The sequence below is a fragment of the Caulobacter sp. UNC358MFTsu5.1 genome (genome assembly GCF_000712075.1).
Classification (GTDB): domain Bacteria; phylum Pseudomonadota; class Alphaproteobacteria; order Caulobacterales; family Caulobacteraceae; genus Caulobacter.
In genome coordinates this window covers 107092-159657 of record NZ_JONW01000002.1, presented here as the reverse complement: position 1 = coordinate 159657, position 52566 = coordinate 107092, and the positions used below count along the sequence as shown (strand labels likewise).

47 protein-coding genes and 1 tRNA gene (1 of these 48 only partly in view) are annotated in these 52566 nt (G+C 69.1%); 11 read left to right on the top strand and 37 right to left on the bottom strand.

Annotated elements, in window-relative coordinates:
• The 4 genes from BR39_RS25985 to rpsL form a co-directional block, all read right to left on the bottom strand.
• Positions 1 to 95, bottom strand: a 95-nt coding sequence (locus tag BR39_RS25985) for a GTP-binding protein (protein WP_132095103.1), incomplete at its 3' end; no start/stop codon positions are given.
• Between the two features lie 118 nt (positions 96 to 213).
• Positions 214 to 2292 carry an elongation factor G gene (fusA, locus tag BR39_RS0101595; protein ID WP_029907281.1) on the bottom strand — a complete coding sequence of 693 codons (2079 nt, stop codon included), beginning with the start codon at positions 2290 to 2292 and terminating at the stop codon, positions 214 to 216.
• Positions 2293 to 2406: 114 nt separating this feature from the next.
• Positions 2407 to 2880 carry a 30S ribosomal protein S7 gene (gene rpsG / locus BR39_RS0101590; RefSeq protein ID WP_029907280.1) on the bottom strand — a complete coding sequence of 158 codons (474 nt, stop codon included), beginning with the start codon at positions 2878 to 2880 and terminating at the stop codon, positions 2407 to 2409.
• Between the two features lie 12 nt (positions 2881 to 2892).
• A complete protein-coding gene (gene rpsL / locus BR39_RS0101585) occupies positions 2893 to 3264 on the bottom strand; it encodes a 30S ribosomal protein S12 (protein ID WP_007661566.1) in 372 nt (123 codons plus the stop codon).
• A gap of 479 nt (positions 3265 to 3743) precedes the next feature.
• Here rpsL and BR39_RS0101580 point away from each other — a divergent pair, with 479 nt between their 5' ends.
• Positions 3744 to 4526, top strand: coding sequence for a hypothetical protein (locus BR39_RS0101580; RefSeq protein WP_029907279.1), 783 nt, complete (start codon positions 3744 to 3746; stop codon positions 4524 to 4526).
• Here the strand turns inward: BR39_RS0101580 and BR39_RS0101575 are convergent.
• The 3 genes from BR39_RS0101575 to BR39_RS0101565 form a co-directional block, all read right to left on the bottom strand.
• Positions 4453 to 6294, bottom strand: a complete 1842-nt coding sequence (locus BR39_RS0101575) for a methyl-accepting chemotaxis protein (RefSeq protein WP_029907278.1) — start codon at positions 6292 to 6294, stop codon at positions 4453 to 4455. The two genes, BR39_RS0101580 and BR39_RS0101575, sit on opposite strands and share 74 nt — an antisense overlap.
• 140 nt (positions 6295 to 6434) lie before the next feature.
• Positions 6435 to 7361: a pyridoxamine 5'-phosphate oxidase family protein gene (locus tag BR39_RS0101570; RefSeq protein WP_029907277.1), complete on the bottom strand. Its 927-nt coding sequence runs from the start codon at positions 7359 to 7361 to the stop codon at positions 6435 to 6437.
• Position 7362: 1 nt separating this feature from the next.
• Positions 7363 to 7980 carry a glutathione S-transferase gene (locus BR39_RS0101565; RefSeq protein WP_029907276.1) on the bottom strand — a complete coding sequence of 206 codons (618 nt, stop codon included), beginning with the start codon at positions 7978 to 7980 and terminating at the stop codon, positions 7363 to 7365.
• Between the two features lie 105 nt (positions 7981 to 8085).
• On the opposite strand from BR39_RS0101565, the gene BR39_RS0101560 reads away from it, so the two are divergent.
• Positions 8086 to 8985, top strand: a complete 900-nt coding sequence (locus BR39_RS0101560; protein ID WP_029907275.1) for a LysR family transcriptional regulator — start codon at positions 8086 to 8088, stop codon at positions 8983 to 8985.
• Between the two features lie 12 nt (positions 8986 to 8997).
• Here BR39_RS0101560 and BR39_RS0101555 read toward each other — a convergent pair whose 3' ends face one another.
• The 9 genes from BR39_RS0101555 to rplJ all read right to left on the bottom strand — a co-directional run bounded on the left by BR39_RS0101555 (position 8998) and on the right by rplJ (position 23341).
• On the bottom strand, positions 8998 to 9531 hold the full coding sequence (locus BR39_RS0101555; RefSeq protein ID WP_156035540.1) for a hypothetical protein: 534 nt from the start codon (positions 9529 to 9531) through the stop codon (positions 8998 to 9000).
• A gap of 86 nt (positions 9532 to 9617) precedes the next feature.
• A complete protein-coding gene (locus BR39_RS0101550) occupies positions 9618 to 10157 on the bottom strand; it encodes a hypothetical protein (RefSeq protein ID WP_029907273.1) in 540 nt (179 codons plus the stop codon).
• Between the two features lie 186 nt (positions 10158 to 10343).
• Positions 10344 to 14528, bottom strand: a complete 4185-nt coding sequence (gene rpoC / locus BR39_RS0101545; protein ID WP_029907272.1) for a DNA-directed RNA polymerase subunit beta' — start codon at positions 14526 to 14528, stop codon at positions 10344 to 10346.
• Positions 14529 to 14627: 99 nt separating this feature from the next.
• On the bottom strand, positions 14628 to 18710 hold the full coding sequence (rpoB, locus tag BR39_RS0101540) for a DNA-directed RNA polymerase subunit beta (RefSeq protein WP_029907271.1): 4083 nt from the start codon (positions 18708 to 18710) through the stop codon (positions 14628 to 14630).
• 477 nt (positions 18711 to 19187) lie between these two features.
• Positions 19188 to 21542 carry a glycoside hydrolase family 31 protein gene (locus BR39_RS0101535; RefSeq protein WP_029907270.1) on the bottom strand — a complete coding sequence of 785 codons (2355 nt, stop codon included), beginning with the start codon at positions 21540 to 21542 and terminating at the stop codon, positions 19188 to 19190.
• 89 nt (positions 21543 to 21631) lie between these two features.
• On the bottom strand, positions 21632 to 21790 hold the full coding sequence (locus BR39_RS26665) for a hypothetical protein (RefSeq protein ID WP_197026630.1): 159 nt from the start codon (positions 21788 to 21790) through the stop codon (positions 21632 to 21634).
• 43 nt (positions 21791 to 21833) lie between these two features.
• The gene (locus BR39_RS0101525; protein WP_029907269.1) at positions 21834 to 22214 is read right to left on the bottom strand and encodes a hypothetical protein; all 381 of its coding nucleotides are present in this window, start codon (positions 22212 to 22214) and stop codon (positions 21834 to 21836) included.
• Positions 22215 to 22390: 176 nt separating this feature from the next.
• Positions 22391 to 22777 carry a 50S ribosomal protein L7/L12 gene (gene rplL, locus BR39_RS0101520; protein ID WP_029907268.1) on the bottom strand — a complete coding sequence of 129 codons (387 nt, stop codon included), beginning with the start codon at positions 22775 to 22777 and terminating at the stop codon, positions 22391 to 22393.
• 45 nt (positions 22778 to 22822) lie between these two features.
• A complete protein-coding gene (gene rplJ / locus BR39_RS0101515; protein ID WP_029907267.1) occupies positions 22823 to 23341 on the bottom strand; it encodes a 50S ribosomal protein L10 in 519 nt (172 codons plus the stop codon).
• Positions 23342 to 23897: 556 nt separating this feature from the next.
• Between rplJ and BR39_RS0101510 the strand changes: the two genes are divergently transcribed.
• Positions 23898 to 25256, top strand: a complete 1359-nt coding sequence (locus BR39_RS0101510; protein ID WP_029907266.1) for an alpha/beta fold hydrolase — start codon at positions 23898 to 23900, stop codon at positions 25254 to 25256.
• Positions 25257 to 25312: 56 nt separating this feature from the next.
• Here BR39_RS0101510 and BR39_RS0101505 read toward each other — a convergent pair whose 3' ends face one another.
• The 5 genes from BR39_RS0101505 to BR39_RS25135 all read right to left on the bottom strand — a co-directional run bounded on the left by BR39_RS0101505 (position 25313) and on the right by BR39_RS25135 (position 29808).
• A complete protein-coding gene (locus BR39_RS0101505) occupies positions 25313 to 26134 on the bottom strand; it encodes a hypothetical protein (protein ID WP_029907265.1) in 822 nt (273 codons plus the stop codon).
• Positions 26135 to 26243: 109 nt separating this feature from the next.
• Positions 26244 to 27464 carry a TIGR03862 family flavoprotein gene (locus BR39_RS0101500; RefSeq protein WP_029907264.1) on the bottom strand — a complete coding sequence of 407 codons (1221 nt, stop codon included), beginning with the start codon at positions 27462 to 27464 and terminating at the stop codon, positions 26244 to 26246.
• A gap of 138 nt (positions 27465 to 27602) precedes the next feature.
• The gene (rplA, locus tag BR39_RS0101495; RefSeq protein ID WP_029907263.1) at positions 27603 to 28292 is read right to left on the bottom strand and encodes a 50S ribosomal protein L1; all 690 of its coding nucleotides are present in this window, start codon (positions 28290 to 28292) and stop codon (positions 27603 to 27605) included.
• A 4-nt stretch (positions 28293 to 28296) separates the two neighbouring features.
• Positions 28297 to 28728 (bottom strand): 50S ribosomal protein L11, encoded by a 432-nt coding sequence (rplK, locus tag BR39_RS0101490; RefSeq protein WP_007661528.1) that lies wholly within the window; start codon positions 28726 to 28728, stop codon positions 28297 to 28299.
• Between the two features lie 216 nt (positions 28729 to 28944).
• Positions 28945 to 29808 carry an SDR family oxidoreductase gene (locus BR39_RS25135; protein ID WP_231499375.1) on the bottom strand — a complete coding sequence of 288 codons (864 nt, stop codon included), beginning with the start codon at positions 29806 to 29808 and terminating at the stop codon, positions 28945 to 28947.
• 210 nt (positions 29809 to 30018) lie between these two features.
• Between BR39_RS25135 and BR39_RS0101480 the strand changes: the two genes are divergently transcribed.
• A complete protein-coding gene (locus BR39_RS0101480) occupies positions 30019 to 30597 on the top strand; it encodes a TetR/AcrR family transcriptional regulator (protein ID WP_029907262.1) in 579 nt (192 codons plus the stop codon).
• Between the two features lie 12 nt (positions 30598 to 30609).
• Here the strand turns inward: BR39_RS0101480 and BR39_RS0101475 are convergent, their stop codons facing one another.
• The 3 genes from BR39_RS0101475 to BR39_RS0101465 form a co-directional block, all read right to left on the bottom strand.
• A complete protein-coding gene (locus BR39_RS0101475) occupies positions 30610 to 31071 on the bottom strand; it encodes a GNAT family N-acetyltransferase (protein ID WP_029907261.1) in 462 nt (153 codons plus the stop codon).
• 37 nt (positions 31072 to 31108) lie between these two features.
• A complete protein-coding gene (locus tag BR39_RS0101470) occupies positions 31109 to 31354 on the bottom strand; it encodes a hypothetical protein (RefSeq protein WP_029907260.1) in 246 nt (81 codons plus the stop codon).
• A 95-nt stretch (positions 31355 to 31449) separates the two neighbouring features.
• On the bottom strand, positions 31450 to 32202 hold the full coding sequence (locus BR39_RS0101465; protein ID WP_029907259.1) for a MauE/DoxX family redox-associated membrane protein: 753 nt from the start codon (positions 32200 to 32202) through the stop codon (positions 31450 to 31452).
• Positions 32203 to 32281: 79 nt separating this feature from the next.
• Between BR39_RS0101465 and BR39_RS0101460 the strand changes: the two genes are divergently transcribed.
• Positions 32282 to 32695 (top strand): MerR family DNA-binding protein, encoded by a 414-nt coding sequence (locus tag BR39_RS0101460; RefSeq protein WP_231499374.1) that lies wholly within the window; start codon positions 32282 to 32284, stop codon positions 32693 to 32695.
• A 156-nt stretch (positions 32696 to 32851) separates the two neighbouring features.
• On the opposite strand, the gene BR39_RS0101455 is transcribed toward BR39_RS0101460, so the two are convergent.
• The 5 genes from BR39_RS0101455 to BR39_RS0101435 form a co-directional block, all read right to left on the bottom strand.
• Positions 32852 to 33319 (bottom strand): SRPBCC domain-containing protein, encoded by a 468-nt coding sequence (locus tag BR39_RS0101455; RefSeq protein WP_051695052.1) that lies wholly within the window; start codon positions 33317 to 33319, stop codon positions 32852 to 32854.
• Complete coding sequence (locus BR39_RS0101450; protein WP_029907282.1) at positions 33309 to 33662, bottom strand: helix-turn-helix transcriptional regulator; 354 nt, start codon at positions 33660 to 33662, stop codon at positions 33309 to 33311. The genes BR39_RS0101455 and BR39_RS0101450 overlap by 11 nt, the downstream gene beginning before the upstream one ends.
• A gap of 137 nt (positions 33663 to 33799) precedes the next feature.
• Positions 33800 to 34357 carry a transcription termination/antitermination protein NusG gene (gene nusG / locus BR39_RS0101445; protein ID WP_029907256.1) on the bottom strand — a complete coding sequence of 186 codons (558 nt, stop codon included), beginning with the start codon at positions 34355 to 34357 and terminating at the stop codon, positions 33800 to 33802.
• Between the two features lie 8 nt (positions 34358 to 34365).
• The gene (gene secE / locus BR39_RS0101440) at positions 34366 to 34683 is read right to left on the bottom strand and encodes a preprotein translocase subunit SecE (RefSeq protein WP_029907255.1); all 318 of its coding nucleotides are present in this window, start codon (positions 34681 to 34683) and stop codon (positions 34366 to 34368) included.
• Between the two features lie 64 nt (positions 34684 to 34747).
• Positions 34748 to 34823, bottom strand: a tRNA-Trp gene (locus BR39_RS0101435).
• Between the two features lie 242 nt (positions 34824 to 35065).
• Here BR39_RS0101435 and BR39_RS0101430 point away from each other — a divergent pair.
• On the top strand, positions 35066 to 35254 hold the full coding sequence (locus BR39_RS0101430; protein WP_029907254.1) for a hypothetical protein: 189 nt from the start codon (positions 35066 to 35068) through the stop codon (positions 35252 to 35254).
• Between the two features lie 5 nt (positions 35255 to 35259).
• Here the strand turns inward: BR39_RS0101430 and BR39_RS26880 are convergent, their stop codons facing one another.
• Entirely contained in the window at positions 35260 to 35478 is a 219-nt protein-coding gene (locus BR39_RS26880) for a hypothetical protein (protein ID WP_231499373.1), read from the bottom strand.
• Positions 35479 to 35932: 454 nt separating this feature from the next.
• Between BR39_RS26880 and BR39_RS0101420 the strand changes: the two genes are divergently transcribed.
• Positions 35933 to 36769, top strand: coding sequence for a ferredoxin--NADP reductase (locus BR39_RS0101420; RefSeq protein ID WP_029907252.1), 837 nt, complete (start codon positions 35933 to 35935; stop codon positions 36767 to 36769).
• Here the strand turns inward: BR39_RS0101420 and BR39_RS0101415 are convergent.
• Positions 36719 to 37798, bottom strand: coding sequence for a GlxA family transcriptional regulator (locus tag BR39_RS0101415; protein ID WP_081916459.1), 1080 nt, complete (start codon positions 37796 to 37798; stop codon positions 36719 to 36721). The two genes, BR39_RS0101420 and BR39_RS0101415, sit on opposite strands and share 51 nt — an antisense overlap.
• Before the next feature lie 44 nt (positions 37799 to 37842).
• The gene (locus BR39_RS0101410) at positions 37843 to 38118 is read right to left on the bottom strand and encodes a DUF4242 domain-containing protein (protein WP_029907250.1); all 276 of its coding nucleotides are present in this window, start codon (positions 38116 to 38118) and stop codon (positions 37843 to 37845) included.
• 189 nt (positions 38119 to 38307) lie between these two features.
• Here BR39_RS0101410 and glp point away from each other — a divergent pair, with 189 nt between their 5' ends.
• Positions 38308 to 39546 (top strand): gephyrin-like molybdotransferase Glp, encoded by a 1239-nt coding sequence (glp, locus tag BR39_RS0101405; protein ID WP_035018062.1) that lies wholly within the window; start codon positions 38308 to 38310, stop codon positions 39544 to 39546.
• Here glp and BR39_RS0101400 read toward each other — a convergent pair.
• Positions 39543 to 39896: a hypothetical protein gene (locus BR39_RS0101400; RefSeq protein WP_029907248.1), complete on the bottom strand. Its 354-nt coding sequence runs from the start codon at positions 39894 to 39896 to the stop codon at positions 39543 to 39545. The two genes, glp and BR39_RS0101400, sit on opposite strands and share 4 nt — an antisense overlap.
• A 159-nt stretch (positions 39897 to 40055) precedes the next feature.
• On the opposite strand from BR39_RS0101400, the gene BR39_RS0101395 reads away from it, so the two are divergent.
• Together BR39_RS0101395 and BR39_RS0101390 are read left to right on the top strand one after the other, a co-directional pair.
• Positions 40056 to 41978 (top strand): polysaccharide biosynthesis protein, encoded by a 1923-nt coding sequence (locus BR39_RS0101395; protein WP_029907247.1) that lies wholly within the window; start codon positions 40056 to 40058, stop codon positions 41976 to 41978.
• Between the two features lie 133 nt (positions 41979 to 42111).
• Positions 42112 to 43929, top strand: a complete 1818-nt coding sequence (locus BR39_RS0101390; RefSeq protein ID WP_029907246.1) for a response regulator — start codon at positions 42112 to 42114, stop codon at positions 43927 to 43929.
• On the opposite strand, the gene BR39_RS0101385 is transcribed toward BR39_RS0101390, so the two are convergent.
• The 4 genes from BR39_RS0101385 to BR39_RS0101370 all read right to left on the bottom strand — a co-directional run bounded on the left by BR39_RS0101385 (position 43926) and on the right by BR39_RS0101370 (position 50897).
• Positions 43926 to 44930 carry a sterol desaturase family protein gene (locus BR39_RS0101385; protein ID WP_029907245.1) on the bottom strand — a complete coding sequence of 335 codons (1005 nt, stop codon included), beginning with the start codon at positions 44928 to 44930 and terminating at the stop codon, positions 43926 to 43928. The genes BR39_RS0101390 and BR39_RS0101385 overlap by 4 nt on opposite strands.
• Before the next feature lie 287 nt (positions 44931 to 45217).
• The gene (locus BR39_RS0101380) at positions 45218 to 48466 is read right to left on the bottom strand and encodes an error-prone DNA polymerase (protein ID WP_029907244.1); all 3249 of its coding nucleotides are present in this window, start codon (positions 48464 to 48466) and stop codon (positions 45218 to 45220) included.
• Between the two features lie 129 nt (positions 48467 to 48595).
• Positions 48596 to 50203, bottom strand: coding sequence for a DNA polymerase Y family protein (locus BR39_RS0101375; RefSeq protein ID WP_156035538.1), 1608 nt, complete (start codon positions 50201 to 50203; stop codon positions 48596 to 48598).
• Positions 50088 to 50897 carry an ImuA family protein gene (locus BR39_RS0101370; protein WP_051695050.1) on the bottom strand — a complete coding sequence of 270 codons (810 nt, stop codon included), beginning with the start codon at positions 50895 to 50897 and terminating at the stop codon, positions 50088 to 50090. Before BR39_RS0101370 ends, BR39_RS0101375 begins: the two co-directional genes overlap by 116 nt.
• A 121-nt stretch (positions 50898 to 51018) precedes the next feature.
• Here BR39_RS0101370 and BR39_RS0101365 point away from each other — a divergent pair, with 121 nt between their 5' ends.
• Positions 51019 to 52566: the beginning of a carboxyl transferase domain-containing protein gene (locus BR39_RS0101365; RefSeq protein WP_029907241.1), read on the top strand. It continues 1653 nt past the right edge of the window; only the first 1548 of its 3201 coding nucleotides appear in the window; it begins with the start codon at positions 51019 to 51021; its stop codon lies off the right edge, out of view.

The window sequence follows — 52566 nt, the reverse complement described above, 5'->3', positions numbered from 1 at the left end:
ATCGCCGCCGTCAGCGTCGTCTTGCCGTGGTCAACGTGACCGATCGTGCCGATGTTGCAGTGCGGCTTAGTGCGTTCGAACTTTTCCTTGGCCATCTTCTTAGCTCCAGGACCCCAGAGGGGCCTTCAATGGTTGGACTTCTGGGGTGGTAGGCGGGTGGGTTCGACAGAACCCACCCTATTTCCCGTCGTACGCTTTTTCCGGGGAAAAAGCTTACGCGTACTTCTTGATCACTTCGTCGGCGACGTGTTGCGGCACCGGCTCGTAGTGGTCGTACTGCATGGTGAACTGAGCGCGGCCCTGAGACATGCCGCGCAGGGTGTTCACGTAGCCGAACATGTTGGCCAGCGGCACGAAGGCGTTCACCACCGTGGCGTTGCCGCGCATGTCCTGGCCCTGGATCATGCCACGACGACCGTTCAGGTCGCCGATGACCGAACCCAGGTACTCTTCCGGCGTCACGACCTCGACGGCCATGATCGGCTCGAGCAGCTTGGGGGCGCCCTTTTCACGCAGTTCCTTGAAGGCGGCGCGCGAAGCGATTTCGAAGGCCAGGACCGACGAGTCGACGTCGTGGTACTTGCCGTCGGTCAGGGTCGCCTTGAAGTCGATCAGCGGGAAGCCGGCCAGCAGGCCGTTGTCCTTGACCGATTCCAGGCCCTTTTGGACGCCCGGGATGTATTCCTTCGGCACCGCGCCGCCGACGATCGCGCTTTCGAACACGAAGCCCGAACCCGGCTCGCCCGGCTCGAACGTGATCATGACGCGGGCGAACTGGCCCGTACCGCCGGTCTGCTTCTTGTGGGTGTAGTCGATCTCGGCGCGCTTGCCGAGGGACTCGCGATAGGCCACCTGCGGCGCGCCGATGTTGGCTTCGACCTTGTAGGTCCGCTTCAGGATGTCGATCTTGATGTCCAGGTGCAGTTCACCCATGCCCTTCAGGATCGTCTGGCCGCTTTCGAAGTCGGTCGAGACGGTGAAGGACGGATCTTCAGCAGCCAGCTTGGCCAGGGCGACGCCCAGCTTTTCCTGGTCGGCCTTCGACTTGGGCTCGACGGCGATCTCGATGACCGGGGCCGGGAACTCCATGCGTTCCAGGATGACCGGGGCCTTCAGGGGATCGCACAGGGTGTCGCCGGTGCGGGTTTCCTTCAGGCCGGCCAGGGCGACGATGTCGCCGGCGTAGGCTTCCTTGATGTCTTCGCGGTTGTTCGAGTGCATCAGCAGCATGCGGCCGACGCGCTCGCGCTTGTCGCGCGTCGAGTTCAGCAGGCTCATGCCGGTTTCCAGCTTGCCCGAATAGATGCGGCAGAAGGTCAGCGAACCGACGAAGGGGTCGTCCATGATCTTGAACGCCAGGACCGACAGGGGCTCGTCGTCCGAGGCCTTGCGCTCGACTTCGGCTTCGGTCTTGAAGTCGATGCCCTTGGTCGGCGGGATGTCCACCGGCGAGGGCAGGTAGTCGACGACGGCGTCGAGCAGGGGCTGGACGCCCTTGTTCTTGAAGGCCGAGCCGCAGAGGATCGGGTAGAAGGCGCCGGTCAGCACGGCCTTGCGGATGCACTTCTTGATGGTTTCCTCGGTCGGCTCTTCGCCGCCCAGATAGGCTTCCATCGCGTCGTCATCGAGCTCGACGGCGTTCTCGACCAGGTAGGCGCGCGCGGCGACGGCCTTGTCCATCAGGTCGGCGGGGATTTCTTCGTCGCGATACGAGGCGCCCAGGCCGTCGTTGTCCCAGACCACGGCCTTCATGCGGACCAGGTCGACCAGGCCGCTCAGCGAGGATTCCGAACCGATCGGGAATTGGATCGGAACGGCCTTGGCGCCCAGGCGGTCGCGGATCGACTCGACCGACTTGTCGAAGTCGGCGCCGATCTTGTCCATCTTGTTGACGAACACGATCCGCGGAACCTTGTACTTGTCGGCCTGACGCCAGACGGTCTCGGTCTGCGGCTCGACGCCGGCGTTGCCGTCCAGCACCGTCACGGCGCCGTCGAGGACGCGCAGCGAGCGCTCGACTTCAATCGTGAAGTCGACGTGCCCGGGGGTGTCGATGATGTTGAGGCGCTTGTCTTTCCAGAAAGCGGTCGTCGCGGCCGACGTGATGGTGATGCCGCGCTCTTGTTCCTGGTCCATCCAGTCCATGGTCGCGGCGCCGTCGTGGACTTCGCCGATCTTGTGCGACTTACCCGTGTAATACAGGATCCGCTCGGTCGTCGTCGTCTTACCGGCGTCAATGTGCGCCATGATGCCGAAGTTACGGTAGTCTTCGATTTTATGCTGGCGGGCCATGGATCTAGCTCTGCGTGACAGCCCGGCCCCAAGCTGGGGCAGGGACATTTAAACGTGCGGCGCGGGCGGTTTATCTCAAACCGCCCGCGCCTGAAAGAGTGCTGGTAAGAAAGGTTACCAGCGGTAGTGCGAGAACGCCCGGTTGGCTTCAGCCATCTTGTGCGTGTCTTCGCGCTTCTTCACCGCGGTGCCGCGGTTGTTGGAGGCGTCGAGCAGCTCACCGGCCAGCTTTTCGGTCATGGTGTTCTCGCCGCGCTTGCGGGCGGCGGTCACCAGCCAACGGATGGCGAGGGCGCGGCGACGGTCCGGACGGACTTCCACCGGCACCTGATAGGTGGCGCCGCCGACGCGGCGCGACCGGACTTCGATCGCCGGGGCGACGTTGTCCAGGGCGGTGTGGAAGGTTTCCAGCGGACCTTGGTCCTTGCGCTTGGCTTCCAGGATGTCGAAAGCACCATAGATGATGTTTTCGGCGACGGCTTTTTTGCCCTCGTACATCACGTAGTTCATGAACTTCGTGACGATCAGATCCCCGAACTTGGGATCCGGCAGGACTTGGCGTTTCTCGGCGCGACGGCGGCGGGACATACTTCTTCTTCCTTACTTCGGACGCTTGGCGCCGTAGAGCGAACGACGCTGCTTACGATCCTTGACACCTTGGGTGTCGAGGACGCCGCGCAGGATGTGGTAGCGGACGCCGGGCAAGTCCTTGACGCGGCCGCCGCGGATGAGCACCACCGAGTGCTCCTGCAGGTTGTGGCCTTCGCCCGGGATGTAGCAAACGGCTTCGATGCCGGTGGTCAGACGGACCTTGGCGACCTTACGCAGAGCCGAGTTCGGCTTCTTCGGGGTCGTCGTGTAGACGCGCGTGCAAACGCCGCGGCGTTGGGGGCAGCCCTTCAGGGCGGGCACCTTGTTCCGGACCGGCTTAGGCTGGCGCGGTTTGCGGATGAGCTGGTTGACGGTAGGCATTAAGTCTCTGCTCTGATGGAAGCGTGTGCCTTTCGGCCGAAGCGCTTCAGGGTCCTTGTCGTTTTTATTCCGGCTTTCTCGGCCTCGGATGAGGACCTGATAAACACGAAACTCGCCGGGACGCGGGCAGCGTTCCGGCGGGCTGATCCGTCGGGTAAGGGACGGGCGCTCATCAGGACGGACAGGGTCCGCCTCGAAAAGAGCGCGGAAACTACTCGCGAACGCCCTCCGCGTCAATGCCGAGTCAAATCGCGGGCTTAGGTCGGTTCCGGGGCCTCGAAACGGCTCCGCTCTGGGACGCCCGGCCGGGGTGCGAGGCGAGGCCGGATCCCGTCGCCGCCTGGGTCGCCGCCCCCGCGATCAATCCCCGAAAACCCTAGTGGCGCAAGCGGTCCAGGACCCCATCTTACGTTCAAGGGCCACGGTTTCGCCACTTGCGGTGGCAAGGCTGCCGCCCGTTGTTCCAGTCGAGCTTTCCCTTGTCCCAGGCCACGGCGCGCAGAACCCGGTTGAGAAACGGCGCGGTCTTCTGCGGGTCGCTGCTGCTGCACGTCGCGATCCTGACCGCCCTGGGCTGGCCGGTGATGACGCGATTCCAGGACCGGTCGAACGACGAGAACGCCATCGACGTGACCCTCGAGCGCAGCCTCGTCGAGCGCCGCCCCACGCCGGAGACCGCCGCCAGTCCCGACCGCGCCACGGCGGCCCTGCCCGTACAGCCGAGGACGCCGCGCCTGGCCCCGCCGCCCTCGGTGCGCGCGCTGGGCGTCGCGCCGGTCCCGGGACCGCCCGCGCCGCCCAATCGCGAGACGGGGGCCCATCCCGCGCCGCTGCCCGAAGGGCCTCGCGGCGACCTGCGCACCGCCCTGCGCGGCAGCAGCGCCGGCTGCGCCAACGCCGAGGCCGTGGGCCTCAACCGGCGCGAACAGGAACATTGCGACGAGAAGTTCGGGGCCATGGCCCGCAACGCGCCGGTCTACGACGCGCCGATGGACGGGGCCAAGCGACGGGGCTTCGACGCCCAGGCCATCAGGCAGCAGGCCGACCGCGCCTATCGCGACGCCCCGATGGGCGTCGGCGTGGATCACCGCAATCGCGACGATCCGGGCAAGGGCAAGGACATCCCCTGGGTGCTGGGGGCCGGTCAGGACGGGCTGGGCCGATCGCTCTCGGCCGAACAGCAGGCCCTTAAGCGGCTGAACGACGCCCAGAAGGCTGAAGACCGGCGGAAGAAGGCCGAGCGTCAGAACGACCAGCGCTAGCCGCGCCCACCTTGAAGTGGCTGATCAGGGCGGCCAGGCCCTCCACCTCGCGCACCAGGGTCATGCTGTCGGCGGCCGAGCGGTTGACCATGGCGGCGTTCTTCTGGGTGGCCTGGTCCATGTGGCCGACCGCGGCGTTGACCTCCGACAGGCCCGCGGCCTGCTCGGCGGCCGAGGCGGCGATCTGGCCGATGACACCGTCGATGGCGCCGACCTGGCCGGCGATCTTCTGCAGGGCCTCGCCGGTGCGGCCCACCAGCACGACGCCGGCCTCGACCTGCTTGGCGGAGTCGGCGATGTGGACCTTGATCTCCTTGGCCGCTTCGGCCGAGCGCTGGGCCAGTGCCCGCACTTCCTGCGCCACCACGGCGAAGCCGCGACCGGCGTCGCCCGCGCGAGCCGCTTCCACGCCCGCGTTCAGCGCCAGCAGGTTGGTCTGGAAGGCGATCTCGTCAATGACGCCGATGATCTGGGCCACCTGGTGCGACGAGGCCTCGATGCCGCCGATCGCGTCGATGGTCTCCTGGACGACGGTGCGCGAGCGGCCGGCCTCGGCCTGGGCCTGGCTGACCGCCTCGCGCGCGCCGCGCGCGCCGTCGGCGGCCACGCGGACGGCGCTGGTGATCTCGGTCAGGGCGGCGGCGGCCTCTTCCAGGCTGGCGGCCTGCTGCTCGCTGCGGGCCGACAGGTCGCCGGCCGCGCCGGCGATGCCGTTGGCGCCCGACGTCAGGCCGCCCACGGCGGATATCACCGCGCCCAGGGCGCGCTCCAGCCGCTCGACGGCCTGGTTGAAGTCCGAGCGCAGGCGCTCGTAGTCGGGGGCGAAGGCCTCGGTCAGGCGCACGGTCAGGTCGCCGGCCGACAGCCGGTCCAGGCCGTGGGCCAGGCGCGAGACCACCTGGGCCTGCTGCTCGGCCTGCTGATGGTCGCGGTCGGCCGACAGGCGGCGCTCGGCCTCGGCGGCCTGACGGTGGCCTTCGGCCTGGGCCTCGATGCGGCCCTTCTCGTGGGCCTCGTCGCGGAAGGCGTGGACCGCGTCGGCCATCAGGCCGATGTCGTCGCGACGGCCGGCGAACGGCAGAGCGACGGACAGGTCGCCGCCCATCACCCGCTTCATGGCCTCGCGCAGGTCGCGCAGCGGCGACAGCTGCTTGCGGACCACCGTCACCGAGGCGGCGACGCCCAGGCCGGCCAGGACCACGCCGGCCACGGCCAGCCAGATCAGCTGGCGATAGACGGGCTGGAAGTAGTCGGCCTTGGCCACGCCGACATACAGAATGCCGATCACCTCGCCCGAGGCGTTCTTGATCGGGTCGTAGGCGGCGAAATAGGGCTTGCCCAGCACCTTGGCCTCGCCGCGATAGGACTCGCCCCGGCCCAGCACCGCGTCATAGACCGGGCCCTTGGCCAGCGGCGTGCCGACGCCGCGGCTGCCGTCCGGCTTCTGGACGTTGGTGGCCACGCGGGTGTCGCCCATGAAGATCGTCATGGTGCCGCCGACCAGGTCCTTGACGTGGTCGACGGTGGCGATGTCGCCGTTCAGCGGCTTGCCGTTCACGGTCAGCTTGTCGCCCTCGCGTGCGAAGGCCGCGCCCTGGCCGCCGACGGCGTCCCAGGCCACGCGCATGCTGGCTTCCTGCTGGCTGACCGCCTGGGCCTTGGCGAAGTCCAGCGAGCTCTTGCCGACGATGGCCAGCAGGGCCAGCAACAGGGTCATGAACGCCGCGACGACCGTCAGGCTGACCTTGGTGGAGATGTCGGAACGCATGGGCTCGCCGATTTGATCTGGATCAAATCCTCCCTTGCATCGCAACAACTGAAGCAAGGCTTAACCTTGCAGGTGATTGGTCTGACAAACGAAAATCGCGACGTTGCGTCGCACTATTTACGTCGGGCAAGCGACGGAGATCAGGCGGCCTGGGCGGGCGCGGCGTTCCAGGCGGCCGTGTTCAGCGTCACCGGCGAATAGTCGCCGAAGGTCCAGCGCAGGGGCAGGGCCGCCGGGCGGCGCCAGGCGCGCTCGACCCTGAACCGCCATTGGCGCTGGACGCCCTCGGGCCAGCCTTCGGGCGGCGGCTCCCAGTCGATCTCGGCGCGGCCCTGCAGGTGCAGCAGGTCGCCGGTCTCGAAATCGACGAACAGCAGGGCCGCGCGCTGGTCCAGCACCAGGTTGCCCAGGGTGTTGAAGAACCGGTTGCCCCGGAAGTCCGGAACGATCAGCACGTCGCCGGCCACCTTGACGAAGCCCGGCAGGCCGCCGCGATGCGAGATGTCGACGCCGCCGTTCTCGCCGCCGCTCGTCGTGGCCACGAACATCGTGTCGGCGCGGGCGATCTGGGCCAGGGCCTCGGGCGTCGGGAAGGCGATCGCCTCGGCCGGGGCGGGCGAGGCCGGGGCCGTCCCGACCGCGCGGGTCTGGATGTACTGCGGGCAGTTGCCGAAGCTCTGGAGGACCTGGAGCGTCAGCCCGCCCTCCCCGGCCGCCGTGATCAGGCCGTTGGCGCGGTTGCGGCGACGGGTCGCGAAGTCCAGGCCCAGGGCGCCGAACGGCCGGCCGGCCGCGAACAGCTCGCCGCCCGGCTCGCCCGCGCGGGGCCGGGCCGCCACGGTCAGGGTGACGGGGTCGGGGCTCTGGACGAAGCCCGGCGGGCCCGTCAGCACGGTGGCCACCGGCCAGCCGTCCCTGTCGAGCGTCGCCACGAACAGGTAGGGCAGCAGGGCGAAGAACTCGCGGTGCTGGTCGGGCATGAACGGCCGGATGCCCGTCATGCCCGGCGTGCCCGTCCCCGCCATGGCCTGGGCGATCAGCTCGCCGCGATGGAACGGGCCGTCCATCTCAGGCGGCCTCGGCGAAGTCGGGCATCGGCCGGAACCACGGCTGGGCCTCGACCCGCGCCAGCCAGGCGCGCACGGCGGCATAGGGCCCAAGATCCACGCCGCCGTCCGGAGCGTGGGCGACATAGGAATAGCAGGCCAGGTCGGCGATCGTGACATGGTCGGCGGCCAGGAAGGCGCGGCCGTCCAGATGGCCGTCCATGAAGGTCAGCACGCGGGCGGCGATGCGGGCGGCGCGGGCCGGGTCGTCGGGAAAGTCGAACAGGGCGATCATCCGGGCGATGGCCGGGCCGTGCATCACCTCGCCGGCCGCGATCGACAGCCAGCGCTGCACGCGGGCGGCGGCCACCGGCTCCAGCGGCAGCCAGCCGCTGTCGGGGGCGTAGCGGCGGGCCAGATAGACCAGGATGGCGTTGCTGTCGGCCAGGGTCAGGTCGCCGTCCTGCAGCACCGGGATCTGGCCCAGCGGGTTCAGCGCCAGGAAGGCCGGGCTGACGCGGACCTCCTTGGGGGCGGGCGCGAAGCGATAGGCCAGGCCCAGGGCGTTCAGCAGCAATCCCACCCGATGGGTATGCCCCGACAGAGGCGTGCCGTGCAGGACGATGGCGGTGGCGGACATGGATCTCTCCCCCAAGGTTTCGGGCCAGGTTGCAAGATCATTTTCGCCATTGCGCCGATTGGAATGAATTGAGCAAATCGGCAAGACATAATTGCGGATTTTGGAATGGATCGTCTGGACGAGCTGGCCCTGCTGGTGGCGGTGATCGACGCGGGCGGCCTGGCGGCGGCGGGGCGCAAGCTGCGGCGCTCGCCCGCCGCCATGACCCGGGCCCTGGCGGCCCTGGAAGAGCGGATGGGCGCGCGGCTGATCGAGCGCACCACCCGGCGCCTGGCCCCCACTCAGGCCGGCCGCGACCTGGCGGAGCGGGCCCGCCGCCTGCTGGCCGACTACGAGACCGCCCTCCAGGCCCCGGCGCCCGACGCGGTGCGCGGCACGCTGCGGATCACCGGGCCGACGGTGTTCGGCGGCCGCCACCTGACGCCGGTGGTCGCCGACTTCCTGGCCCAGCATCCCGGCGTCCAGGCCGACCTGACCCTGCACGACCGCAATCTGGACCTGATCGAGGGCGAGCTGCACGTGGCCCTGCGGATCGGGCCGCTGGCCGATTCCAGCCTGATCGTCCGCAAGCTGGGCCAGGTGCGTCGGCTGGTGGCGGCCTCGCCCGACTATCTGGCCCGGCGCGGAACGCCGCTGGAGCCCGCCGACCTGGCCGAGCACGAGACGATCCTGACCACCGTGGTCTCGGCCTCGCCGGAATGGCGGTTCGAGCACCGGGGCAAGGCGCGGGCCGTACGGCTGGAGCCCCGGCTGCGGGTCAACAATGTGGAGGCGGCCCTGGCGGCGATGATCGCCGGGCGCGGCGTGGGTCGCGCCCTCTCCTATCAGGTGGCCGAGGACCTGGCGGCGGGCCGGCTGGTGCGCCTGCTGCCCGACTTCGAGCCCCCGCCCCTGCCGGTGCAACTGGTCACAGTGGGCGGCCGGTTCATGCCGCCGCTGGCGCGGGCGTTCCTGGACTTCGCCGCCCCGAGGCTGGAGCGGCTGGCGGTGCTGCGGGAAGGCTAGGTCGACCGGCGCCTAGGGCGGCGGCGCGGGCGCGGGAGTCCCGCCGGCGACGGTCTGCGTCTTGTAGCAATGGTCCTTGTGCGCCCGCCAGAACTCCACGTCCATGTAGGAGCAGCCGCTCTGGACGATGGCCTGCTGGACCTCGGGCGTGTCGACGCTCTTCTGGCCCATGTGCTTGCGGACCAGCAGCTTGCAGGCCGTGACGGCCCGGGGGCTGATGTTGTCGCGCTGGCGCAGGACGGTGAAGCTCGTCTTGCCGGTTTCCTGGGTGGCTACGAACCCGCGCCACAGCTGGTCCGGCTCGGCCGACTCCCCGCACAGGGTCCGCTCCCCGGCGTCCTCGCTGATGGTCAGGCCCCTGTACTGCACCGTGGCGGGCTCCTTGTAGGTGCCCGCCACCTTGGCCCAGGCGGCCTCGACGAAGGTCCGGTCGGCCGCCTGCAGGAAGCCGTCCGACGGCTTGGGTTCCGGCGGCGGCTCCGGCGCGCAGGCCTGCAGCGCCGCCATCGCCGCGATCGCGGCCGCTCCCGTTACCCGTCCCATCATCGCTTCCCCCCGAACGCGAACATCGCCGTGACTCGCGCGACCGTTTCCTTGACTAGCACGGGCGAGCGACGTGGAAAGCCCGGCCCTCACGACTGGCCCTCCACCGCGGGGAGGGTCTCGGCCCCGGCGCAGTAGCGCACGTAGGCCCACAGATAACGTCCGTCGAGCGCGCAGCCGGCCCGCTGATAGTCCATGCTCGCCTGCAGGCCGTCGGCGCTGGAGGCGGCCCTGACGCCTCGCCGGATGATCGCGCGGCACTGGAAGCGGGACTTCGGCGCCAGGGTGTCGCCGCCCCGATAGATCATGAAGCCGGCCGCGCCGGGGTCGCGGGCGGCGATCATGCCCACCCAGGTCTTGCCCGGCGGAAGGACGTCGACGCACAGCGCCTCGGCGCCGTTGGGCATGCGGCTGACCACGGGGTCCCAGAACTCGACGTCGTCGGGCGTGTCGAACCGCCTGGCGATCCGGCCGGACGCCAGATCGACGAAGGCCTTGTCCTTGGCCGAGGCGAAGTGATCGGACGGCTTGGGTTTGGGCGGCGGGGCCGGCGGCCGGTACAGGATCACCGCCAGACCGGCGGCCGCCAGACCCAGGCCGAGAACCCCGAAGACGATCTTGCGGACCACGTTTCCCCCGAAACACGCGTGGCTTGGCGCCAGCGACAAGCTGGACCGGATTTCCACTTCCTGACTAGCACAACCACAGGCTTTGTCTTCATCCGTTTGGCGACGGCCGCGCCAGGACGGAGGCGCCAAAAACAAAACGGCCCGGGATCGCTCCCGGGCCGTTCCGTTTCAGTCCTCGAAGGAAGCCTAGGCTTCTTCGGCGATGACCGCGGGCAGCGGCTCCATCGCTTCTTCGCGCTGCTGGGCCAGCTGCTCGTCGCGCTTGGCGGCGACGCGCTGCAGGCTGCGCAGATAGGAACCCGTACCGGCGGGGATCAGGCGACCCACGATGACGTTTTCCTTCAGGCCTTCCAGGGTGTCGGTCTTGCCGTGCACCGAGGCTTCGGTCAGGACGCGGGTCGTTTCCTGGAACGACGCGGCCGAGATGAAGCTCTTGGTCTGCAGCGAGGCCTTGGTGATGCCGAGCAGCACCGGCTGGGTGGTCGCCGGACGGCCGCCGCGGGCGATGGCCTTGTCCTGTTCGTGGAAGAACTCCGGCTTGTCCAGATGGTCGCCCTTGATCAGGCCCGTGTCGCCCGGCTCGACGATCTCGACCTTCTGCAGCATCTGACGAACGATCGTCTCGATGTGCTTGTCGTTGATCGGCACGCCTTGCAGTCGGTAGACCTCCTGGATCTCGTCGACCAGGAAGTTGGCCAGGGCCTCGACGCCCAGGATGCGCAGGATGTCGTGCGGATCCGGGTTGCCGTCGATGATGTACTCGCCGCGCGTGATGTAGTCGCCATCATGCACCGCGATGTGCTTGCCCTTCGGGATCAGGAACTCGACCGCTTCGGGCTGGTTGCCGTCGGCGTCGACGTCCGGAGTGATCTTGATCCGGCGCTTGTTCTTGTAATCCTTGCCGAATTCGACACGGCCGTCCATTTCCGCGATGACCGCGCAGTCCTTCGGACGGCGGGCTTCGAAGAGTTCGGCGACGCGCGGCAGACCACCGGTGATGTCCCGGGTCTTGGCGCCTTCGGTCGGGATACGCGCGATGACTTCGCCCGGCTTCACTTCGTCGCCGTCGGCGACGGAGAGAATGGCGCCCACCGACAGGAGGTAGCGAGCCTCGCCGCCGTTGCTCAGGCGCTTGTACGAGCCGTCTTCCGCCAGCACGCCCATGGCCGGACGCAGGTCCGAGGCGCGGGCCGAGGTCCGCCAGTCGGCGATCACGCGCTGCGCGATGCCGGTGGCTTCGTCGGTCTCCTCGCGGACGGAGAAGCCGTCCACCAGGTCTTCCGCACGGATCTTGCCGCCCACTTCCGTGATGATCGGGGTGGTGTAGGGGTCCCAGTCGGCCAGGCGCTGACCGCGCTTGACCTTGTCGCCGTCCTTCACCTTCAGGCGCGCGCCGTACGGCGGCTTGTAGTTCTCGCGTTCCTTGCCGTCGACCAGCACGCTCACCGAGGTGTTGCGGCTCATCACGACCAGGGCGCCGTCCGAAGCGGTCACGGTGGCGCCAGTCACGCGGACCGTACCGTCGTTGCTGCTTTCGAAGAACGACTGCTCGGCCACCTGGGCGGTGCCGCCGATGTGGAAGGTCCGCATCGTCAGCTGGGTGCCGGGCTCGCCGATCGACTGGGCGGCGATGACGCCGACCGCTTCACCGATGTTCACCGGCGTGCCACGGGCCAGGTCGCGGCCGTAGCAGGCGCCGCAGACGCCGATCTTGGCTTCGCAGGTCAGGACCGAGCGGACCTTCACCGACTGGACCACGGCCGCCTCGATGGCGTCGGCCATGTTCTCGTCGATATAGGTGTCGGCCGGCACGACCAGTTCGCCGGTGGCCGGATCCTTGACGTCCTCGGCCGTGAAGCGGCCCAGGACGCGGGCGCCCAGCGAGACCAGCACGTCGCCGCCTTCGACCACGGCCCGCAGGGTGATGCCCTTGGTGGTGCCGCAGTCTTCCTCGACGATGATGCAGTCCTGCGCGACGTCGACCAGACGACGGGTCAGGTAGCCCGAGTTGGCGGTCTTCAGCGCGGTGTCCGCCAGGCCCTTACGGGCGCCGTGGGTCGAGTTGAAGTACTCCTGAACGGTCAGGCCTTCCTTGAAGTTCGAGACGATCGGGGTCTCGATGATCTCGCCGGAGGGCTTGGCCATCAGGCCGCGCATGCCGCCCAGCTGCTTCATCTGGGCTTGCGAACCACGGGCGCCGGAGTGGGCCATCATGTAGATGGCGTTGATTTCCTTCTCGCGGCCGTTCTCGTCCTTATGCTTCATCTGAAGCTCGGCCATCATCTCGTCGGCGACGCGATCGGTGGCCTTGGCCCAGGCATCGACGACCTTGTTGTACTTCTCACCCTTGGTGATCAGGCCGTCGGCGTACTGCTGCTCGTATTCTTCAGCCAGGGTGCGGGTTTCGGCGACGATCGCCTCCTTCCGCTTCGGGATGATGATGTCGTCCTTGCCGAAGGAGATGCCAGCCTTGGCCGCTTCCTTGAAGCCCAGGCCCATGACCTGGTCGGCGAAGATCACCGTCGCCTTCTGACCGCAGTGGCGATAGACCACGTCGATCAGGTTGCCGATTTCCTTCTTCGTCAGGGCCTTCTCGATCAGTCGGTGACCGATCGCCGGGTGACGCGGCAGCAGGGCGGCGATCTTCATGCGGCCCGGGGTGGTGTCGATCACGCGGCGACGCGCCACGCCATCGGCGTCCACTTCCGTGAAGCGCGACTTGATCTTGGCGTGCAGCGACACGACGCCGGCGTCCATGGCGGCTTCGATCTCGCCCAGATCGGCGAAGATCTTGCCTTCACCCGGCTCGCCGTCGCGGGCGACCGACAGGTAGTACAGACCCAGGACGATGTCCTGCGACGGCACGATGATCGGGCGACCGTTGGCGGGCGACAGGATGTTGTTGGTCGACATCATCAGGACGCGCGCTTCCAGCTGGGCCTCGAGGCTCAGCGGGACGTGCACGGCCATCTGGTCGCCGTCGAAGTCGGCGTTGAACGCGGCGCAGACCAGCGGGTGCAGCTGGATGGCCTTGCCCTCGATCAGCTTCGGCTCGAACGCCTGGATGCCCAGACGGTGCAGGGTCGGGGCGCGGTTCAGCAGAACCGGGTGCTCGCGGATCACCTCTTCGAGGATGTCCCACACCTGGGGCTGTTCGCGCTCGACCATGCGCTTGGACTGCTTGACGGTGCCCGACAGGCCCTTGGCGTCCAGGCGCGCGTAGATGAACGGCTTGAACAGCTCCAGAGCCATCTTCTTGGGCAGGCCGCACTCGTGCAGCTTCAGGTCCGGACCCACGACGATGACCGAACGGCCCGAATAGTCGACGCGCTTGCCCAGCAGGTTCTGGCGGAAGCGGCCTTGCTTGCCCTTCAGCATGTCGGCCAGCGACTTCAGCGGACGCTTGTTGGCGCCCGTGATGACGCGACCGCGGCGGCCGTTGTCGAACAGGGCGTCGACCGACTCCTGCAGCATCCGCTTTTCGTTGCGGATGATGATGTCGGGCGCGCGCAGCTCGATCAGGCGCTTGAGGCGGTTGTTACGGTTGATGACCCGGCGATACAGGTCGTTCAAGTCCGAGGTCGCGAAGCGGCCGCCGTCCAGCGGCACCAGCGGGCGCAGTTCCGGCGGGATGACCGGGACGACCGTCAGCACCATCCATTCCGGGCGGTTGCCGGATTCGGAGAAGGCTTCGAGGATCTTCAGGCGCTTGCTGAACTTCTTCTGCTTCATGTCCGACGGGTTGCCCGCCAGCTCTTCGCGCAGCTTCTCGGCCTCCTTGTCGAGGTCGATGGCCTTCAGCAGGTTCTGGACGGCCTCGGCGCCGATCTCGGCGGTGAAGCTGTCGTCGCCGTACTCGTCCTGGGCGCGCATGAAGTCGTCCTCGCTGAGCAGCTGGTGCTGCTTCAGCGGGGTCAGGCCCGGCTCGGTGACGATGTAGTATTCGAAGTACAGGACGCGCTCGATGTCCTTCAGCGGCATGTCGAGCATCATGGCGATGCGCGACGGCAGCGACTTCAGGAACCAGATGTGGGCGACCGGCGAGGCCAGTTCGATGTGGCCCATGCGCTCGCGACGGACGCGGGCCAGGGTGACTTCAACACCGCACTTCTCGCAGATGATGCCCTTGTACTTCATGCGCTTGTACTTGCCGCACAGGCATTCGTAGTCCTTGGTCGGGCCAAAGATACGGGCGCAGAACAGGCCGTCACGCTCGGGCTTGAACGTGCGGTAGTTGATGGTTTCCGGCTTCTTGATCTCGCCGAACGACCACGAGCGGATCTTTTCCGGCGAGGCCAGCGAGATGCGGATCTGGTCGAAGGTCGGAGCGGCCTGGACCGGATTGAAGATGTTCAGGACTTCCTGGTTCATCTTGGTTCCTTCTGCGGGACTACCCGCGAAAATTCAAAGTGGAGAGCGGGCTGAAAGGGGCCCCTCCCCCACCGGTCAGGTGGAGGAGGGAGATCCGGATCAGCTGTTCTCCAGCTCGACGTTCAGGCCGAGCGAGCGCATTTCCTTGACCAGCACGTTGAAGCTTTCCGGGATACCGGCTTCGAACGTGTCGTCGCCACGGACGATCGACTCGTAGACCTTGGTCCGGCCGGCCACGTCGTCGGACTTCACCGTCAGCATTTCCTGCAGGGTGTAGGCCGCGCCGTAGGCTTCCAGAGCCCACACTTCCATTTCCCCGAAGCGCTGACCGCCGAACTGGGCCTTGCCGCCCAGCGGCTGCTGGGTGACCAGCGAGTATGGGCCGATCGAACGGGCGTGGATCTTGTCGTCGACCAGGTGGTGCAGCTTCAGCATGTAGATGTAGCCGACCGTGACCGGACGCTTGAACTGGTCGCCCGTCTGGCCGTCGTACAGGATCGACTGGCCCGACTTGTTGACGCCGGCCATTTCGAGGTGGTCCTCGATGTCGTCCATGCGCGCGCCGTCGAACACCGGGGTGGCGATCGGAACGCCCTTGCCGAGGTTGCGGGCCAGTTCCACCAGCTCTTCCTCGGACTCCGGCAGTTCCTCGTCGGGGCCGTAGATCTCGCGCAGGCGCGTGACCAGGGCGTCCTTCTGACCGCCGTGCTGCCAGTCTTCCAGCAGGTTGGTGATCTGCTTGCCGAGGTTGGCGCAGGCCCAGCCCAGGTGGGTTTCGAAGATCTGGCCGACGTTCATGCGCGAAGGCACGCCCAGCGGGTTCAGAACGACGTCCACGTGCGTCCCGTCGGCGAGGAACGGCATGTCCTCGATCGGCAGGATGCGCGAGATGACGCCCTTGTTGCCGTGACGGCCGGCCATCTTGTCGCCCGGCTGAAGCTTGCGCTTCACGGCCACGAAGACCTTGACCATCTTCATCACGCCCGGGGGCAGTTCGTCGCCGCGCTGCAGCTTGTCGACCTTGTCCTCGAAACGACGGTCCAGACGCTTGCGGTTCTCGTCGAACAGACGACGCAGGCTTTCCAGTTCGCCCATCGCCTTCTCGTCCTCGAGGGCGATCTGCCACCACAGACCCGGCTGGACTTCAGCCAAGCCCTCGGCGGTGATCGCGCCGCGCGACAGGCCCTTGGGACCCGAGAGAGCGACGTTGCCGATCAGCAGCTCGCGCAGGCGGCCCGAGATGTTGCGGTTCAGGATCGCGAACTCGTCGTCGCGGTCCTTGCCCAGACGGTCGATCTCGGCGCGTTCGATGGCCAGGGCGCGTTCGTCCTTGTCGACGCCGTGACGGTTGAACACGCGCACGTCGACGATCGTGCCGGCGACGCCCGGGGGCAGGCGCAGGCTGGTGTCGCGGACGTCCGAGGCCTTTTCGCCGAAGATGGCGCGCAGCAGCTTCTCTTCCGGCGTCATCGGGCTTTCGCCCTTCGGCGTGACCTTGCCGACCAGGATGTCGCCCGGCTGGACTTCGGCGCCGATCGCCACGATGCCCGCTTCGTCGAGGTTGCGCAGGGCTTCCTCGCCGACGTTCGGGATGTCGCGGGTGATCTCTTCCGGACCCAGCTTGGTGTCGCGGGCCATGACTTCGAATTCCTCGATGTGGATCGAGGTGAAGACGTCGTCACGGACGATGCGCTCGGAGATCAGGATCGAGTCTTCGAAGTTGTAGCCGTTCCAGGGCATGAACGCGACGAGCGCGTTGCGGCCCAGGGCCAGTTCGCCCAGCTCGGTCGACGGACCGTCGGCGATGATGTCGCCGGCGCTGATCTTGTCGCCCACCTTCACCAGCGGGCGCTGGTTGATGCAGGTCGACTGGTTCGAACGCTGGAACTTCGACAGGCGGTAGATATCGACGCCCGAACGGGCGCTGTCGGTCTCTTCCGTGGCGCGGACGACGATACGGGTACCGTCGATCTGCTCGACCACGCCGGTGCGTTTGGCGATGACCACGGCGCCCGAGTCACGGGCGACAACGGCTTCCATGCCGGTGCCGACCAGCGGGGCGTCGGACTGCACCAGCGGCACGGCCTGACGTTGCATGTTCGAGCCCATGAGGGCGCGGTTGGCGTCGTCGTTTTCCAGGAACGGGATCAGGGCCGCGGCCACCGACACGACTTGGCGCGGCGACACGTCCATCAGGTCCACCTGTTCCTTCTGGAGCAGGGTGGGTTCACCGTTGATCCGGCCGGGGACCAGGTCCTCGTGGATCTCGCCGTCGACCACCTTGATGTTCGACTGCGCGATGACGTGCTTCGACTCTTCCATGGCCGACATGTAGACGACCTCGTCGAGCGGCTTGCCGTCGGCGACGCGACGGTAGGGGCTCTCGATGAAGCCGTACTTGTTCACGCGGGCGTGGGTGGCCAGCGAGTTGATCAGACCGATGTTCGGGCCTTCCGGCGTTTCGATCGGGCAGATGCGGCCGTAGTGGGTCGGGTGAACGTCGCGGACTTCGAAGCCGGCGCGCTCGCGGGTCAGACCGCCCGGGCCAAGCGCCGACAGGCGGCGCTTGTGGGTGATCTCCGACAGCGGGTTGGTCTGGTCCATGAACTGCGACAGCTGCGAGCTGCCGAAGAATTCACGCACCGAGGCCGCGGCCGGCTTGGCGTTGATCAGGTCGTGCGGCATCACGGTGTCGATGTCGACCGACGACATGCGTTCCTTGATGGCGCGTTCCATGCGCAGCAGGCCGACGCGGTACTGGTTTTCCAGCAGCTCGCCCACCGAACGGACCCGGCGGTTGCCCAGGTTGTCGATGTCGTCGATTTCGCCGCGACCGTCGCGCAGGCCGACCAGCAGCTTCAGGACCGCCAGCACGTCTTCCTTGCGGAGCACGCGCATCTCGTCCGAAGCGTCCAGCTCCAGGCGCATGTTCATCTTCACGCGGCCCACGGCCGACAGGTCGTAGCGCTCGGCGTCGAAGAACAGCGACTTGAACATCGCCTCGGCGGCTTCGACCGTCGGCGGCTCGCCTGGACGCATCACGCGGTAGATGTCGAACAGCGCGTCCTCGCGGACGGCGTTCTTGTCCACGCGCAGGGTGTTGCGCATGTAGGCGCCGACCGTGACGTGGTCGATGTCCAGCACGTCGATGGTGCTGAAGCCTTGCTCGGCCAGGGCCTGGATCGAGGCCACGTCCAGCTCGTCGCCGGCTTCGGCGTAGATCTCGCCGTTCTCGAAGTTGACCGCGTCGCGGGCCAGGTAGCGGCCCGTCAGGGCTTCCGGCGCCAGCAGCAGGGTCTTCAGGCCGTTGTCGGCCAGCTTCTTGGCCTGGCGGGCGGTGATCTTGGTGCCGGCCGGAGCCACTTCTTCGCCGGTGTCGGCGTCGATCAGGGCGAATTCCGGCTTCACGCCGCGCCAGCGCTCGGGCTTGTAGGGCGTGGCCCAGCCTTCGGCGCCGGCGGCGGTGCGCTTCTCGAACGGCACGACGTCATAGAACGTCGTCAGGATCTCTTCGCCGTCCATGCCCAGGGCATAGAGGAAGGTCGTGGCCGGCAGCTTGCGGCGGCGGTCGATGCGGACATAGACCACGTCCTTGGCGTCGAACTCGAAGTCCAGCCACGAGCCGCGGTAGGGAATGACGCGGGCGGCGAACAGCAGCTTGCCCGAGGCGTGGGTCTTGCCCTTGTCGTGGTCGAAGAACACGCCCGGCGAGCGGTGCATCTGCGAGACGATGACGCGCTCGGTGCCGTTGACGATGAAGGTGCCCTTGTCCGTCATGAGCGGGATGTCGCCCATGTAGACGTCCTGCTCCTTGATGTCCTTGACCGAGCGGGCGCCGGTTTCTTCTTCCGTCTCGAACACGATCAGGCGCAGCTTCACCTTCAGCGGCGCCGCGAAGGTCATGTCGCGCTGGATGCACTCTTCAACGTCGTACTTGGGCTCTTCGAATTCGTACGAGACGTATTCGAGCACCGCGCGCTCGTTGAAATCCTTGATCGGGAAGACGGACTTGAACACCGCCTCGATGCCTTCGTCGCGGCGTTGGCCCGGACGGACCTCGCGCTGAAGGAACTGCTCGTAGGAGGAGCGCTGAACCTCGATGAGGTTCGGCATCTGCACAGCTTCGGGGATGCGGCCGAAAGACTTCCGGATCCGCTTCTTGCCGGTGAAGGATTGCGCCATGTTTTTTCCCTGGGCGCGGACGGACTCCGCGCGTGAATTCGAATGTACCTAGCGTCCACCCTCGCCGCTCTCCTCTCGGGAGAACGCCGGACGCTGGAATTCCCCTGTCAGGACAACCGGGACCGGAAGCCTGACGGGCGCCCCTTCGCGCTGATCGGAGGGCGGCTGACCGCGCCTCGGGGCGTATCATGCGGACACGCGCGTGCGCGTTCCGCCGAAATGTCTTCGTGAACGGGCGGATATAGGACAACCCGCCGGGGATGGGAAGGGGGTTTATCCACAAAAGAATGCGGGAACCCGCCGTCAAGCTTGGAACCTCCTCACCCAAACCAGATCCCGCTCATCCCGGCGAACGCCGGGACCCAGATCCTAGGGGTGCTGGAGATGACTGGAGAAGCTCAGCGCTCCTGGCGTCAGGCTCAAAGCTATTCCATCTGGGTCCCGGCCTTCGCCGGGATGAGCGGGGTTTTTTGAGAACTAGCGGATCACCTGCACGGCCGCCAACGCCTGGGCCGACAGCCCCTTGTCGCCCGTCGCCGTCAGCTTGCCGGCCTTGTCGTCCCAGTGCAGCTTCACCGTCTTGCCGACACCCTTCTCGTAGGCGTTGGTCACGCCGTCGTCGTCGTACAGCGTGAAGTCGGCGTCGCGGCCCGGATAGACCTTCACCGCGCTGATCGCCTGCGGCGTGGCCGTGCTCTGGATGGGCGCGCCCATCGGGACGATCGAGCCGGCGCGGACGAACAGCGGGATGGTGTCGATCGGGGCCGAGACCTTGATCGTCTGGCCGCCGGCGACCTTCTTGCCCGTCCAGTAGTCGTACCAGTCGGCGCCCGCCGGCAGGTAGACGTCGCGCTCGGTCACGCCCTGATCGGTGATCGGCGCCACCAGGAAGGCCGGGCCGAACATGTACTGGTCGCCCAGGTTCACCACCTTGGGATCGTTCGGGAAGTCCATGAACAGGCCGCGCATGAACGGCGCCCCGGTCTCGTAGGTCGAGTGGCCCATCGAGTAGAGGTACGGCATCAGGGCGTAGCGCAGCTTCAGGTACTTGGCGACCACCGCCTCGGCGCCCTTGCCGTACGACCAGACCTCGGTGTCCTTGCGCATGCCGTGCACGCGCAAGGTCGGGGTGAAGGTCCCGTACTGGAACCAGCGGGCGAACAGCTCGGGATAGTCGTTGTTCTGGCCCACCACGTCGCGGGCGTCGGACGGGTCCAGCAGCGGCGGCTTGGTCGCCGTCGTGGTCTGGGGCAGCCACTGCCAGCCGCCGATGTCGTTGCCCCAATAGGCCAGGCCCGACGCGGTGAAGTTCAGGCCGGTCGGCACCTGTCTCTTAAGAGCTTCCCAGGTGGGCTGGATGTCGGACGACCAGAACAGCGCCCCGTTGCGCTGGGTCCCGATATAGGCGGCGCGCGACAGGATCAGGTTGCGCTTGTCGGGGCGGTCGCGGCGCGAGCCCTCGGCCACGCCCTGGGTGTGGACCAGCGGGAAGACGTTGCGGTAGCGGTCGCCCGAACCGATGCTCCAGAAATAGCCCTCCGGCACCAGGTCCGGCTCGGTCTCGTCCAGCCAGAACCAGTCGAAGCCCTTGGAGGCGATGTTGTCGCGGATCTTGCCCCAGAACCACTCGCGGGCCTGCGGGTTGGTGCTGTCGATCAGGGCGCCGGTGCGGTCGCTGCGGAACGGCAGGCCGTCGACCGGCTTGCCGTCGGCGTCCTTCAGGAACCAGCCCTTGTCGGCCAGATAGTTGAAGTAGCGGCCTTCCTTCTCGAAGCGCGGCCAGACGCTGATGATGCTGTGCACGCCGTTGTCGTGCAGCTCCTTGTTCATCGCGGCCGGGTCGGGGAAGTAGGTCGGGTCGATGTCCAGCTGGCCCATCCGGGTCCAGTAGAACCAATCCAGCACCATCACATCCAGCGGATAGCCGCGGTCGCGATAGCCCTTGGCGACGTCGAGGATCTGCTTCTGGCTCTCGTAGCGGGCCTTGGACTGGATGTAGCCGAAGGCGGCCTTGGGCGGCAGCGGCGTGACGCCGGTCAGCTTGCGGTAGCCGGCGTAGATCTCGTCATAGCTGCCGGTGATCACGAAGAACGACACCCGCTCGCCGACCTTCGACTGCCACAGGGTGCGGCCGTTGACGGCCGGATAGACCTTGGTCTCCGACGGGTTGTCCCAGATGATCCCATAGCCCTTGTTCGACACCATGAACGGCACGCAGACGGTCTCGCCGGCCGGCGCGTCGTAGTCATGCTTGCAGGTGATCGAGCGGCCGCGCAGGTCCAGGATGCCTTCCTGGTTCTGCCCCAAGCCGTAGAAGTGCTCGTCGGCGCTGGTCGAGAAGCTGGCGCCGGCCTGGTAGGTCCGCTCGCCGCTGACGACATGGGGCGACATTTCCCATCCCGTCATGCTGACGATGGGGGCTCCATCCGCCTTGCGGATCTTGACCGAGACCGGCGGCAGGGACGGCGCGAAATAACGCTCCATCTGCGAGGGCGCGCCCGGCCAGGGCTGGGCGACGACTTCCAGCGACAGCGCGCCCGAGGTGAAGATGTCGGCCCCGGCCTTCTGGTCGTGGCGCCAGCCCTTGTCGTCGCTGTCGGCCGTGAAGCCGTAGCCGGGCGCGGCCTCGGCCAGGGCGCGGTCCTGGCTGATGGTCACCCGGACGATGTTGGGGGCGTAGGTCTCGACCGAGACGTACGAGCCGTTGCGGTCCATGACCGCCGCCGGCGCGGCGACCGCGCTGGTGGCCATCAGGCCGGCGGAGAAGCCCAGGGCCAGGCTCGAGACCAGCCCCGCCGTCCAGCGCCGCGCGCCCGTGTTCAGCCGTTCCATCGCTTCCCCTAATGTTACCGCTATCTATTGGCGGCAATCGCTAGAGGCGCGTCCGGTCGGCGTCAACAAGATTGATATTACTAATGGACTCAGCCCCGATTCATCGCCTTGCCGACCAGCGAGATCGCGAAGGCGATCAGGCAGACGAAGAACGCGATCTTGGCCAGGCCGCCGGCCACGTCGACGACGAAGCCGAGGATCCCGAACACGATCATCAGGACGAGAAGGATTCCAGCCAGCTTGAGCATGGGCAAATAACGCCCGTCATGCGGCAAAGGTTGCCGCTTTATATCAGACACTCATGTCGACGAAGTTGGGCACGGCCAGGCCGTTCTTGGCCTGGGCCTTGGCGCCGTCCATGGCTTCCTTGATCTTGGCCTTCACGGCGTCGTCGATCTGCTGCAGGGCCTGGGTGCGCTGGTCGGGCGACATGGCCGCCAGGCTTTCCTCGGTCAGGCCGGCGTTCTTCATCGCTTCGGCCTTCCACGCCTTGAGTTTTTCCTCCCAGGCGTCCTTCTTGGCCTCCTTGGCGAAGGCCACCAGGCCCTTGTCGCGGACCTTGTCCAGGTCGCTGGCGCTGTCGAGCGCCGCCCTCGAGCCGGTCGTGGCCGACGCCGCCGCCAGCGGGCTCCACATCGAATAGCCGCCGCCCGAAATCCCCGAGATCGCCATGGTCGCCTCCACTGCTGCGTGCGCGACCGATGGTTAGCAACGAGCGTGCCAGGATGACGCAGGCGCGCGCGACCCAAACGAAAACGGCCCCGGAGGTTTCCCTCCGGGGCCGTCAACGCGTGCGTCAGAGAACTGACGCCGGCAGGTCCCCCATGCGCGAGGCATGGGGAAGTGAATTACTTCACTTGGACCTTGGCGCCGGCTTCGGTCAGCTTCTTGGCGACTTCTTCGGCGACTTGCTTCGAGACGTTTTCAACGACGTTCTGCGGAGCGCCTTCGACCAGGTCCTTGGCTTCCTTCAGGCCCAGGTCCGGACGAACGCCGCGGACTTCCTTGATCACGTTGATCTTCTTGTCGCCGCCGTCGGTCAGGACGACGGTGAATTCGGTTTGCTCTTCGGCGGCTTCGGCCGGAGCGGCGGCAGCGCCACCGCCGACGGCGGCCACGGCGACCGGAGCGGCGGCCGAGACGCCCCACTTTTCTTCGAGCAGCTTGGACAGCTCAGCGGCTTCCAGCACCGACAGGGTGGACAGTTCTTCAACCAGCTTTTCGAGCTTGGACATGTGTAAGTTCCTTAGAGAGATATGGGATAGATGCGGTGATGACCGTTACGCGGCGTCTTTGGTCGCGTAGGCGTTGAAGACGCGAGCCAGCTGGCCAGCCGGAGCCTGCAGGACGCCAGCGATCTTGGTCGCCGGGGCCTGGAGGAGGCCGATGAGCTTGCCACGCAGTTCGTCCAGCGACGGCAGGGTCGCCAGAGCCTTCACGCCGTTTTCGTCCAGCACGTTGGTCTGGTCCAGCACGCCACCGACAAGCTTGAACTTGTCGTTTTCCTTGGCGAACTGAACGGCGACCTTGGCGGCCGAAACAGCGTCCGGCCCGTAGGCGATGGCGACCGGACCGGTGAAGAGCTTTTCGCCCTTGTCACCGAGCTTGCCGTCCAGAGCCTTGAGGGCCAGGGTGTTCTTCACAACCTTGATCGCGGCGCCTTCCTTGCGGAGGCGGAGACGAAGGTCGGTCATTTCCGCAACGGTCAGACCCATGTAGTGGGTCACGACGACAGCGCCGGCATCGGCGAAGACGCTTTTCAGCGACTCGATCGATTCCTGCTTTTGAGCGCGGTCCATTGCGGTCTCCTACTCAATAACAGCGGCCGGACCATTCCGGCAGCCAAATGCTCGTCCCACGCGGGATCGCTCCCGCACGCGAGTCGCATCAGCCTGTTCCAAGGAAAGTCGGCCGCGTATCTGTCTCGGACAGGAGTCACGAGTCAGGAGAGCGTCGGCGTCTCTATCCCTGTCTCCCGACGGCGAGGAAGGGCTCTTCCTCGATTACGGCGTTGGTGACCCCACGCCCCGCAGTTCTCAAACAGGATCGCCGCCGGGCGAGCCCAGCGGAGAAGGGGCGGCGTATAGACGGTTTGGGGATGGATTTCAACAGGGCCCCTTCAATCAGATCCCCCACCTCCCAACCGTCATTCCGGGCCTTGCGCCCGGAACCCCTCGTTCGGCCCGCACGTGAAGCGCCAGCGGTTCGCCGGCGAACCGCCCCTCCCGCACCTGCGGCGGACAGAGGGGGCCCGGGCACAAGGCCCGGGATAACGGTGATGAACATGCAAAGGCTAGCCTTCCCCCTCCCCTTTCCGGATAACGGAAACACCATCGGGAATAAGGGGATTTCAGGATGCATCGCACGTTCGCCGCCGGCCTCGCGGCCCTGATGCTCGTCGGCCTCGCCGCCCCGACCTTCGCCGAGCCCAAGGCCCCGCCGATCCCCAAGGCGGTCGTCGCCGATCCGCCGCGCGACGCGGCCCATCCGGCCGACATGGCCGCCTTCACCGTCCCGACGGGCGGCGTGCGGGTCAACGCCATGATGTACCTGGCCTCGGGCGACCAGCCGCATCCGACGATGCTGATGCTGCACGGTTTCCCGGGCAACGAGACCAATATCGACCTGATGCAGGCCGTGCGCCGCGCCGGCTGGAACGTGATGCGGGTCAACTACCGCGGCTCGTGGGGCAGCCCGGGCAAGTTCTCGTTCGCCAACAGCCGCGCCGACAGCGAGGCGGCGCTGGCCTTCCTGCGCGACCCGGCCAACGTCGCCAAGTACCGCATCGACCCGACGCGGATCGTGGTGGCGGGCCACAGTATGGGCGGCTTCATGGCCGCCGACGCCGTGGCCGGCGATCCCAAGGCGGCGGGGGCGATCCTCATCGACGCCTGGGACATCGGCAAGAGGAAGGCCGACCTCGTCGATCCGGCCAAGCGCAAGGCCGCCCTGCAGGGCCTGAAGGACAGCACCCCGCCCCTGGCCGGGACCAGCGCCGAGCTGCTGGCCAAGGAGATCGAGACCACCTCGACCCAGCTTGACCTGGAAGCGCTGAGCGCCCGCATCGCCGACCGGCCGCTGCTGATGATCGGGGCCGAGCACGCGGGCGCGCCCACCACCCGCAAGCTGGCCACGGCCGCCCGCCAGGCCCAGGCCAAGGCGCTGACCGAAACCTACATGGACACCGACCACAGCTTCTCCGACAGCCGCATCGCGCTGGAGGGCGAGGTGATCCGCTGGCTGGGCCAGTTCGATCCGGCCTCGGCCAAGCCGGGCACGCCGCAGATTCCGCTGAAGGCGCCCTACGACGAGAGCAATCCGTTCGCCAAGATCCTGCGCGGCGAGATCGTCGTGCCCAAGGTCTACGAGGACGACCAGGTGCTGGCCTTCATGGACCACGCCCCGGCCGAGCCGGGCCACGTGCTGGTGATCTCCAAGACCTCCAAGGCCCGCAACATCCTGGAGATCTCGCCCCAGGACCTGTCGCGGATCATGGCCGTGGCCGCCAGGGTCGGCCAGGCTCAGGTCGATGGGCTGGGCGTCGAGGGCTTCACGATCGTCCAGAACAACGGCGTCGGCCAGAGCGTGCCGCACCTGCATATCCACGTGATCCCCCGCGTGGCCGGCAAGCCGCTGATGTTCGTCGAGAACGAGAAGGGCGATCCGAAGGCGATCGAAGCCGAGGCGGCCAAGATCCGCGCGGCGATGAAATAGATCGGGGACAGGGACAGGGACAGGCGCATGCGCCTGTCCCTGTCCGCTGCCGCCGCCTAGACGCCCATGAGCCGCTTGGCCGTGGCGTGCCAGAAGGGCGTGTCCCAAAGGGCGTGGACGGCGACGGTGAACGGCGCGGCGACGGCCAGCCAGACCCAGTAGGCGCGGTGGATCCTGCGGTTGCGGTAGATGTCCCACAGGAACATCGGCGCGATCGCCAGCAGGACATAGAGGTCGGACGAAACCGGCCGGCCCGGCAGGGTGGTCGGAATCCAGGTGATGCGGTCGAAGGCGGCGGGCAGGGCGACCGCGATCGACAGGATCATCATCCGCTTGTGGAAGCCGGGATCCGTCACGCGCGCCGCGACGCCGAGGAACACCAGGATCGAGAACAGGAACCCGATGCGGAGCTGAAGCAGCATGATGTTCTCGACGATCCCGACGAATGCGGTCGCCTGGGCCTTGGCCGGCGGCGGCGCGGCCTGCGCGCCGGCGAAGACCTGGTGGTAGATGGTGGGGATCAGCACGAACCCGACCACGACCAGCGCCGCCGCGAGCACCGCGCCCAACGTCCCCAGCAGGCGATGGCGCGCGATCTGGCCGGTCGCCACCAGCCAGGTCTGGGTCAGCAGCAGGAGCATGTAGCTGCCCATGAGCGCGGCGTGGACATGCAGCACCACCGGGAACGGCGGCCGCTGCCCGGCCTCGACCGCGGCCATCTTGCCCAGCGAGTCCGGGATGAACCCCAGGAGCACGATCACGATGAAGCCGGCCGCGGTGAACACATAGATCCAACGGTCGATGAAGGCCGTACGGTCGCCGGACAGCACGTCAGGACGCGCGCCGCCGACGGCGGACGTTTGGGCAATGGTCGTCATGGTTCCCTTCCCCCCGGAATGGTGGAGTCGAGACGCTGTTCGAAGAACATTGTTCGGTCAATCGTCAAGGCGGCTTTTCCCGCGAAAAGCATCCCTCGCGGCGAGGCGGCTAGGGCGTGCTCAACCGGTCGATGACCGCCCGCGCCGCCGCCACGCCGGTGGCGAAACAGGCCTGCAGCAGGTAGCCGCCGGTCGGGGCCTCCCAATCCAGCATCTCGCCGGCCACGAACACGCCGGGCGCGGCCTTCAGCTCCAATCCGTCCAGCGCGTCGAACGCCAGGCCGCCGGCCGACGAGATCGCGCGCTCCAGCCCCTGGGTCCCGGTCAGCACGATCGGCGCGGCCTTGATCGCCGCCGCCAGGGCGTCGGGCGCGACCGGCAGGGCCAGGCCGTGGGCCTCGCGCAGCAGGGCGATCTCGACCGGCGACAGGTGGACCGCTTTGCGCAGCCAGCTCGACAGCGACTGCCCGCCGCGCGGCCTGGACAGGCGCGCGGTCAGCTGGGCCAGGGGAACGTCCGGCCGCAGGTCGATCTCCAGCGTCGCCGAGCCGTGGACCGCGATCGCGTCGCGCAGGGCGGCGGACAGCGCATAGACCGCCCCCCCCTCCAGGCCGTAGCCCGACGCCAGGGCGTCGCCGCGCGAGGTCCGCCCCTCGAAGGTCAAGGCGACGTTCTTGAGCGGCGATCCGGCGAAGCGCTCGCGGAACAGCGGCGTCCAGTCGACCGTGAAGCCGACATTGGCGGGCCGGAACGGCGCCGTCGCCGCGCCGCGCGCCGCCAGCCGCGGCGCCCAGGCGCCGTCCGAACCCAGCTTGGCCCAGCTAGCCCCGCCCAGGGCCAGGACGGTGGCGCGCGGCCGTACGGCGCGCGGCCCGTCGGGCGTGTCGAAGGCCAGGTCGCCGGCCGCGTTCCAGCCGGTCCAGGTCGAGCGCAGGTTCAGCGCCACGCCCTGCCCCTCCAGCCGCGCGATCCAGGCCCGCAGCAGGGGCGAGCCCTTCAGCGCCTTGGGGAACACCCGGCCGCTGGTGCCCACGAACGTCGCCTGCCCCAGCCCCTCGGCCCAGGCCACCAGGTCGGCCGGGGTGAAGGCCTCCAGTATCGGCCGCAGGATCGGCGCGGCCGCGCCGTAACGGGCGACGAACCGCTCGAAGTCCTCGGAATGGGTCAGGTTCAGCCCGCCGCGCCCGGCCATCAGGAACTTGCGCCCCAGGGTCGGCATGCGCTCGAACACCGCGACCGACAGCCCAGCGCCGCTCAGCACCTCGGCCGCCATCAGCCCGGCCGGCCCGCCGCCGATCACGGCGACGTCGAGAACTTGAGGATCGGTCACGGGGGCTGGATGTCCGGCGGCGGAAGGAACTCCGTGCTCTTATAGAGCAGGCGGCTCCCATTCGAAGGGCCAAGCCCCAAACGCAAAGCGGGCGCTGGATCGCTCCAGCGCCCGCTCGCTTAGCTCAGTTCGAAGGGCTTAGGCGTTGACCGAAGCGACGTCGACCTTGAAGCCCGGACCCATCGTCGACGACAGGCCGATACGCTTCACGTAGACGCCCTTGGCGCCCGACGGCTTGGCCTTGTTCAGCGCGTCGACCAGGGCCTTCACGTTGACCAGCAGGGCTTCGTCGGTGAACGAGATCTTGCCGATGCCGGCGTGGACGATGCCCGCCTTCTCGACGCGGAACTCGACGGCGCCGCCCTTGGCGTCCTTCACGGCTTGGCCGACGTTCGGGGTCACGGTGCCGACCTTCGGGTTCGGCATCAGGCCGCGCGGGCCCAGCACCTTACCGAGGCGACCGACCAGGGCCATCATGTCCGGGGTCGCGATGACGCGATCGAAGTCCATGAAGCCGCCGGCGATCTTTTCGTACAGGTCTTCGGCGCCGACGTGCTCGGCGCCCGCCGCGGTGGCTTCAGCCGCCTTGGCGTCCTTGGCGAAGACGGCGACGCGGACGTCGCGGCCGGTGCCCGAGGGCAGGTTCACCACGCCGCGGACCTGTTGGTCGGCGTGACGCGGGTCGACGCCCAGGTTGACCGAGATCTCGACGGTTTCGTCGAACTTGGCCTTGGCGTTGGCCTTCACCAGGGCGATGGCCTCGGCGACGGCGTGGGTGGCGTCACGGTCGCCGGTCCAGGCCTTGATGCGCTTGGGTTGCTTGGCCATGGTCTTAGGCCTCCACGATCTTCAGGCCCATGGCCTTGGCGGAGCCTTCGATGATCTTGGCCGCGGCCTCGAGATCGTTGGCGTTCAGGTCCTTCATCTTCTTTTCAGCGATCTCGCGCAGCTGGGTGCGGGTCACTTCGCCGACGGTCTCGCGACCGGTCAGCTTGGCGCCGGACTTCAGGCCGGTGATCTGCTTCAGATAGTGCGTCGCCGGGGGCGTCTTGGTGACGAAGGTGAACGACTTGTCCTGATAGACCGTGATGACGGTCGGCAGGGGGGTGCCCTTTTCGACGTTCTCGGTGCGCGCGTTGAACTCCTTACAGAAGCCCATGATGTTGACGCCGCGCTGACCCAGAGCCGGGCCGATGGGCGGTGAAGGCGTGGCGGAGCCGGCCTTCACCTGGAGCTTGATGTAGCCCAGGATCTTCTTAGCCATTGTATCCTCTCATGAAAGCCGGTCGCCCGGCCTTCGCTGGTTGGCCGTGGTGCGGGCTTGGCGTCCCTTCCACGGATTTGATCCCGCCATGACGACGAGCACGCCCCGGGACAGGGTCCTGGGACGAAGGCGCGGCATGTAGCAGGTGGGGCGCGGCGAGTCCAGCCGGGCGGACGACCGCCCCCTCCCGGGGAGAGGGGGCGGTCGCGGCCGATCCTAGAACGTCTCGCCGACCATCGTCTCGCTCAGCGCCCACAGCGCCTGGGCGCGGGCGGGATCGATCGCGTAGGACCGCACGCCGGCGCGGATTTGCGAGGCGTCGTCCACCAGCTCGGCCACGTGGCAGTCCTCGCAATAGCGGCCGGCGACCAGCGAGACCGGCGCCGTGACCCCGGCCCAGACGCTGGTGGCCGCGCCCTGCGGGATGGTCTTCCACTCGATGGGCGGTTGGCCGGCGGCTTCGGCCTGGGCGTTCAGCTGGTCGATCCAGCCCTGGATGAAGGCCGGATCCAGGTGGCGGGCCAGTTCGGTCTGGATGCCGCCCGGGTGCACGGCCACGGCCCGCACGCCGCGGTCCTTGTGGCGGCGGTCGAACTCGACGGCGAACAGGATGTTGGCGGTCTTGGAGCGGCCATAGGCCTCGAACGGCACGTACTCGGTGGTCTCGAAGTTCGGGTCCTCGAGGTTCACGTCCGAGAAGCGGTGGCCCGACGAGGCCAGCGACACCACCCGCGAGCCGGCCTTCAGCAGGCTGGCGATGCGGTTGATCAGCACGAAGTGGCCCAGGTGGTTGGTGCCGAACTGGGTCTCGAAGCCGTCGGCGGTCTTGCCGAACGGCGGGGCCATCACGCCGGCGTTGGCGATGACCAGGTCGAACGGGCGGCCGTCGGCGACCAGGGCGTCGGCGCAGGCCCGCACGCTCTTCAGGCTCGCCAGGTCCAGCTCGACCAGCGTCAGCGAACCCCCGCTCCTGGCGGCGGCCTCGCGGACGACGGCGGTCGCGCCTTGCGCCTTGTCCAGGTCGCGCGCCGCCCCGACGACGTCGGCGCCGTGGGCGGCCAGGACACGGGCGGTCTCCACGCCCAGGCCGCCGAAACGCCGGTGACCAGGACGCGCTTGCCCGACAGGTCGATGCCGGCCAGGACGTCGTCGGTGGTGGATTTGGCGCCGAATTGTTCGCTCATGACTCTCAGGTTCCCTTGAAGGGTTGTTGTCCGAACCCGCCCGGATGATTAAATGGAGGAAGGCTCCGGATACATATTCGGAGGTACCCTCCGCTTTTCAAGGTCGATGCCCGAAGATTCCGCCCCCAAGGCCCGAAAGCCCCGCGCCGACAGCCTGCGCAACCGCGATCTGCTGCTGACGGCGGCCAAGGCGGCGTTCACGCAGACCAGCGCCGACGCGCCGCTGGAGGACATCGCGCGCCGGGCCGGCGTGGGCATCGGCACGCTCTATCGGCATTTCCCGACGCGGGAGGCCCTGATCGCGGCGGTCTATGCGCGCGAGGTCGGGCAGCTGGCCGCCTCGGCCGACGCCCTGCTGGCCGAACGTTCGGCCGGGGAGGCTCTGGAGGCCTGGCTGAACCTGCTGATCGACTACATGGCCACCAAGCGCGTCGTCGCCCCGGCCCTCCGCGCCGATCCGGGCGAAGGCTCGCGCGTCTACGCCAGCTCCGGCGCCGCCATCCTGCCGACCCTGGAGCGCTTGACGAAGGCGGCCCACGCCGCCGGCGACATCCGGACCGACATCGGCTTCGACGACATCCTCAGGATGATGAGCGGCCTCAGCGTCGGCTACGAACAGCCGGGCTGGGACGCCGGCGCGCGGCGGTTGCTGGGCGTGATGATGGCGGGACTGCGGGCGAAGTAGCGCCGCCTCGCCTCAGAGCGGCTTGCGATAGACCAGGAACCCCGACTTGTCGGCGACCTGGTCGTACAGCTTCATCGCCGTGGCGTTGGTCTCGTGGGTCTGCCAGTAGACCCGCGACGCCCCCGCCGCCCGGGCGGCGTCGTACACCGCCTCGATCAGGGCTCGGCCCACGCCCTTGCCCCGCGCCTGCTCCGTCGTGAACAGGTCCTGCAGATAGCAGATCGGCTCGATCATCGTGGTGCTGCGGTGGAAGAGATAGTGGACCAGCCCCAGCAGGCGGCCGTCCTGTTCGGCGACCAGGCCATGCACCGGCTCGTCGGCGTCGAAGATGCGCGACCAGGTCATGGCCGTGACCGCCGGGTCCAGGGCCGTCTCGCCCGAGCGGCCGTAGAAGGCGTTGTAGCCGTCCCAAAGGGGCAGCCACTGGGCATGGTCGGCGCGGGTCAGGGGGCGGACACGGAGGTCGTCGGCCATGGTCGGGCTCCGGAAGCGGCGGCGCGCCGCATCCTCCCTATTCCCGGAAGCCTTGCAATGGGTCGTGGCGCGACGGTTCGTGGCGTTGGTCGCGCTCGGCGCTCTCGGTCAGGTCGAACACCAGCTTGGACGCGCCGGCCGCGACCAGCCACAGGAAGGCCAGGATGCGCAGCAGCGGCGCCTCGTGCGGATGCCGGGCGGCCAGCACCAGAAACAGGACGAAGCCTCCGACCGCGGCGAACGCCAGGGCCAGGGAGGCGAGTTTGCAACGGAAGGCGGACATCGGACGGACTCCAGAAGGTCCGTCCTTGTCGCGCCGCGCCGCGTAAGGGCGCCATTCGACTCCGGCCCGCCGGCGTAAGCGGGCCGTAAAGGCCGCTACATGACCAGCATCCAGACCGCCATGGCGATCATCATCAGGTTCTCGGTCAGCGACACGAAGCCCAGCGGCACGTTGCTGTCGCCGCCCACGCAGGCGCATTTCAGCTGGCGCTTGTCGATGTAGACCGCCTTGAACACCGACACGGCCCCGACGGTCCCGATGAACAGCGCCACCGGCGCAGACAGCCAGGTCAGGGCGCCGGCGATCATCAGCACCCCGGCCCCGACCTCGGCGAACGGATAGACCCGGGCGTAGGGCAGCCAGCGCTGGGCCAGCAGGTCGTAACCCAGGAACATGGTCGAGAAGGTCTCGATGTCGCGCAGCTTCAGCATGCCCAGGGCGCACATCGAGAAGGCGATGAACCATTGCAGGGCGTGGGCGGTGAAGACCTGGCCGGTCGCGGCGTAGTTGGCGGCCAGCGCCGTCAGGGCCGCGACGGCGAACACCGCGATCACCGGCGTGTAGGTCAGGGCCTTGGGGTCGCGCACCCGCAGGCCGAAATGGCGGCGCAGGTCGTCGTAGCCGCCGATAGGTTGGCCGTCGATGAAGGCCTGGGGCGTGGTCGCCACCCCGTGGGCGGCCTTGAAGACGTCGATCTCCTCGCGCGTCGTCAGCAGATGGTCCTCGACCGCGTAGCCCCGGCGGCGCAGCAGGTCCCTGGCGCGCAGACCCCAGGGACAGACGTGCTGGTCGGTCACCATCCGATAGAGGACGGCGGTCCGAGGCGAGGTCGTGGTCGAGGCGGTCATCGAGGGTCTCCGGCTTGCCCGAGAACGGGACCCCGCTCATATGAGTTCCGTACCATGGTACGGAGTCAAGAGGCGCGGGATGGCCATGAAGTCGACGACGATCGCGGGCCTGGCCCAAGCCGGCGGGGTAGGCGTGGAGACCGTGCGCTACTACCAGCGGCGCGGCCTGCTGGAGCAGCCGGCGCGACCCGAGGGCGGCGCCTCGGCCGGCGGTGTGCGGCGCTACGGCGAGGCCGACGTGCGCCGCCTGCGCTTCATCCGCGCGGCCCAGGCGGCCGGCTTTACCCTGGAACAGGTCGCCGAGCTGCTGGCCCTGGACGCCGGCGACGACCACGCCCGGGCGCGAGGCCTGGCCCTGGAGCGCATCGCCGCCCTGGACGCCAGGATCGCCGAGCTGCAGACGGCCCGCGACGCGCTGAAGCGCCTGGCCCGCGCCTGCGGCGAGACCACGACGGGCCCCTGCCCCATCCTGTCGGCGTTCGAGGGGGCGTGAGGGCTCGCCCTTTCAACCACCGCCTTTTGTTGTCATCCCGGAAAGCGCGCAGCGCTTGTCCGGGACCCAGGTGAACTGCAAAGCATCTGCCCAGTCCCCTAGGTCCCGGCCAGCCTCTGCGAGGCTTCCGGGATGACAACCGATTTTAGTCGCCCCCTACCCCTTCAGCTCCACGGCCACGTCGCCCAGTTGGTCGTAGGCCGAATTGGTCCCTTCGGCGTAGCCCATCTCGACGTACTGATCGCGCACGGCCTTGGACTCGAAGGTGGTGACCTGGGTCAGGGTCGTCTTGCCGCCGGTTTCCTCGAGCGTGACCTCGGTGACGAAGCGCGGCGAGCCCGGGGCGTCGAAGCCGTTGGTGTAGACGATCCGCCGGTCCGGCTCGATCTCCAGATACTCGCCGCCGAACGGCGGGCCGGGCTCGTCGTTCGGGCCGGTCATGGCGAAGTGGAAGCGGCCGCCCACCCGGAAATCCATCTCGCAGGTCGTCAGCGGCCAGTCCACGGGACCGAACCACCGCTTCACATGCTCGGGCTTGCTGTGGGCCAGGAACACGATGCGCGCGGGCGCGTCGAACTGGCGGGTGATGATGATCTGGCGATCGGCCTGGGCTTCAGTCGTCACGCGAACTCTCCTCGGCTTGCAGGGTTTTGACATAGGCCTCGAGGCGGTCGTGGCTCTGGGCCCAGAACTGGCGGTAGCCGCCGATCCACTGGTCGACGCCGGCCAGCGGCCCCGCCTCCAGGCGCACCGGGCGGAACTGGGCGCTGCGGCCGCGCGACACCAGGCCCGCGCCCTCCAGCACCTTCAGGTGCTTGGAGATGGTGGGCTGGGCCAGGTCGAACGGCGCGACCAGGTCGTTGACCGTGGCCTCGCCCTGGGCCAGCCGCGCCAGGATCGCCCGGCGGGTGGGATCGGCCAGGGCGGCGAACACCAGGTCGAGCTGTTGGGGCTGGGTGGCGAGCATTCTCATTGCCTCATAGCTATATTGCTAATTGGCTATATTAAGGAGGCCGCGTCAAGCGGCGCCTACGCTGCGGACAGCAAAAACCCCGCGTCGTTTCCGACGCGGGGTTTTCGAAAGCTTCGGCTGGAAAGCCGCTCTTAGGCGATCTTCTCGACCTGGCTGTATTCCAGTTCCACCGGGGTGGCGCGGCCGAAGATCGAGACGGTGACGCGCAGGCGGGCCCGCTCCTCATCGACCTGCTCGACCGAGCCGTTGAAGCTGGCGAACGGGCCGTCGGTGACGCGGACGTTCTCGCCGACCTCGAACAGCACCACGGTCTTGGGGCGCTCGACGCCCTCTTCGATGGTGCCGATGATGCGCTGGACTTCCTTTTCGGAGACCGGCTGCGGCTTCGAAGCGCTGCCCAGGAAGCCCGTGACCTTCGGGGTGTTCTTGATCAGGTGGTAGGCTTCGTCCGAGAGGTTCATCTTCACCAGCACGTAGCCGGGGAAGAACTTGCGCTCGGCGTTGACCTTGCGGCCGCGACGGATCTCGACGACGTCCTCGGTGGGGACCAGGATTTCGGAGAAGCTGTCTTCCAGACCGTGGCTCTTGGCCTGTTCGCGGATGCTCTCGGCCACCTTCTTCTCGAAGTTCGAGTAGGCGTGGACGATGTACCACTTGTGGTTCGGATTGGACGCGGTTTCGTTGCTCATGGTGTGTCTTATCCCGCGGCGATCTTGAGGAGCAGGTTGGCGCCCAGGCCCAGGATCCAGTCGGCGAAGGTGAAGAACAGCGAGGCCAGCACCACCATGATGAAGACCATCACCGAGGTGATCCAGGTCTCCTTGCGGGTGGTCCAGGTGATCTTGCGGGCCTCGGCGCGGACTTCCTGCGCGAAGCGAAGCGGGTTGATCGGCTTCTTCGGCGGAGCCGGAGCCTTGGCGGCGGCGGCCGCCTGACCGGCGGGCGCGAGCGCCGCGGCCGTCTTCGCGGCGCGGTTCTTGATCGCAGACGGGCTGGAACCCGGTTTCCTGGCCATGACTTAAGAGGCTCGCGACTTTCGATAGGTCAGCCCGAAAGCCGGGGTGACCGATGACATATAGTGGCAGGAGTGGAGGGACTCGAACCCACGACCCTCGGTTTTGGAGACCGATGCTCTACCAGCTGAGCTACACTCCTGCGGAACCGCGATCCCCTTAGCGGAGATTCCGGCTTTCCGACAATGAACATCGCGCCGGTAGGCTCTTTGAAGCCCGCCGGCGCGTTGGTCTCATCGCCAGAGCCGCGTCGTTTAGCAGGGTCGTTCGAGCCCGGCAAGCGGCCGGAGCGCGATCGGCGGATTCGATGCCTGGTCCCGAAGGATCAGCCGCGGGAGCGGCGCGTTAGACCTTGGCCAAACCAAAGCCCGGAGGAAACGCGCCATGCCGACGCCCAGCCAAGATAGGCCCAGCCAGGACAGGCCGTCCAACCGCGAGGTCGAGAACGAGAACCAGCGCCCCGCCTCCGGCTCCGACGGCAAGGCCCCGCGTCCCGCGACCGAACCGCGCGGCGCGGAGGGCAGTTCGGACTCGCCGAAGACCCGGACCGATCCGGGCTCCGGCGAAGCCTGAGTCGATTAGCCGGCCTTTTCCGTTTCCGGCGCGGGCGCCGGGGCGGCCGCGGCGCACTGGACGTTCAGGTACGACCACTTCACGTCGTTGAGCTTGCGCCCGCACTGGGTGTTCTCACCCAGATCACGTCCTTGCAGGGAGATGCCCACGCCCTTGGCGGGATCCGGCGCCGGGCTGGCTCCGGAAATATCGTAGTAGCCGCCGCCGGGGCCGCGAACCACCATGCACGAGGTGTTCTCCACCGGGCGTACGCAGCCGGAAGCCGTGACCGACTTCCCTTCGAGAGACACCTGCTGGGCTTGGGTTTGACCGGAGCTTCCGGTCTCATTGCAAGCCGTTACGCCTAACGCCAACACACTGACCGCCGCGGCGGCCATCACGAACCTAACCCGCATCCGTTCCTCCGTATCGTTGGCCTCCGCTTCGTCTAGGACGCGGGGGCAAGAGGAAGAGTGCGCCCCGTTTGGGGAGGCGGCAATCACAATTTTGACACGGTTCAAAAAACAGGCGCCCGCCATTTTGACGCTTTTGGGGAAGAATTTCTCAAAGCCCTTTCAGACCACCAAAGTTGACATCCACGCGCCTGTGCTCACATGAGACGCAGTCGCTTCTAGGGCCTAGGCGACGCCATCTCAGAATAGCGTGGTCCGCCACGCGTCCAGGACTTGAAACCCACTTATGTCGGCCATCGAAACCACCGTTCCCGCGCCCGCTCCCGTCAAGGAAGCCGCCTGGCACACCGAGACCGTGCTGTGGGTCAAGCACTGGACGGACCGCCTGTTCAGCTTCGCCATCACCCGCCCGGCCAGCTTCCGCTTCCGCTCGGGCGAGTTCGTGATGATCGGCCTGCCGCCGCGCGAGGACCTGGGTGAAAAGAAGCCGATCCTGCGCGCCTATTCGATCGGCTCGCCGCACTTCGCCGAGGAGCTGGAGTTCTTCTCGATCAAGGTGCCCGACGGCCCCCTGACATCGCGCCTGCAGCAGATCAAGGAAGGCGACCAGATCCTGCTGGGCAAGAAGCCGACCGGCACCCTGGTGCTGGACGCCGTCCGCCCGGGCAAGCGCCTGTTCCTGTTCGGCACCGGCACGGGCCTGGCCCCCTGGCTGTCGGTGGCCCGCGACCCCGACGCCTACAGCCGCTTCGAGCAGGTGATCGTCGCCCACGGCGTGCGCGAGGTGCAGGAACTGGCCTATCGCGACCTGTTCACCGCCGAGATCCACGACGACCCGCTGGTCGGCGACGAGGCCAAGGCCCAGCTGGTCTACTATCCCACCGTCACCCGCGAGCCGTTCGAGCGCCAGGGCCGGTTCACCGACCTGATCGAGAGCGGCAAGCTGTTCGCCGACCTCGGCCTGGAGCAGGTGAAGTTCGATCCCGAGCACGACCGCGCCATGCTGTGCGGCTCGATGGCCATGATCAAGGACACCGCCGCCCTGCTGGAGGCCCACGGCCTGGTCGAGGGCTCAAACGCCGAGCCGGGCGACTTCGTGATCGAGCGGGCGTTCGTCGGCTAGGACGGCGACGCCTTCGGGCGGCTCCGCCCGGGCGAACGGGCCGCTGCGCACGTGCAGCGCCCCGAACCGCTGGCGGTATTCGGCCGGCGTCATGCCGGTGGCCCGCTTGAACAGCTGCCGGAAGAACGCGACGTCGTCGTAGCCGACCGCCGAGCTGACGGCCTGGATCGAGCGCGCCTCCCGCTCCAGCAGCATCTTGGCCGCCTCGATCCGCACGGCTTGCAGATAGGCCCCGGGCCGCTGGCCGGTGGCGGCCTTGAAGCGGCGCACGAAGGTGCGCTCGCCCAGTCCCGCCCGGGCGGCCATGTCCTCCACGCTGAGGTCCTGGTGGAACGCGCCCTGCACATAGGCCTCGACGTCGCGCACGTCGGCGTCGTCGTGCGGGGCCGACAGCGGCAGCACCGCGTAGCCGGACTGATGGGTGCGCGGCATCGACATCAGCAGCGCCTTGGCCGTCTGCACCGCTATCTCGTGGCCGCACAGCTTCTCGACCAGGTACAGGCTGACATCCATCGCCGCCATGACCCCGCCGCTGCACAGCAGCCGGCCGTCCTCGGTGACGAACTGGTCTGGCCGCCAGCGGACCTTGGGATAGCGGGCGGCGAACGCCTCGCCCAGCGCCCAGTGGGTGGTGCCGATCCGACCGTCCAGCAGCCCGGCCTCGGCCAGGTAGGCCGCCCCCATGCAGACCCCGGCCACATAGGCTCCGGACGCGTGATGACGGCGCAGCCACGGCAGGATGGCGCTGTTCTCCAGCAGCTTCACGTCCAGGTCCAGGCCCGAGGTCGGCACGATCACGATGTCGGTGCGCTCGACCTGGTCGAGGCGGACCTCCGGGGTGATCAGGGCGCCGTAGGGCGTGCGCACCGGCGCGCCGGTCAGCGACGCCGTGCGCACCCGGAAGCGCGGCGCGGGCGGTCGGCCGTGTAGCTGGGCCCACAGCGCGCCGGCCGTATGGAAGATCTCCATCGGCAGGACGGCCGTCGAGGCCAGCCCGTCATCGAACAGTACGACCGTGACGTCCTGCACGCTCCACCCGTCCCGCCGCCCTTCACCGCGTCCCGGGACCAAGCCTAGGCCCGTTCCGTGGTCGGGTCGATGATCCCCGAGATCGGCGTTATCCGATTGGCCGGGAAGCCGCTGAGCCGGGCATGGTCGCGGATCGCCGCCTCGTCCTCGGCCAGATAGACACAGAAGGTCTTGTCCTTGGCGACGAACGACTGGACCCACTGCACCTTGGGGGCCAGCTCGGCCAGGGCCTTGTTCGAGGTCGCGGCCGCGCCGCTCAGCTGCTGGGCGTCCAGCCCCTCGACCCCGGGGATGTCGCGTTCGATCACATAGCGCTTCATTGAATTGTCTCCGAAAAAGGGAAGCGCGAGCCTATGGATATCGCCGTTCCTCGAAAGGGGGCGAAAGGGACAGACAACAGGGGTGAACGCGACCAGTCCGGACCAATTCTAGGGGCGCTATTGGAAAACCATGGCGGCGCGGCCCGGCGACGCGCGCTACTAAAGGGTCCTGGGCTACGGAGGGCCGGCGTGAGCGGCGACAAGCTTCAACTGAAGAACCTGACCGTCGTCGAGGCGCGGGGCCGGATGCTGTCCGACGCCGCGCGGCTGGGCGTCGAGCGGGTCGCCCTGGCCGAGGCTGTCGGCCGGGTGCTGGCCGCGCCGATCGTCGCCGACCGCCACCAGCCGCCGTTCGACGCCTCGGCCATGGACGGCTGGGCGATCCGCCGCGCGGACCTCTCGCCGGGCGCGTCGTTCCGGATCGTGGGCGAAAGCGCCGCCGGGCGGGCCCATGGGCGACCGGTCGAGGCCGGCCAGGCCGTGCGCATCTTCACCGGCGCGCCCGTGCCCCCGGGCGCGGACCTGGTGGTGATCCAGGAGAACGCCACGCGCGAGGGCGACACGGTGATCTTCGCGATCGACCGCGACCCGCCGCCCGGCAACATCCGCCCCGCCGGCGGCGACTTCCGGTCCGGCGACCTGCTGCTGGCCGAGGGCGCGCGGATCGACGCCTGGCGGCTGTCGCTGGCCGCCGCCGCCGGCCGCGCCGAGCTGGCCGTGGCCCGCCGTCCCCGCGTCGCCATCCTGGCCACGGGCGACGAGCTGGTTCCGCCCGGCGCGAGCCCCGCGGCCGACCAGATCTTCGAGTCCGGCTCGTTCGCCCTGGCGGCCCTGGTCCAGGCCTGGGGCGGCGAGGCGATCAGGCTGAAGGCCCAGGCCGACGACCTGGACGCCATCGCCCGGGTGGTCGACGCCGCCGAGGTCGATCTCGTCGTCACCGTCGGCGGGGCCTCGGTCGGCGACCACGACCTGGTCAAGCCGGCGCTTCAGACCCTGGGCCTGGATCTGCGCGTCCAGACCATCGCCGTGCGTCCGGGCAAGCCGACCTGGTTCGGAACACTCAAGGACGGCCGCCGCGTGCTGGGCCTGCCCGGCAACCCCGCCTCAGCCCTGGTCTGCGCCGAGCTGTTCCTCCGTCCGCTGCTGGCCGCCCTGATCGGCGCCGACCCCGTCTTCCGCGTCGATGGGGCGATGAGCGCCGGCGTGCTGGCCGCGCCCCTGCCCGCCACCGGCCCGCGCGAGCACTGGATGCGCGCCACCCGGACGATCGACGCCGAAGGCCGGGTGCGGGTCACGCCCTTCCCGGACCAGGACTCCTCGCTGATCGGCGTGTTCTCGCGCGCCGACTGCCTGGTGATGCGCCCGGCCGGCGCGCCGCCGGCGGCGGAAGGCGAGACGGTCGACCTGCTGCCGCTGGCGCGAGGCTAGGGGTTGTCGACCCACTTGCCCTGCTGGGCGACGCAGCTCTTCTTCGTGTCGGCCAGGGCCTGGGGACCGCGCGAATAGTAGTAGGTGGTGACCTTCTGGCCGAAGGGGTTGATGCACGCCGCCTGGGCCTTGGCCGGGCAGGCCTTCAGGACCGTCGCCTTCAGCGGACCGTTGGCGTTGCTGTTGCACTGTTCCGCATAGTCGCCCGCGGGGATCGGCAGGCTGGTCTGGCTGCAGTCCTTGATGGTCTCGCCGTAGACCTGTCCTTCGATCAGACAGGCGTTGTCGGCCCAGGCCGCACCGGCCAAGGGAAGCAAGGCGGCGGCGATGAAGACGCTCTTCAGGGTCATGGCTTCACGATCCAACGCTGAGTTGTGACACGCCGATTTGGTAGGCCAGGTCGAACGACGTTGTCTATCGCCGCTGACGCCCGACCGGCGACGAGGCGCGCGGAGCATGCTAAGCCGCGTGCGAAGCGGTTTGACGGCGACCGCGGCGGGAGTTTGCGTATGGGTCGTATCGGCAAGATCGCGGCGCACATGGTGCTGGCCTTCACGGCCATGCTGCTGGCCCAGGCGCTGACCGCCGGCGTCGAGACCTTCACCGCTTCCCATCTTGCCTTGGGCGCCCTCGCCCATGCGGCCCTGTTCGCCGCCGCCGCCCTGTTGGTCGAGATCCTGTTCCGGGTCGAGCGTTCGCCGTGGCGGTTCTTCGCGGCCAGCGACGGTCTGCGCCTGGCGCGCTCGGCCGCCCTGTCGGTCCTGACCTTCGCCCTGATCGCCCGCCTGCTGGACGTGCGCCAGCCGGGCGGCCTGCGCACCCTGGCCGCCGCCTTCCTGCTGCTGACCGCGATGCTGGCCGGGCTGCGCATCGTCCGCCGCGCCCTGCACGAGAAGGTGCTGCTGGACGCCCTGACCCGCCTGCGCCCGGCCCCCGCCTCGCCCGCCCTGCCGCGCCTGCTGATCGTCGGCTCGGCCAACGAGGCCGAGGCCTTCCTGCGCACGCCCGCCGCCCTGGGCGAGCGCTACGCCCCGGTCGGGGTGCTGACGCCCGAAGCCCGCGAGCGGGGCGACGAGCTGGGCGGGGTCTGCGTCCTGGGCGCCGTCGACGAATTCGACGCCGTCATGGCCCAGCTGCGCGACGGCGGGCTGCAGCCCTCGGCCCTGCTGTTTCTGACCGACGGTCCGCTCAGCGCCTTCGGGGCCGAGCGCCTGGGCCGGCTGAAGAGCGAGGGCGTGCGCTTGCTGCGCCGCCAGGGCGCCCTTGTGGACATGGTCGGCGGGACGAGCCTGCGCGAGCTCAGCCTCGAGGAGCTGCTCAGCCGCGCGCCGGTCCGGCTGGACCCCGCGCCGATCCGCGCCCTCGTGGCCGGCAAGCGGGTGCTGGTCACCGGGGCCGGCGGCAGCATCGGCTCGGAACTGGCCCGCCAGATCGCCGCCAGCGGCCCCGCCCGGCTGATCCTGCTGGACGCCGCCGAGGCCAACCTCTTCCACATCGACCGCGAGCTGGGCGAGGCCTGGCCCCAGTTGCCGCGCCAGGACGTGCTGTGCGACGTGCGCGACGCCGCCCGCCTGGACCTGGTGTTCGCCGCCGAGAAGCCCGACCTGGTCTTCCACGCCGCCGCCCTCAAGCACGTGACCCTGGTCGAGAACCACCCCTGCGAGGGCGTGCGCACCAACGTGCTGGGCAGCCGCAATGTCGCCGCCGCCGCCAAGGCCTGCGGGGCGGCCCATCTGGCCCTGATCTCCACCGACAAGGCCGTGGCCCCGGCCAGCGTGATGGGGGCGACCAAGCGGGTGGCCGAGGCCGTGGTCCGCCAGTTCGCCAACGGTGGGGAATCGAACACCCGGGTCAGCGTCGTGCGGTTCGGCAACGTCCTGGGCTCGGCCGGTTCGGTGGTGCCGATCTTCCAGCACCAGATCGCCCGCGGCGGCCCGGTGACCCTGACCGACGCCGAGGTCGAGCGCTATTTCATGACCATCCCCGAGGCGGTGCAGCTGGTCCTGCGGGCGGTGGCGCTGTCGGCGGGCGACGCGGAGCCCCCCACGGGCGTCCTGACGCTGGAGATGGGCGAACCGGTCAAGATCATCGACCTGGCCCGGCGGATGATCGAGCTCCAGGGCCTGGTCCCCGACAAGGACATCGAGATCAAGATCACCGGCCTGCGTCCCGGCGAGAAGCTGACCGAGGCCCTGGTCGACGTCAACGAGACCGCCCGGCCCAAGGCCGAGGGCGTCACCGAGGCCACGCCCCTGACGCCCCTGCCGCCGATCCCCGCCAAGGCCCTGGCCGCCCTGGAGGCCGCCGCCCTGGCCGGCGACGAAGCCGTCGTCCGCGAGCGGCTGTTCGCCCTGGTCGAGAGCTTGCGGACCGTGTCGCCGGCCAAGGCGCCCGGCGCGGGCAAGACCGCCGCAGCCCGAACCCGGGCCTGATCGGAGTCCGCCCCGCCCGTCGCCTATAAGGCGAGCGGGAAAGCCAGAATCAGCCTCCCATGCTCTGTGTCGCCCGCTTGCAAGGGCGAGCCGTCCCGCCAGCGGGACAACAGTAGCGTCGTCGGGAACCTGGATGTTCGAACGGACGGTGGACGTCACCCGCCTGGACGGGTTTGTTCGATACACGCGCGGGATCGTGCGCGCGCGCCTGCTTCTGGTCGCCGTTTTCATGGGGCTGCTGGCGGTCTTCACCCCCCTGAAGATGGCCCTGTTCGGCGTGATCGAGCTGATCATCTACGGGGCGTTGTTCCTGGCCACCCGCGTGGCGCTGCGCGACCCCGATCCCGTCCTGGCCTTCCGGCGCCTACGCTGGCGATCGATCATCCTGGTCTTCCTGCTGTCGGCCAACGCCTGCGTCCTGGCCGTGAAGATCCGGATGCTGGGCGAGCCGATCATGCGGGTCGAGGCCGCGCTGCTGGCCACCAGCGTGCTGCTGTTCGGCGCCCTGCGGGTCCACACCAGCCGGGTCAGCTACCTCACCGCCGTCGGACCGCCGGTGGTCACCCTGCTGTGGATCGCCTTCGACCGCCACACGCCGCTGCTGGCCAACCACTACGCGGCCGCCATGCTGCTGTTCATCGCCGCCGTCCTGACCGCCACCTGGCGCCAGCAGGCGACCGACCGCGCCCTGGCCCAGGCCTTCCGCGACCTGGCCCGCAAGAACGCCGACCTGACCGAGGCCATCGCCGAGGCCAAGGCCGCCAGCCGCGCCAAGTCCGACCTGCTGGCCGTCGCCAGCCACGAGATCCGCACCCCGCTGAACGCCGTGCTCGGCTTCGCCCACGCCCTGCGCCGCGACACCTTCCTGACCCCGACCCAGGCCGACCTGGCCCAGGGCGTGCTGGAGGGCGGCGCCCAGCTGACCCGCCTGCTCGACACCGTGCTGGACCTCACCAAGGTCCAGGCCGGACAGGCCGCCCTGACCCTGGCGCCGGTCGACCTGCGCCGCCTGGTCCGCACGGTGGTGCGGGTGTGGAGCGCCCACGCCCAGGCGGTGGGCGTGCTGCTGAGCTTCGAGGACGCCGATCCCGACCTGGCCTTCGGCCTGCTGGCCGACGAGGCCAAGCTGGAGCAGACGCTGGTCAACCTGGTCTCCAACGGCCTGAAGGCCTCGCCGTCCGGCGGCGCGGTGGTGGTCCGCCTGGCCGGCATGGTCAAGGACCAGAGGCTGACCGCCCTGGTCGAGGTTCGCGACGCCGGCGCGCTGGTGCCGCCCGAAGATCGCGCGCTGATGTTCGACGCCTTCGACCAGACCGAGCGCGGACGAAGCCTGGGCGGCAGCGGGCTGGGCCTGTCGATCTGCGCGGCCAACCTGGCCTTGATGGGCGGCGAGATCGGCGTCGACGACATTCCCGAAGGCGACGCCCAGCCGGCCAAGAGCGCCAAGCGCGGCGCGGTCTTCTGGTTCGCCTTCGAGGCGGACGTTCTGGCGGCGCCGGCCGCCGACGCCGCGGCGGAGGCCCGGGTGGCCACGCCGCTTCGGGTTCTGGCCGCCGAGGACAATCCCGCCAACCGCCGGGTGCTGGCCGCCCTGCTGGCCGCCTCTCCGATCGATCTGGTGTTCGCCGAGGACGGCGCCCAGGCCCTGGACGCCTGGCGGGCCGAGGCCTTCGACCTGGTGCTGATGGACGTCAACATGCCGGTGCTGGACGGCGTGGCGGCCCTGGCGAAGATCCGCGAGCTCGAGACCTCGGAGCCGCGCCCGCGCACGCCGGTCTGGATGCTGACCGCCAACGTCTTCGACGACGACGTCGCCCGCTACCGCGCCGACGGCGCCGACGGCGTGCTGCGCAAGCCGATCGACACCGTGGCCCTGTTCGCCCTGCTGGCCGAGGTGGCGGCGGGGAAGACGAAGGCGGAGGTCGAGGACGAGCGGCGGGTGACGGCCTAGGGGCCGCGCGAAGGCGACGTGACGCGTTCCGCCAGGCGATTGACCGTCATCGCCTTCAGCCCCGCCCAGAACGCGCAATAGTCGCGCCAGATGTCCAGCACGACACCGGCGCCGTGACGGTAGGGCGCGGGCGTGCCGATGCGCATGGCCTGCTGCGGCGCGTCGCGCCAGGTGTTGAACAGGCGGTCCCAGATCGGCAGGAGGGCCAGGTTGATCGGCATCCGATTGAGGCTGTGATGCAGCCGGTGATGCAGCGGCGACTGGACGACCCAACGGCCGACCCAGCCGAAGTTGGACTCGATGCGCGAATGGACCAGCAGCCGGATGACGATCACCACCAGGCCGACATAGACCAGGGCCTCGGGGTCGCAGGCTAGGAAGGCGCCCGGCAGGACGGCGCCGACCACGGCGGTGAACATCGCCGGATGAATCCGCGCGGCTGTCAGGACCGAGAACGACTCCGCGCTGTGATGGAAGCGGTGCAGCGGCCAGAACACCCTGGAGTGGTCCAGCCGGTGGCTCCAATAGTCGAACAGGGTGTAGAGCACGAACAGCACCACGGCCTGGAGCGCCAGGGGCGCGCCGGCGATGCTGAGCTTGAGCCCGGTCGCGTGGGCCAGCGCCTGCCTTAGCCCCTCGCCCGACACATAGGCGAAGCCGAAGCTCATGATCGCCGTGACCAGGGTCCAGACCGGCGCCATCTGGAACAGGTAGCAGGCCACGTCCGACCAGCCCGAAGCGGTGCGTTCGACAAGAAGGTGGCGCACCGAGCTCTGGGCCCAGCCCGTGCAGAGATATTCGATGAAGAAGATCGACGGCAGCAGCAGGCTGATCTCGACCGTCCGGTCGATCACCCGCCGATGCACCTCGCTCACCTGGTGAGCGTGCCCAAACAGGTTCAGGGTCAGGGTGTCGGGAACCAGGTGGTGCAGCGCCCACCAGCCCAGGAGCAGCAAGGCCAGATGGGCGGCGACCAGCGACAGGGCCACGGGATGCAGCAACCTGCGGATCGGCGCGCCGATGGAATCCGGCGTCTTCGCGACGCGGGTTTGCCCTGCCTGATCCACTCGCCTAGCCCCGCCCCGAACCCTTGACGCCCTGCATGCCACGACAGGTTGAGCCATTTGGCCTAAGGACAGGTTGACGCGGAGCATGCCGCGCGTTTCCACCGACGTCGGCGGCGTTCATGGAGGTGGGTGATGGGCTGGCCTTGCCTCCTCTTCCATAGGGAGAGGGTCGGGGGCGAGGGGTTACAGCGCCCGACGGCGCGCCGGCACGCGTAGGACGCTCAATGGAAATCCCGGCTCCGCTGCAGCCGTCCCGACGTCCGCATGCGCACCGTCGGGGCCGGCGCTTCGGGGTCCTCCTTCATCCGCGCCAGTTCTCCAGACAGGTCGGTGAAGCCTTCGGCCACCACGTGGATCACGCCGTCGGCGGCCTGGACCTTGCCGTGGACGACCAGGAACGAGGCGCTCATCACCGTGCGGCGGTTGGCGTCGAAGCAGTCCTTCCAGACCACCGCATTGGCCACGCCCGTCTCGTCCTCCAGGGTGACGAACACCACGCCCTTGGCGGTGCCCGGCCGCTGGCGGATCAGGACCAGGCCCGCGACGCTGACCTTGCGGCCGTCGCGCACGCCCTTCAGCTGCTCGGCGGTCAGGACGCCCATCCGGTCCAGCATCGGCCGGAAGAAGCGTAAGGGATGGGCCTTCAGCGACAGGCTGGTGGTGCGGTAGTCCTCGGCCACGTCCTGGGGCAGGGCCATGGCCGGCAGGGCGACGGCGTCCTCGAACAGCGGCAGGCCGGCCAGCAGCGGCGCCTGGCTGTCGACCTTGGCCTCGCCCTTCAGCCCCTTGACCGCCCACAGGGCGTCGCGGCGCTTGAGGCCCGTGGAGGCGAAGGCGTCGGCCTCGGCCAGCAGCTCCAGCCCGCGCTGCGAGACCCCGGCCCGGGCGAAATCGGCCGGCGTCCGGGCTCCGGCGGCGCGGGCGGACACCACCCGTTCGGCGTCGTCCTCCTTCAGCCCCTTGACCTGGCGCAGGCCCAGGCGGACGGCCTTCCAGTAGGGACGGGTGTCCTCGTTGGAGAGCTTGTCGGAGGCGGGGCTGAACACCCTGTCGTCCCCGCTGGCCCTGGCCTCCAGCGTGCAGTCCCAGTCGCTCATCATCACGTCCGGGGCCCGCGCCTCGACGCCGTGCTCGCGTGCGTCGCGCACCAGCTGGGCCGGCTGGTAGAAGCCCATCGGCTGGGAGTTGATCAGGGCCGCGCAGAACACGTCCGGCCAGGCCCATTTGATCCAGGCCGAGACATAGACCAGCTTGGCGAAGCTGGCCGCATGGCTTTCGGGGAAGCCGTACGAGCCGAAGCCCTCGATCTGCTTGAAGCAGCGGGTGGCGAAGTCGCGTTCGTAGCCGCGCGAGACCATGCCCTCGACGAACTTGTCACGGTACTGGGCCGGATCGCCCAGGTTCTTGAAGGTGGCCATGGCCTTGCGCAGGCCGTCGGCCTCGTCCGGCGTGAACTTGGCCGCCTCGATGGCCAGGCTCATGGCCTGCTCCTGGAAAAGTGGCACGCCGTAGGTGTTGCCCAGGATGCTCTGGAGCTCGTCGGGCGGACCGTGCTCCGGCGACGGGGCGGGGAATTCCACCGGCTCCTGGCCGTTGCGCCGCCGCAGATAGGGATGGACCATGTCGCCCTGGATGGGACCGGGCCGGACGATCGCCACCTCGATCACCAGGTCATAGAACCGGTTGGGGCGCAGCCGGGGCAGCATCGACATCTGGGCCCGGCTCTCGACCTGGAACACCCCGACGCTGTCGGCCTTGGACAGCATGTCGTAGACGCCCTTCACCTCGGTGGGCACGTGAACCAGGTCGGTGATCGGCTGGCCGTGGTCGGCGCGCAGCATGCCGAACGCCCGCTGGATGGCGGTCAGCATGCCCAGGGCCAGCACATCGACCTTCATCAGGCCCAGGCTGTCGATGTCGTCCTTGTCCCACTCGATGAAGGTGCGGTCCTTCATCGCCGCGTTGCCGATCGGCACGGTCTCGTCCAGCCGCCGCTTGGTCAGGACGAAACCGCCCACGTGCTGCGACAGGTGGCGGGGATGCTGCAGCAGCTCGGTGGCCAGGGCGATGGCGCGGGCGATCTGCGGGTTCCGGGGGTCCAGCCCCGTCTGGCGGATGTGCTCGTCGGGCAAGCCGTCGCCCCAGCTGCCCCAGACGGTGTTGGCCAGGATCGCGGTGATGTCCTCGGTCAGGCCCAGGGCCTTGCCGACGTCGCGGATGGCGCTGCGCGGGCGGTAATGGATCACCGTGCCGCAGATGGCGGCGTACTCCCGGCCGTAGCGCTCGTAGACGTACTGCATCACCTCCTCGCGCCGCTCGTGCTCGAAGTCGACGTCGATGTCCGGCGGCTCGCCGCGGTTCTCGGAGATGAAGCGGGTGAACAGCAGCCGATGCTCCATCGGATCGATCGCCGTCACCCCCAGGCAGTAGCAGACCGAGGAATTGGCCGCCGAGCCGCGCCCCTGGCACAGGATGCCCATCTCCCGCGCCTTGTGGACGATGTCGTGCACGGTGATGAAGTAGTTGGGGTAGTCCATCTTGGCGATCAGGCCGAGCTCGGTGCGCAGATTGTCCTGGACCTTGTCGGGGACCCCGCCGGGATAGCGCCAGGCCGCGCCCTGCCAGGCCAGGTCGGTCAGGTGCTGCATCGCCGTCTTGCCGGGCGGCACGGGTTCGTCCGGGTACTGCTCCTTCAGGTCGCCCAGGTCGAAGCCGATGCGCTCGACGATCTCGAGCGTGCGCTCCACCGCCCCCGGCCAGCGCTCGAACAGGCGGGCCATCTCGGCGGGGGTCTTGATATGGCGCTCGGCGTTGGCCTCCAGGCGGAAGCCGGCCTCGGTGATCGAACAGCCCTCGCGGATGCAGGTCATCACGTCCTGCAGCGGCCGGCGCTCGGGGCCGTGATAGAGCACGTCGTTGGTGGCCACCATCGGCGCGCGGGCGTCGCGGGCCAGGTCCGACAGCCGCGACAGGCGCTTGAGGTCCTGGGCGGCGTAGGCCCGGCTGGCGGCCAGCCAGACCCGGCCGCGCAGCTCGCCGGCCATGCGGGCCAGATCGCCCTCGAACGTCGCGTCCAGCCTGGCCGGCGGCACGATCAGCGCCAGCTGGCCGTCGGCGTGCTCCAGGAAGTCCTTCCAGAACAGGTGGCACTCGCCCTTCTCGGCCCGGCGCTGGCCAACCGTCAGCAGGCGGGTCAGGCGGGCGAAGGCCTCGCGGTCGGAGGGGTAGACCAGCAGGCTGGGCGTGCCGTCCATGAAATCCAGGCGGCAGCCGGTCAGGGCGCGGACCCTGAGCGCCTTGGCCGCCGTCCAGGCGCGGACCACCCCGGCCAGGCTGTTGCGATCGACCACCCCGACGGCGGCCAGACCCAGGCCCTCGGCGGTCGTCATCAGCTCGTCCGCGTGGGAGGCCCCGCGCAGGAAGGAGAAGTTGGTGGTGGCCTGGAGCTCGGCGTAGGCGTGGGTTTTCATGGGCGCGCACTTGCCCCCACCTGGCCGCTGCGCGGCCTGTCCGCCCCCGTAGGGGGCGGAGCCGAACAGGCGAAGCTCTTCCCCCTATGGGGGAAGACGGCCGAAGGCCCGTAGGGGGCAAGTGGCGATCTACCCGAACAAGCCATGCAACCACCACTTCGGGGCCTTCTCCCCATCCCCGTACAGCCCGGCCCGGAAGATCCAGAACCGTTCGCCCGTCTCGTCCTCCACCCGGTAATAGTCGCGCACCTTGCCCGGCCCGACCTCGTCGAAGGCCTTGCGCCACCATTCCTGGCCGATCCGTTCGGGGCCCTCGGCCAGGCGCACGCGGCGCGACTTGCCGCGCCAGCGGAACTGGACCGGCGGGTCGTCGGGCAGCTTGGCCATGACTTCAATGGCCTCGGGCCGGCGCAGCAGGCGGGACGGTCGCGGGCGGTCGGGGTCCCAGGTGTCCTCCGAAAGCGGGTCCAGCGGCGCGCGGCGCGCCACCGAGCGTTCCGGGACGTGGCTCTGGTGGGGGTCGGCGCGCCAGACCCGATCCTCGCCCAGGCGGTTGATCAGTCGGTCGACCAGCGGCGCCAGGCCCTCCTCCAGGCTGACCCCGCCGTCGGCGTCCAGACTCCGTTGCGCGGTCGACAGCGGCTCGACGTCGGCGGCCCACAGGGTGACGACCTCGATCCCGAAGCCGGGGTCGACCACGTCCAGCTTCGGCTTCAGCAGCTTGGCGATGCGCACGGCGTCGCGGCCCGGGCGCGACAGGCCCACGCGCACCGGCTGGTCCTTGCCGTCCAGGCGGTGGAACACCAGCTCGAACCGCCGCGCGCCCTGCCCCTCGGCCTCCAGCCGCGCGCACAGCAGGACGCAGATGTCGGCGGTCACCCGCTCCAGGTCGGACAGGGCGCTGATCGGCTCGAAGAAGGCCAGGCGGTCGAACCACGGGGTGGCGGGACGGCGGAAGGTCAGGGCCTCGCGGGCCGCGCCCAGGGCCTGGTCGATGCGCAGCACCGTCCCGAGGCCGAAGCGCTTGGCCAGCTGGGCGCGGGGCAGGGCCAGCAGTTGACCCGTCTGGAACAGGCCCAGGCGCGGCAGCTGGGCCTGAGCCGCCTCGTCCAGGCGCAGGGCGGCCACCGGCAACGACGCCAGCAGGGCCGCCTGCCCGCCCGGCGGGGCGATCGTCCGGTCGGGGGCGTAGCGGGCCAGGGCCCAGGCCGCGCCGGGGGTGTCGGCGACCGCGCCCCGGGCCGGCGCGCCCCAGCGGGCCAGGCGGTCCAGCAGGTCGTCCAGCATGGCCGCCTCGCCGCCCCACAGATGCGAGACGCCCTCGATGTCGAGGAACAGGCCGTCCAGCCCGTCGATGGCCACGGCCGGCGAGAACCGCACGCACCAGTCGCACAGGATCTCCAGCGCCGCGCGGTCGCCGTCGGGATCGTGGTCGGCGGTGACCAGGTCCGGAACCAGGGCCGCGGCGTCGGCGGCCTTCTGGCCGATGTGCAGGCCCAGGGCCGCGGCCGCGTCGTCGACGGCGGCCAGACGGCGGGTTCCGCCTTCCGAGACGAGGAGGGCGACGGGCGGGGATGGCCCCCTCCGGCCCTCCGGGCCACCTCCCCCGGAGGGGGAGGATCTAGGCGGCGATGCTCCCCCCTTGGGGGCGCTGTCGCGAAGCGACTGAGGGGGCTGCTGGCGGAGCCACGTCGTGATCGGCCAGTTGCGACACCAGACGGAAAGGATGCGGGCCATCGGCGGCCTCCGCTTGTTCGAGGATCCAGGCGCCGGGACGGCCGCCCCGGCAGCGTTCGAGTTCGGCCCGCCAGCGCGGCGGACCCAGGCCCGGCTCGCCGGGCGGCGGCTGGCTGGGCGCGGCGGCGATGCGCCAGCGGGTCTGGGCGGCCGCGCCCGACACCTCCCGCCCTTTGCCCGCCGGTCCGCCATAGGGCCGCCGTCGCAGCAGCACTCCGGTCGCGCCGCGCCGCTCGCAGGCCAGCTGCAGGCGGCGGCCGGCCTTGAGGTCGGGGCTTTCGGCCTCGCCGATCGCGGCGGCGACGCCCACCGTGGCCAGGGCGTCCTCCAGCACCGCCAGCACCTCGGCCTCGTCGCGGGCCCGCACCTGGATCAGGCGCTGGACGGGGAAGCCCAGATTGACCAGGCCCGGCGCGTGCAGGTCGTCGCGCCGCATCACCCAGACCACCGCGCCCTTGGCGGCCAGCGGACGCAGCATCAGGGCGGTGAAGGCGGCCGGGGCCGCGCCCGTCTCCTCCTCCAGCCCGGAACCGCCCACCTCGTGCCAGCCGCCGCGCTGCAGGCCGCCGGCCGGGAAGCAGCCGTCGATGCGCGGATCGCCGAACGGCAGGACGGGAGGCGGAGTCCGAGTCCCCGCTTCCAGGGCGGCGATCTGGGCTCTCAAAGCCGAAAGGGCGGGTTTCGCCCCGGGCATCCTCGCATCTCCAATGTTCCACTTTTGTTCTGATCTTCCGGGGTTGGAGAGTCAAGCGGAGCCCGTCATGGTGCGTCAAACGGCCGTATGAAGCCGACCGGGAGCGCCCATGCCCTTCGCCCTGCCCTTCAAGCGCGTTCTGATCGCCAATCGCGGCGAGATCGCCGTCCGTATCGCGCGGGCGGCGGCGGAGCTGGGGATCGCCAGCGTGGCGGTGTTCGCGACCGACGAGGCCGACGCCCCGCACGTGGCGGCGGCGGATACGGCGACCGCCCTGCCCGGCGCCGGTCCGCGCGCCTATCTCGACATCGCCGCCGTGGTGGGCGCCGCCCAGGCCGCCGGCTGCGACGCCCTGCATCCCGGCTACGGCTTCCTGGCCGAGAATCCGGCCCTGGCCCGGGCCTGCGCGGCGGTGGGGATCACCTTCGTCGGCCCCTCGCCCGCCCATCTGGAGACCTTCGGCGACAAGGCCCTGGCCCGCTCCCTGGCCCTGGCCAAGGGCGTGCCCCTGATCGAGGGGACCGGCGCCCTGGACCTGCCCGCCGCCCAGCGGTTCTTCGCCCACCACGGGCCGATGATGCTGAAGGCCGCGGCCGGCGGCGGCGGGCGCGGCGTGCGGCCGGTGCGCGAGGCCGGCGAGGTGGAGGCCGCCTTCGAGGCCTGCGCCCGCGAGGCCCAGGCGGCGTTCGGCGACGGCGCGCTCTACGCCGAGCGGCTGATGGAGGGCGCCCGCCATATCGAGGTGCAGGTGGCCGGCGACGGGCTGCAGGTGGTGGCCGTGGGCGACCGCGACTGCTCGCTGCAGCGCCGCCGCCAGAAGCTGGTCGAGATCGCCCCCGCCCCGAACCTGCCGGACGCGACCCGCGCCGCCCTGTTCGACGCCGCCGTCCGCCTCTGCGCCAGCTATCGCACCCTGGCGACCGTGGAGTTCCTGGTCGGCGCCGATGGAGCGTTCGCCTTCATCGAGGTCAACGCCCGGCTCCAGGTCGAGCACACGGTGACCGAGGAGGTCACGGGCGTCGATCTGGTCCGCGCCCAGTTCGAGCTGGCCGGCGGGGCCGGCCTGGCGGACGTCGGCCTGGCCACGACGCCGCCCGCCCACGGCTATGCGATCGAGGGCCGGGTCAATCTGGAGACCCTGGCCGCCGATGGCGCGCCCCAGCCCTCGACCGGGACGATCACCGCCTACCGGCCGCCCGGCGGTCCGGGCGTGCGGGTCGACGGGGCGGGCGCGGACGGCCTGGTGGTCACCGGCGCCTATGACAGCCTGCTGGCCAAGGTCGTGGGGCGCGGTCGGACGCCGGCCGAGGCGGCGGGACGCGCGGCGCGGGCCCTGGCCGAGTTCCGCATCGAGGGCGTCGACACCACCATCCCGCTGCTGCGCGTGCTGCTGGTCGAGCCGGCGATGATCGACGGGACCGCGACCACCGACTTCATCGACCGCGAGGCCGGCCGGCTGTTCGAGGCCGTCGGCGCCCCGGCTGGCGGTCCCGCGTTCGCCTCCGAGGCGGGCGCGGTCGTCGCCCCGCTGCAGGCCCTGGTCGGCGCAGTCGAGGTGGTCGAGGGCGACCTGGTGCGTCCCGGCCAGGCGGTGGCGGTGCTGGAGGCCATGAAGATGGAGCACCTGGTCCACGCCGAGGTCGGCGGCCGGGTGGTGCGGATCGCGGTC

Coding starts and splice junctions, on each gene's coding strand:
- BR39_RS0101560 (WP_029907275.1), top strand. CDS start 8,086: ATGGATCGTCTGGACGAGCTGGCCCTGCTGGTGGCGGTGATCGACGCG.
- nusG (WP_029907256.1), bottom strand. CDS start 34,357: ATGAGCAACGAAACCGCGTCCAATCCGAACCACAAGTGGTACATCGTC.
- BR39_RS0101510 (WP_029907266.1), top strand. CDS start 23,898: ATGCATCGCACGTTCGCCGCCGGCCTCGCGGCCCTGATGCTCGTCGGC.
- BR39_RS26880 (WP_231499373.1), bottom strand. CDS start 35,478: ATGGTGGTTCGCGGCCCCGGCGGCGGCTACTACGATATTTCCGGAGCC.
- BR39_RS0101535 (WP_029907270.1), bottom strand. CDS start 21,542: ATGGAACGGCTGAACACGGGCGCGCGGCGCTGGACGGCGGGGCTGGTC.
- fusA (WP_029907281.1), bottom strand. CDS start 2,292: ATGGCCCGCCAGCATAAAATCGAAGACTACCGTAACTTCGGCATCATG.
- rpsL (WP_007661566.1), bottom strand. CDS start 3,264: ATGCCTACCGTCAACCAGCTCATCCGCAAACCGCGCCAGCCTAAGCCG.
- BR39_RS26665 (WP_197026630.1), bottom strand. CDS start 21,790: ATGCTCAAGCTGGCTGGAATCCTTCTCGTCCTGATGATCGTGTTCGGG.
- BR39_RS0101410 (WP_029907250.1), bottom strand. CDS start 38,118: ATGAAGCGCTATGTGATCGAACGCGACATCCCCGGGGTCGAGGGGCTG.
- BR39_RS0101525 (WP_029907269.1), bottom strand. CDS start 22,214: ATGGCGATCTCGGGGATTTCGGGCGGCGGCTATTCGATGTGGAGCCCG.
- BR39_RS0101460 (WP_231499374.1), top strand. CDS start 32,282: ATGGCCATGAAGTCGACGACGATCGCGGGCCTGGCCCAAGCCGGCGGG.
- rpoB (WP_029907271.1), bottom strand. CDS start 18,710: ATGGCGCAATCCTTCACCGGCAAGAAGCGGATCCGGAAGTCTTTCGGC.
- BR39_RS0101570 (WP_029907277.1), bottom strand. CDS start 7,361: ATGGACGGCCCGTTCCATCGCGGCGAGCTGATCGCCCAGGCCATGGCG.
- BR39_RS0101475 (WP_029907261.1), bottom strand. CDS start 31,071: ATGGCCGACGACCTCCGTGTCCGCCCCCTGACCCGCGCCGACCATGCC.
- BR39_RS0101390 (WP_029907246.1), top strand. CDS start 42,112: ATGTTCGAACGGACGGTGGACGTCACCCGCCTGGACGGGTTTGTTCGA.
- BR39_RS0101480 (WP_029907262.1), top strand. CDS start 30,019: ATGCCCGAAGATTCCGCCCCCAAGGCCCGAAAGCCCCGCGCCGACAGC.
- BR39_RS0101450 (WP_029907282.1), bottom strand. CDS start 33,662: ATGCTCGCCACCCAGCCCCAACAGCTCGACCTGGTGTTCGCCGCCCTG.
- BR39_RS0101430 (WP_029907254.1), top strand. CDS start 35,066: ATGCCGACGCCCAGCCAAGATAGGCCCAGCCAGGACAGGCCGTCCAAC.
- rplL (WP_029907268.1), bottom strand. CDS start 22,777: ATGTCCAAGCTCGAAAAGCTGGTTGAAGAACTGTCCACCCTGTCGGTG.
- BR39_RS0101575 (WP_029907278.1), bottom strand. CDS start 6,294: ATGCGTTCCGACATCTCCACCAAGGTCAGCCTGACGGTCGTCGCGGCG.
- BR39_RS0101555 (WP_156035540.1), bottom strand. CDS start 9,531: ATGATGGGACGGGTAACGGGAGCGGCCGCGATCGCGGCGATGGCGGCG.
- BR39_RS0101380 (WP_029907244.1), bottom strand. CDS start 48,466: ATGAAAACCCACGCCTACGCCGAGCTCCAGGCCACCACCAACTTCTCC.
- rplJ (WP_029907267.1), bottom strand. CDS start 23,341: ATGGACCGCGCTCAAAAGCAGGAATCGATCGAGTCGCTGAAAAGCGTC.
- rplA (WP_029907263.1), bottom strand. CDS start 28,292: ATGGCCAAGCAACCCAAGCGCATCAAGGCCTGGACCGGCGACCGTGAC.
- BR39_RS0101465 (WP_029907259.1), bottom strand. CDS start 32,202: ATGACCGCCTCGACCACGACCTCGCCTCGGACCGCCGTCCTCTATCGG.
- secE (WP_029907255.1), bottom strand. CDS start 34,683: ATGGCCAGGAAACCGGGTTCCAGCCCGTCTGCGATCAAGAACCGCGCC.
- BR39_RS0101505 (WP_029907265.1), bottom strand. CDS start 26,134: ATGACGACCATTGCCCAAACGTCCGCCGTCGGCGGCGCGCGTCCTGAC.
- BR39_RS0101470 (WP_029907260.1), bottom strand. CDS start 31,354: ATGTCCGCCTTCCGTTGCAAACTCGCCTCCCTGGCCCTGGCGTTCGCC.
- rplK (WP_007661528.1), bottom strand. CDS start 28,728: ATGGCTAAGAAGATCCTGGGCTACATCAAGCTCCAGGTGAAGGCCGGC.
- BR39_RS0101400 (WP_029907248.1), bottom strand. CDS start 39,896: ATGACCCTGAAGAGCGTCTTCATCGCCGCCGCCTTGCTTCCCTTGGCC.
- BR39_RS0101395 (WP_029907247.1), top strand. CDS start 40,056: ATGGGTCGTATCGGCAAGATCGCGGCGCACATGGTGCTGGCCTTCACG.
- BR39_RS0101375 (WP_156035538.1), bottom strand. CDS start 50,203: ATGGCCCGCATCCTTTCCGTCTGGTGTCGCAACTGGCCGATCACGACG.
- rpoC (WP_029907272.1), bottom strand. CDS start 14,528: ATGAACCAGGAAGTCCTGAACATCTTCAATCCGGTCCAGGCCGCTCCG.
- BR39_RS0101370 (WP_051695050.1), bottom strand. CDS start 50,897: ATGCCCGGGGCGAAACCCGCCCTTTCGGCTTTGAGAGCCCAGATCGCC.
- BR39_RS0101420 (WP_029907252.1), top strand. CDS start 35,933: ATGTCGGCCATCGAAACCACCGTTCCCGCGCCCGCTCCCGTCAAGGAA.
- BR39_RS0101565 (WP_029907276.1), bottom strand. CDS start 7,980: ATGTCCGCCACCGCCATCGTCCTGCACGGCACGCCTCTGTCGGGGCAT.
- rpsG (WP_029907280.1), bottom strand. CDS start 2,880: ATGTCCCGCCGCCGTCGCGCCGAGAAACGCCAAGTCCTGCCGGATCCC.